This window comes from Serratia sp. G204Y, from assembly GCF_051172435.1.
Lineage (GTDB): Bacteria > Pseudomonadota > Gammaproteobacteria > Enterobacterales > Enterobacteriaceae > Serratia > Serratia sarumanii.
In genome coordinates this window covers 397677-453147 of the sequence record NZ_JBPIZA010000002.1, presented here as the reverse complement: position 1 = coordinate 453147, position 55471 = coordinate 397677, and the positions used below count along the sequence as shown (strand labels likewise).

The 55471-nt window shown below is 59.0% G+C and carries 56 protein-coding genes and 2 tRNA genes (2 of these 58 only partly in view); 34 read left to right on the top strand and 24 right to left on the bottom strand.

Going from position 1 to position 55471, the window contains the following annotated elements; genetic code table 11:
• Together ACSBQQ_RS16535 and cgtA are read left to right on the top strand one after the other, a co-directional pair.
• A protein-coding gene (locus ACSBQQ_RS16535; protein ID WP_033636816.1) for a DMT family transporter crosses the window boundary here: on the top strand, nucleotides 1-323 show its end. Its footprint begins 649 nt before the window's first position; 323 of the gene's 972 nt are visible here — the last part of the coding sequence; its start codon lies off the left edge, out of view; its stop codon occupies nucleotides 321-323.
• Between the two features lie 16 nt (nucleotides 324-339).
• Nucleotides 340-1512 (top strand): Obg family GTPase CgtA, encoded by a 1173-nt coding sequence (gene cgtA / locus ACSBQQ_RS16530; protein WP_004933553.1) that lies wholly within the window; start codon nucleotides 340-342, stop codon nucleotides 1510-1512.
• A 36-nt stretch (nucleotides 1513-1548) separates the two neighbouring features.
• Here the strand turns inward: cgtA and pmrB are convergent, their stop codons facing one another.
• From pmrB to dacB, 3 genes are read right to left on the bottom strand one after another with little or no spacing between them, the layout of a single operon-like run.
• Complete coding sequence (pmrB, locus tag ACSBQQ_RS16525) at nucleotides 1549-2610, bottom strand: two-component system sensor histidine kinase PmrB (RefSeq protein WP_049212705.1); 1062 nt, start codon at nucleotides 2608-2610, stop codon at nucleotides 1549-1551.
• Nucleotides 2607-3269 carry a two-component system response regulator PmrA gene (gene pmrA, locus ACSBQQ_RS16520; protein WP_033648677.1) on the bottom strand — a complete coding sequence of 221 codons (663 nt, stop codon included), beginning with the start codon at nucleotides 3267-3269 and terminating at the stop codon, nucleotides 2607-2609. The genes pmrB and pmrA overlap by 4 nt, the downstream gene beginning before the upstream one ends.
• 8 nt (nucleotides 3270-3277) lie before the next feature.
• Nucleotides 3278-4711, bottom strand: coding sequence for a serine-type D-Ala-D-Ala carboxypeptidase (gene dacB, locus ACSBQQ_RS16515; RefSeq protein WP_049195389.1), 1434 nt, complete (start codon nucleotides 4709-4711; stop codon nucleotides 3278-3280).
• Nucleotides 4712-4967: 256 nt separating this feature from the next.
• On the opposite strand from dacB, the gene greA reads away from it, so the two are divergent.
• Nucleotides 4968-5444: a transcription elongation factor GreA gene (gene greA / locus ACSBQQ_RS16510; RefSeq protein WP_004933539.1), complete on the top strand. Its 477-nt coding sequence runs from the start codon at nucleotides 4968-4970 to the stop codon at nucleotides 5442-5444.
• 112 nt (nucleotides 5445-5556) lie between these two features.
• On the opposite strand, the gene yhbY is transcribed toward greA, so the two are convergent.
• A complete protein-coding gene (gene yhbY, locus ACSBQQ_RS16505; RefSeq protein WP_004933536.1) occupies nucleotides 5557-5850 on the bottom strand; it encodes a ribosome assembly RNA-binding protein YhbY in 294 nt (97 codons plus the stop codon).
• A 143-nt stretch (nucleotides 5851-5993) separates the two neighbouring features.
• Between yhbY and rlmE the strand changes: the two genes are divergently transcribed.
• The 19 genes from rlmE (at nucleotide 5994) to yedF (ending at nucleotide 25551) form a co-directional block, all read left to right on the top strand.
• The gene (rlmE, locus tag ACSBQQ_RS16500; RefSeq protein ID WP_004933533.1) at nucleotides 5994-6623 is read left to right on the top strand and encodes a 23S rRNA (uridine(2552)-2'-O)-methyltransferase RlmE; all 630 of its coding nucleotides are present in this window, start codon (nucleotides 5994-5996) and stop codon (nucleotides 6621-6623) included.
• Nucleotides 6624-6679: 56 nt separating this feature from the next.
• The gene (gene ftsH / locus ACSBQQ_RS16495) at nucleotides 6680-8611 is read left to right on the top strand and encodes an ATP-dependent zinc metalloprotease FtsH (protein ID WP_004933529.1); all 1932 of its coding nucleotides are present in this window, start codon (nucleotides 6680-6682) and stop codon (nucleotides 8609-8611) included.
• Between the two features lie 91 nt (nucleotides 8612-8702).
• Nucleotides 8703-9539 (top strand): dihydropteroate synthase, encoded by an 837-nt coding sequence (gene folP, locus ACSBQQ_RS16490; RefSeq protein ID WP_033648673.1) that lies wholly within the window; start codon nucleotides 8703-8705, stop codon nucleotides 9537-9539.
• A 4-nt stretch (nucleotides 9540-9543) separates the two neighbouring features.
• Nucleotides 9544-10881 carry a phosphoglucosamine mutase gene (glmM, locus tag ACSBQQ_RS16485; RefSeq protein ID WP_060428796.1) on the top strand — a complete coding sequence of 446 codons (1338 nt, stop codon included), beginning with the start codon at nucleotides 9544-9546 and terminating at the stop codon, nucleotides 10879-10881.
• A 220-nt stretch (nucleotides 10882-11101) separates the two neighbouring features.
• On the top strand, nucleotides 11102-11437 hold the full coding sequence (gene secG / locus ACSBQQ_RS16480; RefSeq protein ID WP_004933519.1) for a preprotein translocase subunit SecG: 336 nt from the start codon (nucleotides 11102-11104) through the stop codon (nucleotides 11435-11437).
• 68 nt (nucleotides 11438-11505) lie between these two features.
• Nucleotides 11506-11592 (top strand) — tRNA-Leu (locus ACSBQQ_RS16475).
• Nucleotides 11593-11652: 60 nt separating this feature from the next.
• Nucleotides 11653-11729: transfer RNA gene (locus ACSBQQ_RS16470), tRNA-Met, on the top strand.
• Between the two features lie 217 nt (nucleotides 11730-11946).
• Nucleotides 11947-12399 (top strand): ribosome maturation factor RimP, encoded by a 453-nt coding sequence (rimP, locus tag ACSBQQ_RS16465; RefSeq protein WP_028127574.1) that lies wholly within the window; start codon nucleotides 11947-11949, stop codon nucleotides 12397-12399.
• A gap of 21 nt (nucleotides 12400-12420) precedes the next feature.
• Entirely contained in the window at nucleotides 12421-13929 is a 1509-nt protein-coding gene (nusA, locus tag ACSBQQ_RS16460) for a transcription termination factor NusA (RefSeq protein ID WP_019453340.1), read from the top strand.
• Between the two features lie 23 nt (nucleotides 13930-13952).
• Nucleotides 13953-16640, top strand: coding sequence for a translation initiation factor IF-2 (gene infB / locus ACSBQQ_RS16455; RefSeq protein ID WP_033636822.1), 2688 nt, complete (start codon nucleotides 13953-13955; stop codon nucleotides 16638-16640).
• Between the two features lie 69 nt (nucleotides 16641-16709).
• Nucleotides 16710-17120 (top strand): 30S ribosome-binding factor RbfA, encoded by a 411-nt coding sequence (gene rbfA / locus ACSBQQ_RS16450; protein WP_004933508.1) that lies wholly within the window; start codon nucleotides 16710-16712, stop codon nucleotides 17118-17120.
• On the top strand, nucleotides 17120-18064 hold the full coding sequence (gene truB / locus ACSBQQ_RS16445; RefSeq protein ID WP_039567792.1) for a tRNA pseudouridine(55) synthase TruB: 945 nt from the start codon (nucleotides 17120-17122) through the stop codon (nucleotides 18062-18064). The genes rbfA and truB overlap by 1 nt, the downstream gene beginning before the upstream one ends.
• 124 nt (nucleotides 18065-18188) lie before the next feature.
• Complete coding sequence (gene rpsO, locus ACSBQQ_RS16440) at nucleotides 18189-18458, top strand: 30S ribosomal protein S15 (protein ID WP_004933502.1); 270 nt, start codon at nucleotides 18189-18191, stop codon at nucleotides 18456-18458.
• A gap of 256 nt (nucleotides 18459-18714) precedes the next feature.
• Nucleotides 18715-20832, top strand: coding sequence for a polyribonucleotide nucleotidyltransferase (pnp, locus tag ACSBQQ_RS16435; protein ID WP_033636825.1), 2118 nt, complete (start codon nucleotides 18715-18717; stop codon nucleotides 20830-20832).
• A gap of 128 nt (nucleotides 20833-20960) precedes the next feature.
• Nucleotides 20961-21845 (top strand): lipoprotein NlpI, encoded by an 885-nt coding sequence (gene nlpI / locus ACSBQQ_RS16430; protein ID WP_033636826.1) that lies wholly within the window; start codon nucleotides 20961-20963, stop codon nucleotides 21843-21845.
• A 116-nt stretch (nucleotides 21846-21961) separates the two neighbouring features.
• Nucleotides 21962-22042: a protein YrbN gene (gene yrbN, locus ACSBQQ_RS16425; RefSeq protein ID WP_099032700.1), complete on the top strand. Its 81-nt coding sequence runs from the start codon at nucleotides 21962-21964 to the stop codon at nucleotides 22040-22042.
• Entirely contained in the window at nucleotides 22032-23954 is a 1923-nt protein-coding gene (locus tag ACSBQQ_RS16420) for a DEAD/DEAH family ATP-dependent RNA helicase (protein ID WP_060428795.1), read from the top strand. Before yrbN ends, ACSBQQ_RS16420 begins: the two co-directional genes overlap by 11 nt.
• Before the next feature lie 146 nt (nucleotides 23955-24100).
• Nucleotides 24101-25315, top strand: coding sequence for a selenium metabolism membrane protein YedE/FdhT (yedE, locus tag ACSBQQ_RS16415; RefSeq protein ID WP_033648664.1), 1215 nt, complete (start codon nucleotides 24101-24103; stop codon nucleotides 25313-25315).
• Complete coding sequence (yedF, locus tag ACSBQQ_RS16410; protein ID WP_004933486.1) at nucleotides 25312-25551, top strand: sulfurtransferase-like selenium metabolism protein YedF; 240 nt, start codon at nucleotides 25312-25314, stop codon at nucleotides 25549-25551. The genes yedE and yedF overlap by 4 nt, the downstream gene beginning before the upstream one ends.
• Before the next feature lie 38 nt (nucleotides 25552-25589).
• Here yedF and ACSBQQ_RS16405 read toward each other — a convergent pair whose 3' ends face one another.
• On the bottom strand, nucleotides 25590-26603 hold the full coding sequence (locus tag ACSBQQ_RS16405; RefSeq protein ID WP_170310560.1) for a luciferase-like monooxygenase: 1014 nt from the start codon (nucleotides 26601-26603) through the stop codon (nucleotides 25590-25592).
• 230 nt (nucleotides 26604-26833) lie between these two features.
• Here ACSBQQ_RS16405 and ACSBQQ_RS16400 point away from each other — a divergent pair, with 230 nt between their 5' ends.
• The 4 genes from ACSBQQ_RS16400 to ACSBQQ_RS16385 all read left to right on the top strand — a co-directional run bounded on the left by ACSBQQ_RS16400 (nucleotide 26834) and on the right by ACSBQQ_RS16385 (nucleotide 30606).
• Complete coding sequence (locus ACSBQQ_RS16400) at nucleotides 26834-27805, top strand: HlyD family secretion protein (RefSeq protein ID WP_033636831.1); 972 nt, start codon at nucleotides 26834-26836, stop codon at nucleotides 27803-27805.
• A complete protein-coding gene (locus ACSBQQ_RS16395; protein ID WP_060428783.1) occupies nucleotides 27787-28941 on the top strand; it encodes an ABC transporter permease in 1155 nt (384 codons plus the stop codon). The genes ACSBQQ_RS16400 and ACSBQQ_RS16395 overlap by 19 nt, the downstream gene beginning before the upstream one ends.
• Complete coding sequence (locus ACSBQQ_RS16390; protein WP_033648660.1) at nucleotides 28938-30077, top strand: ABC transporter permease; 1140 nt, start codon at nucleotides 28938-28940, stop codon at nucleotides 30075-30077. The genes ACSBQQ_RS16395 and ACSBQQ_RS16390 overlap by 4 nt, the downstream gene beginning before the upstream one ends.
• A 157-nt stretch (nucleotides 30078-30234) precedes the next feature.
• Entirely contained in the window at nucleotides 30235-30606 is a 372-nt protein-coding gene (locus ACSBQQ_RS16385) for a hypothetical protein (protein ID WP_126171282.1), read from the top strand.
• 308 nt (nucleotides 30607-30914) lie between these two features.
• Here ACSBQQ_RS16385 and ACSBQQ_RS16380 read toward each other — a convergent pair whose 3' ends face one another.
• Both ACSBQQ_RS16380 and ubiU read right to left on the bottom strand, forming a co-directional pair.
• Complete coding sequence (locus ACSBQQ_RS16380; RefSeq protein WP_033648658.1) at nucleotides 30915-31793, bottom strand: U32 family peptidase; 879 nt, start codon at nucleotides 31791-31793, stop codon at nucleotides 30915-30917.
• An 11-nt stretch (nucleotides 31794-31804) separates the two neighbouring features.
• A complete protein-coding gene (gene ubiU / locus ACSBQQ_RS16375) occupies nucleotides 31805-32800 on the bottom strand; it encodes a ubiquinone anaerobic biosynthesis protein UbiU (protein ID WP_033648657.1) in 996 nt (331 codons plus the stop codon).
• A gap of 258 nt (nucleotides 32801-33058) precedes the next feature.
• Between ubiU and ubiT the strand changes: the two genes are divergently transcribed.
• The gene (gene ubiT / locus ACSBQQ_RS16370) at nucleotides 33059-33580 is read left to right on the top strand and encodes a ubiquinone anaerobic biosynthesis accessory factor UbiT (protein ID WP_033633544.1); all 522 of its coding nucleotides are present in this window, start codon (nucleotides 33059-33061) and stop codon (nucleotides 33578-33580) included.
• Nucleotides 33574-34077 carry a GNAT family N-acetyltransferase gene (locus ACSBQQ_RS16365; protein WP_033648656.1) on the top strand — a complete coding sequence of 168 codons (504 nt, stop codon included), beginning with the start codon at nucleotides 33574-33576 and terminating at the stop codon, nucleotides 34075-34077. Before ubiT ends, ACSBQQ_RS16365 begins: the two co-directional genes overlap by 7 nt.
• Here ACSBQQ_RS16365 and ACSBQQ_RS16360 read toward each other — a convergent pair.
• The 4 genes from ACSBQQ_RS16360 to speFL form a co-directional block, all read right to left on the bottom strand.
• Nucleotides 34064-34369, bottom strand: a complete 306-nt coding sequence (locus ACSBQQ_RS16360; protein WP_139286553.1) for a GIY-YIG nuclease family protein — start codon at nucleotides 34367-34369, stop codon at nucleotides 34064-34066. The two genes, ACSBQQ_RS16365 and ACSBQQ_RS16360, sit on opposite strands and share 14 nt — an antisense overlap.
• An 86-nt stretch (nucleotides 34370-34455) precedes the next feature.
• Complete coding sequence (gene potE, locus ACSBQQ_RS16355; protein ID WP_033648789.1) at nucleotides 34456-35772, bottom strand: putrescine-ornithine antiporter; 1317 nt, start codon at nucleotides 35770-35772, stop codon at nucleotides 34456-34458.
• Between the two features lie 62 nt (nucleotides 35773-35834).
• Nucleotides 35835-37997: an ornithine decarboxylase SpeF gene (gene speF / locus ACSBQQ_RS16350; protein ID WP_033648654.1), complete on the bottom strand. Its 2163-nt coding sequence runs from the start codon at nucleotides 37995-37997 to the stop codon at nucleotides 35835-35837.
• Between the two features lie 274 nt (nucleotides 37998-38271).
• A complete protein-coding gene (speFL, locus tag ACSBQQ_RS16345) occupies nucleotides 38272-38376 on the bottom strand; it encodes a leader peptide SpeFL (RefSeq protein ID WP_004933443.1) in 105 nt (34 codons plus the stop codon).
• A gap of 433 nt (nucleotides 38377-38809) precedes the next feature.
• Between speFL and ACSBQQ_RS16340 the strand changes: the two genes are divergently transcribed.
• Nucleotides 38810-39250, top strand: coding sequence for a YhbP family protein (locus ACSBQQ_RS16340; protein ID WP_033648653.1), 441 nt, complete (start codon nucleotides 38810-38812; stop codon nucleotides 39248-39250).
• A 30-nt stretch (nucleotides 39251-39280) separates the two neighbouring features.
• A complete protein-coding gene (locus ACSBQQ_RS16335; RefSeq protein ID WP_033648650.1) occupies nucleotides 39281-39913 on the top strand; it encodes an NAD(P)H-binding protein in 633 nt (210 codons plus the stop codon).
• Here the strand turns inward: ACSBQQ_RS16335 and phnP are convergent.
• The 11 genes from phnP to phnF are packed head-to-tail and all read right to left on the bottom strand — an operon-like array spanning nucleotide 39870 to nucleotide 48174.
• The gene (gene phnP / locus ACSBQQ_RS16330; RefSeq protein ID WP_033641671.1) at nucleotides 39870-40652 is read right to left on the bottom strand and encodes a phosphonate metabolism protein PhnP; all 783 of its coding nucleotides are present in this window, start codon (nucleotides 40650-40652) and stop codon (nucleotides 39870-39872) included. The two genes, ACSBQQ_RS16335 and phnP, sit on opposite strands and share 44 nt — an antisense overlap.
• Nucleotides 40653-40664: 12 nt before the next feature.
• Nucleotides 40665-41267, bottom strand: coding sequence for a DapH/DapD/GlmU-related protein (locus tag ACSBQQ_RS16325; RefSeq protein WP_015376431.1), 603 nt, complete (start codon nucleotides 41265-41267; stop codon nucleotides 40665-40667).
• Nucleotides 41264-41833, bottom strand: a complete 570-nt coding sequence (gene phnN / locus ACSBQQ_RS16320) for a ribose 1,5-bisphosphokinase (RefSeq protein WP_060426499.1) — start codon at nucleotides 41831-41833, stop codon at nucleotides 41264-41266. The genes ACSBQQ_RS16325 and phnN overlap by 4 nt, the downstream gene beginning before the upstream one ends.
• A complete protein-coding gene (gene phnM / locus ACSBQQ_RS16315) occupies nucleotides 41833-42969 on the bottom strand; it encodes an alpha-D-ribose 1-methylphosphonate 5-triphosphate diphosphatase (protein ID WP_043148231.1) in 1137 nt (378 codons plus the stop codon). Before phnM ends, phnN begins: the two co-directional genes overlap by 1 nt.
• Nucleotides 42969-43673: a phosphonate C-P lyase system protein PhnL gene (phnL, locus tag ACSBQQ_RS16310; RefSeq protein WP_033636844.1), complete on the bottom strand. Its 705-nt coding sequence runs from the start codon at nucleotides 43671-43673 to the stop codon at nucleotides 42969-42971. The genes phnM and phnL overlap by 1 nt, the downstream gene beginning before the upstream one ends.
• A gap of 17 nt (nucleotides 43674-43690) precedes the next feature.
• Nucleotides 43691-44479: a phosphonate C-P lyase system protein PhnK gene (gene phnK / locus ACSBQQ_RS16305; RefSeq protein ID WP_060428782.1), complete on the bottom strand. Its 789-nt coding sequence runs from the start codon at nucleotides 44477-44479 to the stop codon at nucleotides 43691-43693.
• Complete coding sequence (locus ACSBQQ_RS16300; RefSeq protein WP_004933420.1) at nucleotides 44479-45339, bottom strand: alpha-D-ribose 1-methylphosphonate 5-phosphate C-P-lyase PhnJ; 861 nt, start codon at nucleotides 45337-45339, stop codon at nucleotides 44479-44481. Before ACSBQQ_RS16300 ends, phnK begins: the two co-directional genes overlap by 1 nt.
• Complete coding sequence (locus tag ACSBQQ_RS16295) at nucleotides 45332-46417, bottom strand: carbon-phosphorus lyase complex subunit PhnI (protein WP_060428781.1); 1086 nt, start codon at nucleotides 46415-46417, stop codon at nucleotides 45332-45334. The genes ACSBQQ_RS16300 and ACSBQQ_RS16295 overlap by 8 nt, the downstream gene beginning before the upstream one ends.
• Nucleotides 46417-46998: a phosphonate C-P lyase system protein PhnH gene (gene phnH / locus ACSBQQ_RS16290; protein ID WP_060428780.1), complete on the bottom strand. Its 582-nt coding sequence runs from the start codon at nucleotides 46996-46998 to the stop codon at nucleotides 46417-46419. Before phnH ends, ACSBQQ_RS16295 begins: the two co-directional genes overlap by 1 nt.
• Nucleotides 46999-47001: 3 nt before the next feature.
• Nucleotides 47002-47445 carry a phosphonate C-P lyase system protein PhnG gene (phnG, locus tag ACSBQQ_RS16285; protein ID WP_033652776.1) on the bottom strand — a complete coding sequence of 148 codons (444 nt, stop codon included), beginning with the start codon at nucleotides 47443-47445 and terminating at the stop codon, nucleotides 47002-47004.
• A complete protein-coding gene (gene phnF, locus ACSBQQ_RS16280) occupies nucleotides 47446-48174 on the bottom strand; it encodes a phosphonate metabolism transcriptional regulator PhnF (RefSeq protein WP_060428779.1) in 729 nt (242 codons plus the stop codon).
• Between the two features lie 227 nt (nucleotides 48175-48401).
• Here phnF and ACSBQQ_RS16275 point away from each other — a divergent pair, with 227 nt between their 5' ends.
• The 4 genes from ACSBQQ_RS16275 to ACSBQQ_RS16260 all read left to right on the top strand — a co-directional run bounded on the left by ACSBQQ_RS16275 (nucleotide 48402) and on the right by ACSBQQ_RS16260 (nucleotide 53598).
• A complete protein-coding gene (locus ACSBQQ_RS16275; protein ID WP_060428778.1) occupies nucleotides 48402-49457 on the top strand; it encodes a permease in 1056 nt (351 codons plus the stop codon).
• Between the two features lie 35 nt (nucleotides 49458-49492).
• The gene (locus tag ACSBQQ_RS16270) at nucleotides 49493-49681 is read left to right on the top strand and encodes a hypothetical protein (RefSeq protein ID WP_230201442.1); all 189 of its coding nucleotides are present in this window, start codon (nucleotides 49493-49495) and stop codon (nucleotides 49679-49681) included.
• 604 nt (nucleotides 49682-50285) lie between these two features.
• Nucleotides 50286-52826 (top strand): N-6 DNA methylase, encoded by a 2541-nt coding sequence (locus ACSBQQ_RS16265; RefSeq protein WP_060428773.1) that lies wholly within the window; start codon nucleotides 50286-50288, stop codon nucleotides 52824-52826.
• Nucleotides 52810-53598 carry a retron system putative HNH endonuclease gene (locus tag ACSBQQ_RS16260; RefSeq protein ID WP_072269936.1) on the top strand — a complete coding sequence of 263 codons (789 nt, stop codon included), beginning with the start codon at nucleotides 52810-52812 and terminating at the stop codon, nucleotides 53596-53598. The genes ACSBQQ_RS16265 and ACSBQQ_RS16260 overlap by 17 nt, the downstream gene beginning before the upstream one ends.
• Nucleotides 53599-53873: 275 nt before the next feature.
• On the opposite strand, the gene nrdG is transcribed toward ACSBQQ_RS16260, so the two are convergent.
• Nucleotides 53874-54338 (bottom strand): anaerobic ribonucleoside-triphosphate reductase-activating protein, encoded by a 465-nt coding sequence (nrdG, locus tag ACSBQQ_RS16255; protein ID WP_033636852.1) that lies wholly within the window; start codon nucleotides 54336-54338, stop codon nucleotides 53874-53876.
• A gap of 168 nt (nucleotides 54339-54506) precedes the next feature.
• A protein-coding gene (gene nrdD / locus ACSBQQ_RS16250; protein ID WP_060428771.1) for an anaerobic ribonucleoside-triphosphate reductase crosses the window boundary here: on the bottom strand, nucleotides 54507-55471 show its 3' end. It continues 1174 nt past the right edge of the window; the window shows 965 of its 2139 coding nt (coding positions 1175-2139); the start codon falls outside the window, past its right edge — the gene reads right to left on this strand; its stop codon occupies nucleotides 54507-54509.

The following is a 55471-nucleotide window of genomic DNA, read 5'->3' as shown; positions in this document are numbered from 1 at the left end:
GCGGCTGGCAATTGGCGTGTTTGCTGTTTTGCGGCGCCAATACGCTGATCGGCTACGGCGCGCTGGCAGAGGCGATGGCGCGTTGGCAGGCGGCGCAGGTAAGCGCGTTGGTGACGCTGACCCCGCTGTTTACCCTGCTGTTTTCAGATTTATTGGCGTTGGCCTGGCCCCAGGCATTCGCCGCGCCGACGCTGAACATTGTCGGCTATGTCGGTGCGTTTGTGGTTGTGGCGGGCGCCATGTTTTCCGCAATTGGTCACCGGTGGTGGCCGCGACGGGCAGAACCCCCCCTGGTTGCTCCTTTGAAGCAGCCCGGTGAATGATTTACGGAGACGGTAAATGAAGTTTGTAGATGAAGCAGCGATTCTGGTCGTTGCAGGCGACGGCGGCAACGGATGCGTCAGCTTCCGCCGCGAAAAATATATCCCCAACGGTGGGCCTGACGGCGGCGACGGCGGCGACGGCGGCGACGTCTACCTGCTGGCGGACGAGAACCTCAACACCCTGATCGACTACCGTTTTGAGAAGTCTTTCCGCGCCGAGCGCGGCCAGAATGGCCAGAGCCGCGACTGTACCGGTAAACGCGGTAAAGACGTCATCATCAAGGTGCCGGTCGGCACGCGCGTGAAGGATCAGGGCACCGGCGAGATCCTCGGCGACATGACCCGCCACGAGCAGAAGCTGATGGTCGCCAAAGGCGGCTGGCACGGCCTGGGCAACACCCGTTTCAAATCTTCGGTCAACCGTGCACCGCGTCAGAAGACGCTGGGTACCGCTGGCGAAGCGCGCGACCTGTTGCTGGAGCTGTTGCTGCTGGCCGATGTAGGCATGCTGGGGCTGCCGAACGCCGGTAAATCGACCTTCATTCGCGCGGTGTCCGCCGCCAAGCCGAAGGTGGCCGATTATCCGTTCACTACGCTGGTGCCGAGCCTGGGCGTGGTGCGTATGGACCACGAGCAGAGCTTTGTGGTCGCCGACATTCCGGGGCTGATCGAGGGCGCCTCCGAAGGTGCTGGCCTGGGCATTCGCTTCCTGAAACACCTGGAGCGTTGCCGCGTGCTGCTGCACCTGGTGGACATCGCGCCGATCGACGAATCCGATCCGGTGGAGAACGCCAAAGTCATCATCAACGAGTTGAACCAATACAGCGAAAATCTGGCGCAGAAGCCTCGCTGGCTGGTGTTCAACAAAATTGATGTGATTGGTGAGGAAGAAGCCGCTGAACGCGCCAAGGCGATTGTGGAAGGCATGGGCTGGGAAGGGAAGTACTACATGATCTCCGCCGCCAACCGCGAAGGCGTCAACGCGCTGTGCTGGGACGTGATGAACTTCATCAACACCCAGCCGAAAGCGATGGCGATCGAAGAAAGCGCACCGGAAAAAGTCGAATTCATGTGGGATGACTACCACCGCGAGCAAATCGCGGAAGTGGAAGCCGAAGCGGAAGATGACTGGGATGACGACTGGGACGAAGACGACGACGAAGGCGTCGAAATTATTTACCAGAAGTAATTCGGTGATAAGGGGCTCAGCAACGCTGGGCCCTTGTTATTTAAGCGCCTTTTCCGGCAGCCAGCACTGGGCGTTCAGGCCGCGCGCATCGCGGCGGTTTTCCAGCGTCAAACGCCCCTGGTGCAACTGCACGATGCGGATCACGATATTCAGGCCCAGCCCACTGCCGCCGTAGCGTTGATCCATGCGGCGAAACGCCTGCGTCAGCTCCCCGACCATCTCTTCCTTGATCCCCGGGCCATCGTCGATGACTTGCAGCAGATAGCCGTTGTCTTGCGGCGTTAACTGCACCTGTATCGCGCCGCCTTCAGGGCCGTAACGGTGGGCGTTTTCGACCAGGTTGCGCAGCAGCAGCCGCAGCAGCACCGGATCGCCGTTTACTGTGGCAGTAGCCGGCAAGTGCCAGTCCAGCGTCTGCGCGCGTTGGGCGGCCATTTCGTCGAGCTCTTCACGCAGCGGCTGGATCACATCGGCCACCCAATCGACATGCTGATAATGGCCGCGGGCGAAGTCTTGCCCGGCGCGCGACAGCATCAGCAACTGCTCGACGGTGTGCATCAGCTGATCGATGCGGGCGATCAGCGCCTGGCTTCCCTTGACGCCCTGTTTCTCCATCAGTTCCAGATGCAGGCGGATGCCGGCCAGCGGCGTGCGCAGCTCGTGGGCGGCGTCGGCGGTGAACAGGCGTTCCTGTTGAATGGTGTTGTCCAATCGTGAGAACAGCTGATTGAGTGCATTGGTGACCGCCACCATTTCCTGGCTGTCGCTGGCGATCGGCAGCGGCGTCAGGTTATCGGCAGAGCGCTTTTCCAGCCGTTTCTGCAATTGGTTGAGCGGGCGGATGATCCAGCTGATGGCCCAAAACGACGCCAGCAGCGTGACGATCATCATGATCAGCGAAGGCGCCAACAGCGACGCGATGGCCTCGGCGATCTCGCTATCGACGCGTTCGGTACGCACTTTGGCGGACAGGGTTTCGTCCACCAGGAAGCCGATCTGTTCCTGGCTTTCGTGCCACAGCCAGAAGGCGCTAATGAGTTGCGTGACCAGCAGGATCAGCGCCAGCATCAGCAGCAGGCGGCGGCGCATGCTGATCATGAGGAGGGTTCCAGGCGGTAGCCGATGCCGCGCACGGTGCGGATGCGATCCTTGCCCAGTTTGCGGCGCAGGTTGTGAATGTGTACTTCCAGCGTGTTGGAACCTAAATCGTCTTGCCAGGTATAGAGATCCTGCTGCAGGAGTTCACGGTTGACCGTCTGCCCGGCACGCATGATAAGACGCGCCAGAATGGCGAACTCTTTCGGCGTGACCTCCACCGGCTGCTGCTGCAGGTAAACCTGCTGGCTGGAGAGGTTCAGCTGCAGATCGTCCACCTGCATCAGATTGTCGCTGTGCCCCTGGTAGCGCCGCAGGAGGGCGCGTACGCGCGCCTGCAGCTCGACCAGCGCGAAGGGTTTGACCAGGTAGTCGTCGGCGCCGGCGTCCAGCCCGTCGACGCGGTCTTCCAGCGCGTCGCGGGCGGTCAGGATCAGCACCGGCAGATCGATCTGTTGGCGGCGCCACTGCCGCAGCAGCGCGGCGCCGTCGGTGTCCGGCAGGCCGAGATCCAGGATCACCATGCTGTATTGGCTGGTGATGAGCAGGCTGTTGGCCTCCGCCGCCGTGGCGGCGCAGTCGCAGACGTAACCTTCGCCGGTCAGCGCCAGCGCCAGCCCCTGTTGCAACAGTTCATCATCCTCAACGACCAGCAGCTTCATGATGATCCTCAGTTGTTTTGGTAAATATCCCGATACAGGCGGCTTTCGAAACGCACCAGCGGCGCGCGGCGCTGTTTCTGATCCTCCGGCGGCACGGCGTAGCCGGAGAGATACTGCACGAAGGCCATGCGCTGGCCGCTGGCGGTGGTGATGAAGCCCGCCAGGTTGTACACGCCCTGCAGCGCGCCGGTCTTGGCCGACACTTTGCCGTCGACGCCGGCTTCGTGCAGGCCGCCGCGATAGCGCAGGGTACCGTCATAGCCGGACAGCGGCAGCATCGAGATGAAGTTCAGCTCGTTGTCGTGCTGCGCGATGTACTGCAGCGCCTGCATCATGGTCGCCGGCGCCAGCAGGTTGTGGCGCGACAGGCCGGAGCCGTCGGCGATGATGGTGTTGCCCAGATCGATGCCGGCCTTCTGGCGCAGCACCTGGCGTACCGCATCGGCACCCGCTCGCCAGGTGCCCGGCACGCCGAAGCGTTCGTGGCCGATGGTGCGGAAGACGGTATCGGCGATCATGTTGTCCGATTTTTTCAGCATGATCTTCAACAGATCGTGCAGCGGCGCCGACTGGGTTTGCGCGATCACCGTGCCGGTGATGCCGGGACGCGTCTGGCGTTTCAAGTGCCCGTCGATCTGGATGCCGGCCTGGATCAGTTCGTCTTTCAGGATGGCGCCCGCGTAGCTGGCGCCATCCTGGATGGCGAAGGCCAACGGCAGCGGTTCGCTGCGCTGCGTCAGGCAGCCGGTCAGGGTAAAGCGGTTCAGCTCGCCCGGCACCACGTCCAGTTCGCAGTACTGCGCGTCAGCGGAGCCGCGCGCCAGGGTGCGCACCTGGCTAAACATATTGACCGGATAATAGGAGGCGACGCGGATAAACGCCATGTCGCCCGGATTCGGCGCGCTGTACAGCGAGACCGAGAAACAGTTGCGATCGACGATGGCGGCGGCCGGCGGCGCGCTGAAGCACTGCGTCAGATCGTTCCACGGCCAGCCGGGCGCCTTGTCATGGCTGGCGAAGACCGAGGTATCGACCAGCACGTCGCCGCTGATTTGGCGCACGCCCTGTTTCTTCAGGACGGCCACCATATTGCGCAGGCTCTGGCGTTTGAAGGTCGGATCGCCGCTGAAGCGGGCGATCAGGTTGCCGCGCAGCACGCCGTCGCGGATATCGCCCTGGCTCTCCAGCGTGGTGGTGAAACGGTAATCGGGCCCGAGTTGCAGCAATGCCGCCAGCGCCGTCAGCACTTTTTGGGTACTGGCCGGCAGCGCCATCTGCTGAGAGTGATAATCGATCGTCGGCGCGCTGGCACCGATTTTCTGAACGACCAGGGCAAGGTTGGCCCCATCAGGCAGATATTGTGTGTACTCTTCAACCGGGGCCGCATTCGCATTCAGAACAAATGCGCAAGCCAATGCACTGACAATTCGTGAAAAACGCATAATCTCGGGATAACAGCTGGATAACGTGCCGTCATACTACGGTGCAATCAGGGAAAAAGTAAACGATGACCCTCAAGGAACTCTAGGCTAAAATGCGTATCAAAATGCAAAACCGATCTTGGCTTGGGCTCCGTTCCGAGTCAGGTTTCTTTTGTTTGTCGCCTGGAGGCGGGTGGCGGTATGCCAACCGTGTTTTCATACGAATACGTCAGGATGACGGTTATTTGAACAGGAAAGATTTAGAGGTATTTATACGATGAACCAAATTCCGATGACCTTGTTTGGCGCTGAAAAACTGCGCGAAGAGCTCGAATACCTGAAAAGCGTGCGCCGCCCGAAAATCATTGCGGACATCGCTGAGGCGCGCGAGCACGGCGATTTGAAAGAGAATGCCGAGTACCACGCCGCCCGCGAACAGCAGGGTTTCTGCGAAGGCCGCATTCAGGAAATCGAAGCCAAGCTGTCCAATGCTCAGGTGATCGATATCACCAAGATGCCGAACACCGGCCGAGTGATCTTCGGCGCCACCGTATCGGTGATGAATCTGGACAGTGAAGAAGAAGTGACTTACCGCATCGTTGGCGACGATGAGGCCGATTTCAAGAAAAATCTGATTTCGGTAAACTCGCCGATGGCGCGCGGCCTGATCGGCAAAGAGCAAGACGATGTGGTGGTGATCAAAACCCCTGGCGGCGACGTCGAGTATGAGATCCTGAAGGTTGAGTATCTCTGATCGAGGCCGTTGGTCATTAATGCGCCAACGTTTTGTAAAGATAGGAAAAAGGCCGCAAGCGGCCTTTTATCTTGGTCAGGCGCATGGCACCTTTTCGTTAACCTGATGGTTATTAACGCGGTAGACTGATCTTGCGCTCTTTCGACGGGCGGTAAAGAATAAGCGTACTGCCGATAACTTGCACATTGCAGGCGCCCGTTTCACGCACGATAGCATCGGCGATCAGGGTTTTGGTTTCGCGATCTTCAGCGGCGATTTTTACCTTGATCAGCTCGTGATGCTCCAGAGCCTGTTCAATTTCAGCCAGCACCCCTTCGGTAAGACCGTTATTGCCCAGCATCACCACCGGTTTTAACGGATGCGCCAGGCCTTTCAGGTGCTGTTTTTGTTTATTATTCAGATTCATTGTCTTTTTTGCTTAAGTTGGGATTGAAAACGGTACATTCTACCGCCATCTCATGTATATCACCAAATCGGTCTTCACCGGTGTGAGTCTACGTGAGCAGCGACCCTGACATAAGACTCTTTTTATGATAGTTGGAAAACGAGATGGCTAATAAAAAGCGTTCGGCTAGCTCCAGTCGCTGGTTACAAGAACACTTTAGCGATAAATATGTACAGCAGGCGCAGAAAAAGGGACTGCGTTCCCGCGCCTGGTTTAAACTTGATGAAATACAGCAGAGCGACAAACTGTTCAAACCGGGCATGACCGTGGTGGATCTCGGCGCCGCGCCGGGCGGCTGGTCGCAGTATGTGGTCACCCAAATCGGCGGTACCGGGCGCATCATCGCCTGTGATATTTTGCCAATGGATCCTATCGTTGGCGTCGATTTCCTTCAGGGCGATTTTCGTGATGAACTGGTGCTGAAGGCGCTGTTGGAACGAGTAGGCGAGAGTAAGGTTCAGGTGGTCATGTCCGATATGGCCCCGAATATGAGTGGCACCCCGGCGGTCGATATTCCAAGGTCGATGTATCTGGTGGAGTTGGCGCTGGATATGTGTCGGGATGTCCTCGCACCAGGCGGAAGTTTCCTGGTGAAGGTGTTCCAGGGAGATGGCTTTGACGAGTACCTACGGGAAATTCGCTCCCTGTTTACGAAGGTTAAGATTCGTAAGCCAGACGCTTCCCGCGCCCGTTCGCGCGAAGTGTACATTGTAGCGACAGGGCGCAAACTGTAGTACCCTAACGCTGTTTGTTAACACAGTTGTAAGATGAGGTTAATCCCTTGAGTGACATGGCGAAAAACCTAATTCTCTGGTTAGTCATCGCGGTAGTGTTGATGTCTGTATTCCAGAGCTTTGGGCCCAGCGAGTCGAATGGCCGTAGGGTGGATTACTCTACCTTCATGTCCGAACTGACCCAGGACCAGGTTCGCGAAGCGCGAATCAACGGACGTGAAATTAACGTTACCAAGAAAGACAGTAACAAATACACGACCTACATCCCTGTCAACGATCCTAAGTTGCTGGATACGTTGTTAACGAAGAATGTGAAAGTTGTCGGCGAGCCGCCTGAAGAGCCGAGCCTGCTGGCTTCTATCTTTATCTCCTGGTTCCCGATGCTGTTGCTGATCGGGGTCTGGATCTTCTTTATGCGGCAAATGCAGGGCGGCGGCGGCAAGGGCGCGATGTCCTTCGGCAAGAGCAAGGCCCGCATGCTGACGGAAGACCAGATCAAGACCACTTTCGCCGATGTCGCCGGTTGTGACGAAGCGAAAGAAGAGGTGAGCGAACTGGTGGAATACCTGCGCGAGCCGAGCCGTTTCCAGAAATTGGGCGGCAAGATCCCGAAAGGCGTGCTGATGGTTGGCCCACCGGGGACCGGTAAAACGCTGTTGGCGAAAGCGATCGCCGGCGAAGCGAAGGTGCCGTTCTTCACCATTTCCGGTTCCGACTTCGTCGAAATGTTCGTCGGTGTGGGTGCATCCCGCGTGCGCGACATGTTCGAGCAAGCGAAGAAAGCCGCGCCGTGCATCATCTTCATCGATGAAATCGACGCCGTCGGTCGCCAGCGTGGCGCCGGCCTGGGTGGCGGTCACGATGAGCGCGAACAGACCCTGAACCAGATGCTGGTTGAGATGGACGGTTTCGAAGGCAACGAAGGCATCATCGTCATCGCGGCCACCAACCGTCCGGACGTGCTTGACCCTGCGCTGCTGCGCCCGGGCCGTTTCGACCGTCAGGTCGTGGTCGGGCTGCCGGATGTGCGTGGCCGTGAGCAGATCCTGAAGGTGCACATGCGCCGCGTGCCGTTGGCGGCCGACATCGACGCCTCCGTCATTGCGCGCGGTACGCCGGGCTTCTCCGGTGCCGATCTGGCTAACCTGGTCAACGAAGCGGCGCTGTTCGCCGCCCGCGGCAACAAGCGCGTGGTGTCGATGGTGGAGTTCGAGAAAGCCAAAGACAAGATCATGATGGGTGCGGAACGCCGCTCCATGGTGATGACCGAAGCGCAGAAAGAGTCGACCGCGTATCACGAAGCGGGCCACGCCATCATTGGCCGCCTGGTTCCTGAACACGATCCGGTGCACAAGGTGACGATCATTCCTCGCGGCCGTGCGCTTGGCGTGACCTTCTTCCTGCCGGAAGGGGATGCGATCAGCGCCAGCCGTCAGAAGCTGGAGAGCCAAATCTCCACCCTGTACGGCGGCCGTCTGGCGGAAGAGATCATCTACGGGCCGGAAAAAGTCTCTACCGGTGCGTCGAACGACATCAAAGTGGCGACCTCCATCGCCCGCAACATGGTGACCCAGTGGGGCTTCTCCGAGAAGCTGGGGCCGCTGCTGTATGCGGAAGAAGAGGGCGAAGTGTTCCTGGGCCGTTCCGTGGCCAAGGCGAAGCACATGTCGGATGAAACCGCGCGCATCATCGACCAGGAAGTGAAGTCGCTGATCGAGCGTAACTACACGCGTGCTCGCTCGCTGCTGATGGAAAACATGGACATCCTGCACTCGATGAAGGATGCGCTGATGAAGTACGAAACCATCGATGCGCCGCAGATCGACGATCTGATGAACCGCAAAGACGTGCGTCCGCCTGCAGGCTGGGACGATGCGAACAAAGGCAACAGCTCCGACAACGGCGGCACCCCGAAAGCCCCGACGCCGGTAGATGAGCCGCGCACCCCAACGCCGGGCAACACCATGTCCGAACAGCTCGACAAGTAACTGCGGCTGTGTAATAACATCAAACCCCGGCATGCCGGGGTTTTTTTTGCCCGGCGGGCAGTGAACCAGGCAACAGTAAGGTGGACCAACCATGCAGTTAACCGTGCGCGACATGACGCTCAATCTCTCCCATCCGCAGGTGATGGGCATCCTCAACGTGACGCCGGATTCATTTTCCGACGGCGGCCGCCACAACACCCTGAACCAGGCGCTGCTGCACGCGCATGCGCTGATTTCGGCCGGCGCCACGATGATCGATATCGGCGGCGAGTCGACAAGGCCGGGGGCGGCAGAGGTGAGTGAAGAGGAAGAATTGGAACGGGTCGTGCCGGTGGTGGAAGCGCTGGCGCAGCGTTTTGAAGTCTTTATCTCTGTCGATACCTCGAAAGCGGGCGTGATCCGCGAATCGGCGCACGCCGGCGCACACCTGATCAACGACATTCGCTCACTTCAGGAGCCGGGTGCCCTGGCGGCGGCGGCGGAAAGCGGGCTGCCGGTCTGTCTGATGCATATGCAAGGGCAGCCGCGCACCATGCAGCAGGCGCCGCACTACGACGATCTGATTGCCGACGTTCAGGCGTTTTTCGAGCACCATATCCGGCGCTGTAACGAGGCGGGGATAACAAATCAGAAATTGCTGCTCGACCCAGGCTTCGGTTTCGGTAAAAATTTGGCGCACAACTATCAGCTTCTGGCGCGGTTGTCGGAGTTTCATCGTTTCGGTTTGCCGCTATTAGTCGGCATGTCGCGTAAATCGATGATTGGGCAACTGCTGAACGTGCCGCCGGATCAACGGGTGATCGGCAGCGTGGCCTGCGCGGTGATCGCGGCGATGCAGGGCGCGCAGATTGTCAGAGTGCATGACGTTAAAGAAACCGTCGAGGCGATGCGTGTCGTCGAGGCAACACTTTCAGCTAAGGGACAGTAGAGACATGAGCGAGCGCAAATATTTTGGCACCGACGGCATCCGTGGCAAGGTCGGGGACAGCCCCATCACGCCGGACTTCGTGCTGAAGCTGGGCTGGGCGGCCGGTAAAGTGCTGGCGCGTCACGGTTCCCGCAAGATCATCATCGGTAAGGATACGCGCATCTCCGGCTATATGCTGGAGTCCGCGCTGGAAGCCGGCCTGGCGGCCGCAGGGCTGTCCGCCTCCTTCACCGGGCCGATGCCCACCCCGGCGGTGGCTTATCTGACGCGCACCTTCCGCGCAGAAGCGGGCATCGTCATTTCCGCTTCTCATAACCCGTTCTATGACAACGGCATCAAGTTCTTCTCGATCGACGGCGCCAAGCTGCCGGACAACGTCGAAGAAGCTATCGAAGCCGAGATGGAAAAGCCGCTGACCTGCGTGGAGTCCGCCGAGCTGGGTAAAGCCAGCCGCATCATCGACGCCGCCGGCCGCTATATCGAATTCTGCAAAGGCACCTTCCCAAGCGAGCTGAGCCTGAAGGGGCTGAAAATCGTGGTTGACTGCGCCAACGGGGCGACCTACCACATCGCGCCGAGCGTGCTGCGCGAGCTGGGCGCCACGGTGATCGCCATCGGCGTTGAGCCGGACGGCATGAACATCAACGAGAAGTGCGGCGCTACCGACGTGCGTCAGCTGCAGGAGCGCGTGCTGCAGGAAAAAGCGCACGTGGGCCTGGCGTTCGACGGCGACGGCGACCGCGTGATGATGGTGGATCACCAGGGCAACAAGGTGGACGGCGATCAGATCCTGTACATCATCGCCCGCGAAGGCCTGCGTCAGGGGCAACTGCGCGGTGGTGCGGTCGGCACCTTGATGAGCAATATGGGGCTGGAGCTGGCGCTGAAACAGCTGGGTATTCCGTTCGCTCGCGCTAAAGTGGGCGACCGCTATGTGTTGGAGAAGCTGCAGGAGCTGGGCTGGCGCATCGGTGCGGAAAACTCCGGCCATGTGATCCTGCTGGACAAAACCACCACCGGTGACGGCATCGTGGCCGGGCTGCAGGTGCTGACCGCCATGGTGCGCAACCACATGAGCCTGCACGACCTGTGCAGCGGCATGAAGCTGCTGCCGCAAATCCTGGTCAACGTGCGCTTCGCCGGCGATCACAATCCGCTGGAGTCCGACGCGGTGCGCAAGGTCACCGAGCAGGTAGAGGCCGAGTTGGCTGGCCGCGGCCGGGTGCTGCTGCGCAAATCGGGCACCGAGCCGCTGATCCGCGTAATGGTGGAAGGCGAGGACGAGCAGCAGGTGACCGCGCTGGCGCATCGCATTGCCGATGCGGTGAAATCCGCCGGTTAAAACAGACAGTTAGCCATCGGGCTCGGCACAGCTGAGCTCGAATAGGCGATTGTTGGCGTTTTTTTCCGCAAACGCGCCGGCGGCTGCAAATTGCCCTTGCGCGGGTTGGCGGCTTTGGTTAGTATTCACACCCGCTTCAGTAGGCAGTTTATAAAAACGCCTGCTTGATGAGTGTGAAGCATTTGGCATGCGGTGAGGCCGCAAGGATACGGGTACTACTATGTACGAAGCTCTTCTGGTAATTTTCCTGCTGATTTCAATCGGGCTGGTTGCTCTGATTATGTTGCAGCAAGGTAAAGGCGCTGATATGGGAGCCTCTTTCGGAGCAGGTGCATCAGGCACATTGTTCGGTTCGAGTGGTTCCGGTAACTTTATGACCCGCATGACTGCTGTGCTGGCGACGCTGTTCTTCGTCATCAGCCTGATTCTGGGCAACCTCAGCAGCAACCAAAGCAAGAAAGGCAGCGAGTGGGAAAACTTGGGTCAGCCAGTGAAAACTGAGCAGACAACCGCGCCGGCAGCACCTGCCAAGCCGAGCAGCGATATCCCGCAGTAAGCCGAAAAAGTTTGTAAACGGTGGTTGTGAACTCGAAAGAACAACGGCCGTTAGCAGTAAGAATCAGTACCGAGGTGGTGGAATTGGTAGACACGCTACCTTGAGGTGGTAGTGCCCTAACGGGCTTGTGGGTTCGAGTCCCATCCTCGGTACCAAATCCCAGAGATAACTTGCAATTTTGCGATTATCGGCGTAGTATTTGCCACGTTTTCGGACGCGGGGTGGAGCAGCCTGGTAGCTCGTCGGGCTCATAACCCGAAGGTCGTCGGTTCAAATCCGGCCCCCGCAACCACTTTCCTTTAAGTGTTTATTTTCAAATACACTTTTCGATTGAAATCCGCTTTTCTCGATCAACATTTGAAAATGACACTTGCTCGAAAGTTGTACCGAGGCCGCCTAGCGGCAAACAGGGTCCAGTTGCATAAAGCCCCGATTTTTCGGGGTTTTTTGTTATTTGGCAACAGAATCACTGGGCTATTTAGCCCTTTTTTTATGTCTTGGGGGTGGGCTTGTCCACATTAGAGCAACAGTTAACAGAGATGCTTTCGGCACCCGTAGAAGCGTTGGGCTTTGAGCTTGTAGGCATCGAATTCATTCGTGCGCGCCAATCGACGCTCCGCATCTATATTGATAGTGATAACGGCATCAATGTTGATGATTGCGCTGATGTCAGCCACCAGGTCAGCGCTGTATTGGACGTCGAAGATCCAATCACGGTCGCTTACAACTTGGAAGTCTCCTCTCCTGGCCTTGATCGCCCGATGTTCACCGCTGAGCACTATACGCGTTTCCTCGGTGAAGAAGTCAGCCTGGTCCTGCGCATGGCGGTACAGAACCGTCGCAAGTGGCAGGGTATTATCAAGTCTGTCGAAGGCGAGATGATCACGGTTACTGTGGAAGGGAAAGATGAAGTGTTCGCGCTGAGCAACATCCAGAAAGCGAACCTGGTACCCCACTTTTAAAGTTTGGAAGAGGCAACTAGGATGAACAAAGAGATTCTGGCTGTTGTTGAAGCAGTTTCCAATGAAAAATCCCTTCCGCGCGAGAAGATTTTCGAAGCGCTGGAAACTGCATTAGCCACCGCAACCAAGAAAAAATACGAGCAGGAAATCGACGTGCGCGTCAGCATTGACCGCAGAACCGGCGATTTCGATACCTTCCGCCGTTGGGTCGCCGTAGACGAAGTGACGCAGCCAACGCGTGAAATCACGCTGGAAGCCGCTCAGTTTGAGGATCCGAGCATCGAGCTCGGCGGCTACGTCGAAGATCAGATCGAATCCGTGACCTTCGACCGCATTACCACCCAAACCGCCAAGCAGGTTATCGTGCAGAAAGTGCGCGAAGCCGAGCGTGCGATGGTGGTTGACGCTTTCCGTGAACACGAAGGTGAGATCGTCACCGGCGTGGTGAAGAAAGTGAACCGTGACAGCATCGCGCTGGATCTGGGCAACAACGCCGAAGCGGTGATTGGCCGTGAAGACATGCTGCCGCGCGAAAACTTCCGTCCGGGCGACCGCATTCGCGGCGTACTGTACGCCGTGCGTCCTGAAGCTCGCGGCGCGCAGCTGTTCGTCAGCCGTTCCAGCTCGGAAATGCTGAAAGAACTGTTCCGCATCGAAGTGCCGGAAATCGGCGAAGAAGTGATCGAAATTAAAGCGGCAGCCCGCGATCCAGGCTCCCGCGCGAAAATTGCAGTGAAAACCAACGACAAGCGCATCGACCCGGTCGGCGCCTGCGTAGGTATGCGCGGTGCGCGCGTTCAGGCCGTGTCGAGCGAGCTCGGCGGCGAACGCATCGACATCATCCTGTGGGATGATAACCCAGCGCAATTCGTCATCAACGCCATGGCACCGGCCGACGTCGCGTCGATCGTGGTAGACGAAGATAACTGCACCATGGATATCGCCGTTGAAGCCAGCAACCTGGCGCAGGCGATCGGCCGTAACGGCCAAAACGTGCGTTTGGCTTCCCAGCTGCTGAAACAACACCGCGGCGACGATCGTTGGGAACTGAACGTGATGACGGCGGACGACCTGCAGGCCAAGCACCAGGCCGAGGCTCATGCCGCTATTGATACCTTCACCAAGTATCTTGATATCGACGAAGATTTCGCCACCGTACTGGTTGAAGAAGGCTTCTCCACGCTGGAAGAGCTGGCCTACGTGCCGATCAAAGAGCTGTTGGAAATCGACGGTCTGGATGAAGATACGGTTGAAGCATTGCGCGAACGCGCCAAAGCTGCATTGACCACGCTGGCCCTGGCACAAGAAGAAAGCCTGGGCGACAACAAACCGGCCGACGATTTGCTCAACCTGCCGGGTCTTGAGCGCAGCATGGCCTTTAAACTGGCCGCGCGTGGGGTTTGTACGCTGGAAGATCTTGCCGAGCAGGGTGTTGACGATCTGGCTGATATTGAAGGGCTTAGCGATGAGCAAGCCGGTGAGCTGATCATGGCTGCACGCAATATCTGTTGGTTTGGCGACAACGCGTAATAACTGTAGCAGGAAGGAACAGCATGACGACAGATGTAACCGTAAAATCGCTGGCAGCAGAGATTCAGACTCCGGTTGATCGCCTGGTACAGCAGTTTGCTGATGCAGGGATCAACAAGTCCGAGTCGGACTCTGTTACCCAGCAAGAAAAAGAAACATTGCTGGCGCACCTGAACCGTGAACACGGTAGCGCGCCGGGTAAACTCACTTTGCAGCGCAAAACGCGCAGCACCTTGAATATCCCGAGCACCGGCGGTAAAAGTAAATCGGTGCAAATTGAGGTCCGCAAGAAACGCACTTATGTAAATCGCGATACGCAGGAAGCCCAGTTGGCTGAAGCGGCAGAGCAGGCACAGCGTGAAGCGGAAGAGCAGGCACGGCGCGAAGCGGAAGAGCTCGCAAAACGCGAAGCGGAAGCGAAGCGCGCAGCCGAAGAGCAAGCCAAACGTGAGGCCGCGGAGATTGCTAAGCGTAATTCAGCGGAAAAAGAAAAAGTGACCAATCAACATACCGACGAAATGACCAAGCCAGCTCAGGCGGAAAAAGCACGCCGTGAAGCCGAAGCCGCTGAACTGAAACGCAAAGCGGAAGAGGAAGTGCGCCGCAAGGTTGAAGAGGAAGCCAAGCGCGTGGCGGAAGAAGCCCGTCGCATGGCCGAAGAGAACGGCGAGAAGTGGGCCCAGGCAGACGCGGCAAGCGCCGCGGTTGAAAGCGCCGACTATCACGTGACCACCTCTCAGCACGCCCGTGCCGCGGAAGACGAAAACGACGCCAAAGTTGAAGGCGATCGTCGCAGCCGCACCCGCGGCGGCAAAGCCACCAAGCAGAAGAAAGGCAACAAGCTGTCCGAATCCAAAGCGGATCGCGAAGAAGCGCGTGCCGTTACCCGTGGCGGTAAAGGCAAACGCAAGCCTAGCGCTCTGCAGCAGGGCTTCAACAAGCCGGCGCAGGTGGTTAACCGTGACGTGGTGATCGGCGAAACCATCACCGTGGCCGAGCTGGCCAACAAGATGGCGGTAAAAGGTTCTCAGGTCATCAAAGTGATGATGAAGCTGGGCGCCATGGCCACCATCAACCAGGTTATCGACCAGGAAACCGCACAGCTGGTTGCCGAAGAGATGGGCCACAAAGTTATCCTGCGTCGTGAAAACGAGCTGGAAGAAGCGCTGATGAGCGACCGTGATACGGGCGCTGCGGCCGAGCCGCGCGCGCCGGTCGTGACCATCATGGGCCACGTTGACCACGGTAAAACCTCTCTGCTGGACTACATCCGCTCCACCAAAGTGGCGGCGGGCGAAGCCGGCGGCATTACCCAGCACATCGGTGCCTACCACGTAGAAACCGAGAACGGCATGATCACCTTCCTGGATACCCCGGGCCACGCCGCGTTTACCTCGATGCGTGCTCGCGGTGCTCAGGCGACTGACATCGTGGTGCTGGTAGTGGCAGCCGACGACGGCGTGATGCCACAGACCATCGAAGCTATCCAGCACGCGAAAGCGGCGCAGGTGCCATTGGTGGTTGCGGTGAACAAAATCGACAAGCCGGAAGCCGATCCGGACCGCGTTAAGCAGGAACTGTCTCAGTACGGCGTTATGCCGGAAGAGTGGGGCGGCGAAGCGCAGTTCGTCCACGTGTCCGCGAAAGCCGGTACCGGTATCGACGAACTGCTGCAGGCTATCCTGCTGCAGGCCGAAGTTCTGGAACTGAAAGCGGTTCGCAGCGGCATGGCGAGCGGCGTGGTGATCGAGTCCTTCCTGGATAAAGGCCGTGGCCCTGTGGCTACCGTGCTGGTTCAGGAAGGTACGCTGAACAAGGGCGACATCGTTCTGTGCGGCTTCGAATACGGCCGTGTGCGTGCGATGCGCGACGAATTGGGCCGTGACGTGACCTCTGCCGGTCCGTCTATTCCTGTGGAAATCCTGGGTCTGTCCAGCGTGCCTGCAGCGGGTGACGAAGCGACCGTGGTGCGTGACGAGAAGAAAGCGCGTGAAGTGGCGCTGTACCGTCAGGGCAAGTTCCGCGAAGTCAAACTGGCGCGTCAGCAGAAGTCCAAGCTGGAAAACATGTTCGCCAACATGACCGACGGCGAAGTGTCCGAGCTGAACATCGTACTGAAGTCCGACGTACAGGGTTCTTGCGAAGCGATCAGCGACTCGCTGCTGAAACTCTCCACCGACGAAGTGAAGGTGAAGATTGTCGGCTCCGGCGTAGGTGGCATCACCGAAACCGACGCGACGCTGGCTGCGGCTTCCAACGCCATCATCCTGGGCTTCAACGTGCGTGCCGACGCTTCTGCGCGCCGCGTGATCGAAGCGGAAAGCCTGGATCTGCGTTACTACTCCGTGATCTATAACCTGATCGACGAAGTGAAGCAGGCGATGAGCGGTATGCTGGCGCCGGAATACAAGCAGCAGATCATCGGCCTGGCCGAAGTGCGTGACGTGTTCAAATCGCCTAAGTTCGGCGCTATCGCCGGCTGTATGGTTACCGAAGGGACCATCAAGCGTCACAACCCAATCCGCGTACTGCGCGACAACGTGGTTATCTATGAAGGCGAGCTGGAATCCCTGCGTCGCTTCAAAGATGACGTTAACGAAGTCCGTAACGGCATGGAATGTGGTATCGGCGTTAAGAACTATAACGACGTGCGCGTCGGCGACATGATCGAAGTGTTCGAAATCATTGAGATCCAACGCTCCATCGCTTAACGATTGCACATCTGCTTATATCTGTTTACGGGGGGCCTTGTGCCCCCCGATTTGTCTGGAGAATCCAAAATGGCAAAAGAATTCAGCCGCGGCCAACGCGTGGCGCAAGAGATGCAGAAAGAGATTGCGATCATTCTGCAGCGTGAAGTGAAAGATCCGCGCGTCGGCATGGCGACCGTTTCCGGCGTAGAAGTGTCCCGCGACCTGGCGTATGCCAAGGTTTACGTCACCTTTCTGAACGTACTGACCGAGAACCACGATCCGGATCTGGTCACCAACGGCATTAAAGCGTTGCAGGACGCTTCCGGTTACATCCGCACCCTGCTGGGCAAAGCGATGCGCCTGCGCGTGGTGCCGGAGCTGACCTTCGCTTACGACAACTCCCTGGTGGAAGGCATGCGCATGTCCAACCTGGTGACCAACGTGGTGAAGAACGACGCCGAGCGCCGTTCCGCCTCAGGTGATGACAAGGAGGATTAATGAGTCGCCCTCGTCGCCGCGGCCGTGATATCCACGGCGTGCTGTTGCTGGACAAGCCGCAGGGTTTGTCGTCCAACGATGCGCTGCAAAAAGTAAAACGCCTGTACAACGCCAACCGGGCGGGCCATACCGGCGCGCTCGATCCGCTGGCGACCGGCATGCTGCCTATCTGCCTGGGCGAAGCGACCAAGTTTTCGCAATATCTGCTCGATTCCGACAAGCGCTATCGGGTGATCGCCAAGCTGGGGCAGCGTACCGATACCTCCGACGCCGACGGCCAGATCGTGCAGGAGCGCCCGGTGAACTTCACCCAGGCGCAGCTCGACGCGGCGCTGGACACCTTCCGCGGCGATATCCAGCAGGTACCGTCGATGTATTCGGCGCTGAAATACCAGGGCAAGAAACTCTACGAGTATGCGCGCCAGGGCATTGAAGTGCCGCGCGAAGCGCGCAGCATCACGGTGTACGAGCTGCAGTTTATCCGTTGGGAAGGGGATGAGCTGGAGCTGGAGATCCACTGCTCGAAAGGCACCTACATCCGCACCATCACCGACGATCTCGGCGAGCTGCTGGGCTGCGGCGCGCACGTGATCTATCTGCGCCGCCTGCAGGTGGCGACTTATCCGATCGCGCGCATGGTGACGCTGGAACAGCTGAACGCTTTGCTGGCTCAGGCGCAGGAACAGGCGATCGCGCCCGGCGAGCTGCTCGATCCGCTGCTGATGCCGATGGACAGCCCGGTTGAGAACTATCCGGAAGTGAATTTGCTGCCGGTGGTGGCGGGCTACGTCAAGCAGGGGCAACCGGTGCAAGTGGCCGGCGCGCCGGCTTCTGGCCTGGTGCGCATCACCGAGGGTGAAGAGCGAAAATTCATCGGCGTTGGTGACATCGCCGAGGACGGTCGCGTGGCGCCGCGCCGCCTGGTGGTCGAGCATTTCGACTGACGGCGGGGCTCTGCGTCGCCTTGCGATCGCACTGCGCTAAGAGTAGAATGGCGCAGCTTATGCATTGGGTTGCTGAATTAGAGATCGGCGCCTGTTTTTATTATCTATAATCTGGAGTATTACAATGTCTCTAAGTGTTGAAGCTAAAGCTCAAATCGTAGCTGATTTCGGTCGTGGTACTAACGACAGCGGTTCTACCGAAGTTCAGGTTGCCCTGCTGACTGCGCAGATCAACCATCTGCAAGGCCACTTCTCCGAGCACAAAAAAGATCACCACAGCCGTCGTGGTCTGCTGCGTATGGTTTCTCAGCGTCGTAAGCTGCTGGACTACCTGAAGCGTAAAGATGTAGCACGTTACACCAGCCTGATCGAGCGTCTGGGTCTGCGTCGCTAATCTAGCAAGTTTCAGTGGAAAGGGGCCTATTTTGGCCCCTTTCTTCTAGGAAGCATAAGCAAATCAGGTTAATGTATTACTGATGTTTCCAAACAGGTTCTTCCGTTACAGAGGTTCGCGCGGCTAATGAGAGGCTTTATCTCCCGCCTGAGATAAGGATTGTCATTAGTCGCGAGGATGTAGTGAGAAGGCAAATCGAGTCACAGGCGTGTCGAGTCGTCAATGCGATTGCGCGCCGCTAATCAAGGATATAATTTTGCTGACACCGATCATTCGCAAATTCCAGTATGGCCAGCATACCGTCACCATCGAAACCGGTATGATGGCGCGTCAGGCCACCGCCGCCGTTATGGTGAGCATGGATGACACCGCCGTCTTCGTTACCGTCGTTGGCCAGAAAAAAGCCAAGCCGGGCCAGAGCTTCTTCCCGCTGACCGTTAACTACCAAGAGCGTACCTACGCCGCCGGCCGCATCCCGGGCAGCTTCTTCCGTCGCGAAGGCCGTCCGAGCGAAGGCGAGACCCTGACTTCTCGTCTGATCGACCGTCCGATCCGTCCACTGTTCCCGGACAACTTCCTGAACGAAGTTCAGGTGATCGCGACCGTGGTTTCCGTTAACCCGCAGGTGAACCCGGACATCGTTGCGATGATCGGTGCTTCCGCAGCCCTGAGCCTGTCCGGTATTCCGTTCAACGGCCCAATCGGCGCCGCGCGCGTGGGTTACATCAACGATCAGTACGTACTGAACCCGACGACCGATGAGCTGAAAGAAAGCCGTCTGGATCTGGTGGTTGCCGGTACCGCCGGCGCGGTGCTGATGGTGGAATCCGAAGCGGACGTGCTGAGCGAAGATCAGATGCTGGGCGCCGTGGTGTTCGGCCACGACCAGCAGCAAGTGGTTATCGAAAACATTAACGCGCTGGTTGCCGAAGCCGGCAAACCGAAGTGGGATTGGCAGGCGCCTGCGGTCAACGAAGCGCTGCAAGCGCGCGTGGCTGAATTGGCCGAAGCTCGTCTGGGCGACGCTTACCACATCACTGAAAAACAAGAGCGTTACGCTCAGGTTGACGCGATCAAAGACAGCGTTGTTGAAACCCTGCTGGCGCAGGACGAAACGCTGGACGCCGGCGAAATCCAGGACATCCTGGGTAACCTGGAAAAAAACGTGGTGCGCAGCCGCGTACTGCGTGGCGAGCCGCGTATCGACGGCCGTGAAAAAGACATGATCCGTGGCCTGGACGTGCGCACCGGCGTACTGCCGCGCACCCACGGTTCCGCGCTGTTCACCCGTGGCGAAACTCAGGCGCTGGTTACCGCGACCCTGGGCACCGCGCGCGATGCGCAGAACCTGGACGAGCTGATGGGCGAGAAGACCGACAGCTTCCTGTTCCACTACAACTTCCCTCCGTACTCCGTGGGCGAAACCGGCATGGTCGGTTCTCCTAAGCGTCGTGAAATCGGTCACGGTCGCCTGGCGAAACGCGGCGTATTGGCTATGATGCCTAAACCGGAAGATTTCCCGTACACGGTTCGCGTGGTGTCTGAAATCACCGAATCCAACGGTTCTTCTTCCATGGCTTCCGTGTGCGGCGCGTCTCTGGCGCTGATGGACGCCGGTGTGCCAATCAAGGCTGCCGTTGCGGGTATCGCGATGGGCCTGGTGAAAGAAGCCGACAACTTTGTGGTTCTGTCCGACATTCTGGGTGACGAAGATCACCTGGGCGACATGGACTTCAAAGTGGCCGGTAGCCGCGACGGTATCACCGCGCTGCAGATGGACATCAAAATCGAAGGCATCACCCGCGAAATCATGCAGGTGGCTCTGAACCAGGCCAAGGGTGCGCGTCTGCACATCCTGGGCGTGATGGAACAGGCTATCAGCACCCCACGCGGCGATATCTCCGAATTCGCACCGCGTATTCATACTATCCGCATCAACCCGGATAAGATTAAAGACGTGATCGGTAAGGGCGGTTCCGTTATCCGCGCGCTGACCGAAGAGACTGGCACTACCATCGAAATCGAAGATGATGGTACAGTTAAAATCGCTGCGACCGACGGGGAGAAGGCGAAATTCGCTATCCGTCGTATCGAAGAGATCACGGCAGAGATCGAAGTGGGCCGTATCTACCAGGGTAAAGTGACCCGTATCGTTGATTTCGGCGCATTCGTCGCTATCGGCGGTGGTAAAGAAGGTCTGGTACACATTTCTCAGATCGCCGACAAGCGCGTCGAGAAAGTGACCGACTATCTGCAGATGGGTCAGGAAGTGCCGGTTAAGGTACTGGAAGTTGACCGTCAGGGCCGCGTGCGTCTGAGCATCAAAGAAGCGATGGCGCCGGAAGCGGGTTCACCTGCGCCTGAAGCAGAATAACTGTATAGATAGTTTTACAGCTCCCCGCCACGGGGTTGGGAGCTGTTCGTATCGCGCGGGTAGGATGCCCGCGTTTTAGCAAACGGAGGACAGGACGTTCATCCAATGTTTGTCTTCGGGAGTGGGAAATGAAGCCTTTCTTGCGCTGGTGTTACGTTGCGACAGCACTCATGCTGGCAGGATGCAGCAACCATGATTGGCGTAAAGACGAAGTTTTGGCAATCCCGTTGCAGCCAACGTTGCAGCAGGAAGTGATCCTGGCGCGCATGGAACAAATTCTTGCCAGCCGGGCACTGACGGATGACGAACGCGCACAGCTTTTATATGAGCGCGGTGTGCTGTATGATAGCCTCGGGTTACGTGCATTAGCGCGCAATGATTTCTCGCAGGCGCTGGCGATACGTCCCGACATGCCGGAAGTTTTCAACTACCTGGGCATTTACTTAACGCAGGCAGGCAATTTTGATGCTGCCTATGAAGCGTTTGATTCTGTACTAGAGCTTGATCCAACTTACAATTACGCGCGTTTAAACCGGGGCATCGCACTGTATTATGGCGGCCGCTTCCCGTTGGCGCAGGATGATCTGCAGGCGTTTTATCAAGACGACCCAAACGATCCCTTCCGTTCGTTATGGCTGTATCTGGTGGAGCGAGAAATCGATCCCAAGAAGGCCGAGGTAGCGCTTCAGCAGCGCTATGACAAAGCGGACAGAGGGCAATGGGGATGGAATATTGTCGAATTCTACCTGGGCAAGATCAGCGAAAAAACGCTGATGGAACGCCTCAAGGCAGATGCAACGGATAACACTTCGCTCGCTGAGCATCTCAGTGAAACTGACTTCTATTTGGGTAAACACTACCTGAGTCTGGGGGACAAGGACACCGCTTCGGCGCTGTTCAAACTGACGGTGGCTAACAACGTTCACAACTTCGTTGAGCACCGCTATGCATTGTTGGAATTGGCGCTTTTGGGCCAAGAGCAAGACGACCTATCGGAATCGGACCAGCAATAGCTGACGAACACCTATCAGCCTGATGAACATTGGTTTTTAACCAAAGTTATCGCCTTCACGGGCGAGGGCTTTTTTGTTCGTTTTATAATCTAATTTGAGCCGGTTCACACTTTTCAATGAAAATGACTGAAAATTTTCTCGACGAGTTATGTAGACTGGCTGCCATTATTAATGAGGCACGTGTACATGACGACTGAGTTTGAAACCTCTTTTGCTGATCTGGGGCTGTCTGCTCCAATCATTTCCGCCCTGAACGATCTGGGCTATGAAAAACCATCTCCGATCCAGGCTGAGTGTATTCCTCACCTGTTGAACGGCCGCGACGTGCTGGGCATGGCACAGACCGGTAGTGGTAAAACTGCAGCGTTCTCGCTGCCGCTGCTGCACAACCTGCAGGCAGACCTGAAAGCACCTCAGATCCTGGTGCTGGCACCGACCCGCGAACTGGCGGTTCAGGTTGCCGAAGCGATGACCGATTTCTCCAAACACATGAACGGCGTCAACGTGGTAGCCCTGTACGGCGGCCAGCGTTACGACGTGCAGCTGCGCGCTCTGCGCCAGGGCCCGCAAATCGTTGTGGGTACCCCAGGCCGCCTGCTGGACCACCTGAAACGCGGCACCCTGAACCTCTCTAACCTGAGCGGTCTGGTGCTGGATGAAGCCGACGAAATGCTGCGCATGGGCTTTATCGAAGACGTAGAAACCATCATGGCTGAGATCCCGGCTGAACATCAGACCGCGCTGTTCTCCGCCACCATGCCGGAAGCGATCCGTCGCATCACCCGCCGCTTTATGAAAGAGCCGCAGGAAGTGCGCATCCAATCCAGCGTGACCACCCGTCCGGACATCAGCCAGAGCTACTGGTCGGTGTACGGCATGCGTAAAAACGAAGCGCTGGTGCGTTTCCTGGAAGCTGAAGACTTTGACGCAGCGATCATCTTCGTCCGTACCAAAAACGCGACCCTGGAAGTGGCCGAAGCGCTGGAGCGCAGCGGTTACAGCAGCGCCGCGCTGAACGGCGACATGAACCAGGCGCTGCGTGAGCAGACCCTGGAGCGCCTGAAAGACGGTCGTCTGGATATCCTGATCGCGACCGACGTTGCGGCCCGCGGCCTGGACGTTGAGCGCATCAGCCTGGTTGTCAACTACGACATCCCGATGGACTCCGAGTCTTACGTTCACCGTATCGGCCGTACCGGTCGTGCGGGCCGCGCCGGCCGCGCGCTGCTGTTCGTGGAAAACCGCGAACGCCGCCTGCTGCGCAATATTGAACGCACCATGAAGCTGACCATCCCGGAAGTGGAACTGCCGAACGCAGAACTGCTGGGCGAGCGCCGTCTGGCCAAGTTCGCCGCAAAAGTTCAGCAGCAGCTGGAAAGCAGCGATCTGGATCTGTACCGCGCACTGCTGACCAAACTGCAGCCGGAAGAAGAGCTGGATATGGAAACCCTGGCCGCAGCGCTGCTGAAAATGGCACAGGGCGAACGTCCGCTGATCCTGCCGCCGGATCCGGTCTTCAAGCCGCGTCAGCGCCGCGAGTTCAACGACCGTGACGATCGTCGCGGTGACCGTGGCGATCGCCGCGACAGCCGTGACGGCGATCGTCCGCGTCGCGAACGTCGTGACGTTGGCGAAATGCAGCTGTACCGCATCGAAGTGGGCCGTGACGATGGCGTAGAAGTGCGTCACATCGTTGGCGCTATCGCTAACGAAGGCGACATCAGCAGCCGTTACATCGGTAACATCAAGCTGTTCGCGTCCCACTCCACCATCGAGCTGCCAAAAGGCATGCCGGGCGAGATCCTGAATCACTTCACTCGCACCCGCATCCTGAACAAGCCGATGAACATGCAGCTGCTGGGCGATGCACAGCCGTTCGAACGCCGCGAGCGTCGTGACGGTGGCAACGGCGGCGAGCGTCGCGGCAACGGTCGTCCGTTCAACGGCGAACGTCGCGAAGGCGGCCCACGTCGTTCCTTCGGCGAACGTCGTGAAGGCGGCAACGGCGGCGAGCGTCGTGGCGGTAACTACAACCGTGACGGCAAACCGGCGCCACGCCGTGATGATGGCGCACCTGCTACACCACGTCGTCGTTTCGGCGACGCGTAATCGCTGATTCACCGTTCGCGGTGTAGTGCTCTGAAAAACCAGCCTGCGGGCTGGTTTTTTTATGCCTGAAAGTTGCCGTCAAACGTCCCCGAATGGCGTATCATTCATAAGGTTTTTTCTTACGGATGATATGCACGGGAGATGCCATGAGTTGGCAGCAGTTCAAATCTCAATACCTGGTGCGCTTTTGGGCGCCGCTGCCGGCGGTGATCGCCGCCGGGATCCTTTCTACCTACTATTTCGGCATGACCGGCACCTTCTGGGCGGTGACCGGCGAGTTCACCCGCTGGGGCGGCCATGTGCTGCAGTGGTTCGGCCTGCACCCCGAGCAGTGGGGCTATTTCAAGGTTATCGGCCTGCAGGGCACGCCGCTGGAGCGCATCGACGGGCGCATGATCATCGGCATGTTCGCCGGCTGCATCGCCGCCGCGCTGTGGGCCAACAACATCAAGCTGCGCCAGCCGCAGCACCGCATTCGCATCGTGCAGGCGCTGCTGGGCGGCATTATCGCCGGCTTCGGCGCGCGCCTGGCGATGGGCTGTAACCTGGCGGCATTCTTCACCGGTATTCCGCAGTTCTCGCTGCACGCCTGGTTCTTCGCGCTGGCGACCGCCGCAGGGTCGTACTTCGGCGCCAAATTCACGCTGCTGCCGATGTTCCGCATTCCGGTTAAATTGCAAAAGGTGAAGGCCGCCGCGCCGCTGACGCAGAAGCCTGAGCAGGCGCGCCGCCGCTTCCGGCTGGGCATGGCGGTCTTCGGCCTGGCGGTGGCCTGGTCGCTGTGGACGCTGTTCGATGCGCCGAAGCTCGGCATCGCCATGTTGTTCGGCATCGGCTTCGGTCTGCTGATCGAACGCGCGCAGATCTGCTTCACCTCGGCGTTCCGCGATCTGTGGATCACCGGCCGCACCCACATGGCGAAAGCCATCATCATCGGCATGGCGGTGAGCGCCATCGGCATCTTCAGCTACGTGCAGCTCGGCGTGGCGCCGAAAATCATGTGGGCCGGCCCGAATGCGGTGCTGGGCGGCTTGCTGTTCGGCTTCGGCATCGTGCTGGCCGGCGGTTGCGAGACCGGCTGGATGTACCGCGCGGTGGAAGGGCAGGTGCACTACTGGTGGGTGGGGCTGGGCAACATCATCGGCGCCACGCTGCTGGCCTATTACTGGGACGATCTGGCGCCGGCGCTGGCGACCGACTACGACAAGATCAACCTGCTCGACACCTTCGGCCCGATCGGCGGCCTGCTGGTGACCTACCTGCTGCTGGCGCTGGCCTTCGCCGCCATGCTGTGGTGGGAGAAACGCTTTTTCCGCGCCCGGCCTGAGGCGCAGGTGGTGAATTTGAGGAGCCTGCCATGAAAGAGACGACGATAGTGCCGGACTACCGGCTGGACATGCTGGGCGAGCCTTGCCCGTACCCGGCGGTGGCGACGCTGGAGGCGATGCCGCAGCTGAAGCCGGGGGAAATCCTGGAGGTGATCAGCGATTGCCCGCAGTCGATCAACAACATTCCGCTCGACGCGCGCAACCACGGCTACAAGGTGCTGGATATCCAGCAGGACGGGCCGACCATCCGCTATCTGATCCAGCGTTAACGCCGAGGCGGTGGGGTTCCCCACCGCCTTTTCGCGTTTTATCCCTTCACGACGTCGCCTTTCACTCCGGCAACAATCTCGAACGAACGCAGCCGCGCCTGGTGATCGAAGATCTGGCCGTTGACCATGATCTCGTCGGCATCGGTTTCACGCAGCAGCGTTTGCAGCCCGTGGCGCACGGTTTTTTCATCGCCGACGATCGACATCCGCAGCGCCTGCTCGACGCCGTATTGCTCACCGGCGGTCCACAGCGCGTGGATGTTATCCACCGGCGGCGGCAGCGGGCCGGGCGATCCGCGGCGCAGGTTGATGAACTGCTGCTGCATCGAGCTGAACAGGAAGCGCGCATCGCTATCGCTGTCGGCGGCGATCACGTTGACGCACACCATGGCGTGCGGCTGCGCCAGCTGTTTGGACGGTTTGAAGTTTTCGCGGTACAGCTGCAGCGCCTGGAACAGCATATCCGGGGCGAAGTGCGAGGCGAAGGCGAACGGCAGGCCAAGCTGCGCCGCCAACTGCGCGCTGTAGAGGCTGGAGCCGAGCAGCCAGAGCGGCACGTGCAGCCCCTGGCCCGGCACTGCCTGCACCAGTTGGCCGGGCTGCGCGTCGCAGAAGTAGTTTTGCAGCTCCTGCACGTCGCGCGGGAAGGTATCCACATCGCCGGACAGGTGGCGGCGCAGCGCCATCATGGTGCGCTGATCGGTGCCGGGCGCGCGGCCCAGCCCCAGATCGATGCGGCCGGGGTAGAGCGACTCCAGCGTGCCGAACTGCTCGGCGATCACCAGCGGTGCATGGTTCGGCAGCATCACGCCGCCGGAGCCGAGGCGAATGCTCTGGGTGCCGGCGGCCAGATAGCCCAGCAGCACCGAGGTGGCGGCGCTGCCGATGCCGGTCATGTTGTGGTGCTCGGCCAGCCAGTAGCGCCGGTAGCCCCAGCGTTCGGCGTGCTGCGCCAAATCCAGCGAACAGTGGAAAGCGTCGCGCGCTTTGGCCCCTTGCGGGATTGGCGATAAATCCAGTACCGACAGCGGTACGGCAGTGTTTTCAGTCATGGCATCGTCCATCAGAGAGTGGATCGCTTAAAGGGCGATTGCAGGAATCTGCATACCAAAAAGCCGAAAATGATGCTTTTTAGTGTTAAAAGCATAATCCAATTTATAGTTATAAAAGAGGAGATATGTGCTTGTGATATCCTCATGAGAGCAATGGTGTTTTTTGGAGCAATTTAAGACATGGAAATGATGATCCCCGCCCGCCGCTTACCGTTCCGGGAGCCGACATAATGAAAAAAAAGACGCTGTTTACCCTGTTGCTGATGATGGTGGCGATCGCATTGGCGGTCCTGTTCCGCGCGCACAATCAGGATCTGTTACTGCAGGGTGAAGTGGACGCTCCCGAAGTGATCGTCGCTTCCAAGGCGAAAGGCCGGGTGGTTGAACGCCTGATCGAACGTGGCGACGACGTGAAAAGCGGCCAGCTGATTATCCAGCTCGACAGCCCCGAACTGATGGCGCAGCTGCGTTCCGCGCAGGCCACGCGCGACGAGGCCAAGGCGCAGCTCGATCAGTCGCTGCACGGCACCCGTGAAGAGAGCATCCGCAACCTGCGCGCCAACCTGGCGCAGGCCGAAGCGCAGTACCGCAATGCGCAAAACGACTACAACCGCAACCTGAGCGTGGCCGGCAAGGGCTATATCTCGAAGTCCGAGCTGGACGCTTCGCGCCGGGCGCGCGACACCGCCTTCCAGCAGGTGCAGGCGGCCAAGGCCAACCTGGACGAAGGTATCAACGGCGACCGCGTCGAGCTGCGGCAACAATACGCGGCGGCGCTGCGGGCGGCGGAAGAGAACCTGCTGCAGATCCAGGCGCAGAGCGACGATCTGCAGGTGAAAGCGCCGGTGGACGGCGAAGTGGGGCCGATCCCGGCCGAAGTGGGCGAGCTGCTGAACGCCGGTAGCCCGCTGGTGACGCTGATCCGGGTGCCGGACGCCTACTTCGTGTTTAACCTGCGCGAAGACATCCTGGCCCACGTGCGCAAAGGCGACAAGGTCAAGCTGCGGGTGCCGGCGCTGAAGGACAAAATGATCGACACCGAGGTGCGCTACATCGCGCCGCTGGGGGATTACGCCACCAAACGCGCCACCCGCGCCACCGGCGACTTCGACCTGAAAACCTTCGAAGTGCGCCTGTATCCGTCACAGCCGGTGGACGGCCTGCGTCCGGGGATGAGCACCTTATGGCAATGGAAAGAGTAAGGGCCGGCTGGCGCTGCTTCAGTCACGCGTTCGACAAAGAGTGTCGCGTCGCCTTTCGCAGCCCGGTGGTGCACTGGCTGAGCTGGATCTTTCCGCTGATCCTGTTTGGGCTGATCAGCAGCAACTTCTCCGAAGGCACGCTGCTCGATCTGCCGGTCTCGGTGGTGGACAGCGATCACAGCCCGCTGTCCAAGTCGCTGACCCGGCGGCTGGACGCCGGGTCGCACGCCCACGTCGAGGCCTACGGCGGCGGGCTGCCGGAGTCGCTGAGCCGCCTGCGCAGCGCGCAGGATTACGCGTTGCTGTATATCCCGCCGGACTTTGAGGCCAACGCGCTGTCGGGCAAACAGCCTAGCGTGGTGATGTACTACAACGCGCTGTTCTACGGCGCCGGGCTGTACTCCACCCAGGACTTTGGCGGCCTGATGAACGAAATCAACGCCAGCACCCGCAGCATCATCGCCACCGAGATGGGCAAATCGCTGCCGCCCTTGGCGGATGTGACGCTCTCTTACGGCAGCCTGTTCAATGCCAGCGGCAGCTATATCTATTACCAGCAGTTCGCCGCCACCATCCATTTGCTGCAGCTGTTCGCGGTGACCTGCATGATCTACGTGCTGGCGCGCAGCAAATCGCTGCTGCAGGCCAAGCCGTTCAGCCTGGCGCTGCTCGGCAAGCTGGCGCCGTACACGCTGTGTTTCACCACCCTGCTGATGGTGGAGATCGCGGCGCTGGTGGGCATCTTTGACGCCCGCGTCAGCGGCAACCCGCTGTTTATGCTGATGATCGGCCTGTTTTACGTGATGGCAGCGCAGAGCATCGGCCTGCTGCTGTACACCTTTACCGGCAGCACCATCACCGCCTACAGCCTGATCGGTATTTTGGTCAGTATCGCGATGACCTTCTCCGGCATGGCGGTGCCTGAGCTGTCGATGTCGCTGCCGGCGCGCATCATTTCCAACATCGAGCCGCTGACCCACGCGCTGTACGCGATGTTCGACGTGTTCCTGCGGCAGGTGCACGCCAGCGCTATTTTCAGCGTGTGTGCGCTGCTGGCGGTCTACCCGCTGGTGGCCGCGCTGCTGGTGCGTAATCGCCTGCCGGCGCGGCTGGCAAAAGAGGGGAACGCCGGATGAAGCTCTATTGGCAAACCTTCGTTAAGGTGCTGCTCGGCATGCTGGAGCGGCCGGTATGGCTGATGCTGATCCTGTCGCTGTGCATCATGAGCATGGTGTACGCCAACCGCACGGTGTGGGATCTGCCGGTGGGGGTGGTCGATCAGGACCACAGCACCGCCAGCCGCCAGCTGATCCGTCAATTGGACGCCACCTCCAAGATAGCGATCGAAACCTACGACAGCCTGGAGCAGGCGCAGCGCGATCTCAGCTGGCGCAAGCTGTTTGCGGTGATCATCATGCCGGTGGATCTGGAGAAGAAGATCCTCAGCGGGCAGAACATCGTGGTGCCGGTGTACGGCGACGCCACCAACCGCCTGGCCAACGGCCAGATCCAACAGGACGTGGTGGCGGCCTACCAGCAGCTGCTGACGGAGTACAACAACGGGCTGCTGCTGCGCAGCGGCTTCAGCGAACGGCAGGCGCAGATACTGCTGACGCCGATACTGGGGCAAACGCTGGACGTGTTTAACCCCGGCATCAGCTTCGCGGCGATCATCTTTCCCGGCCTGCTGGTGATGCTGTTGCAGCACTCGCTGCTGATCGCCTGTATCCGCGTCAACATCGCCATGAAGAGCATGCCCGGCGGCAAGGCGCCGCTGGCGGCGCACCTCGGCGGGCTGACGGCGCTGCTGCCGATCTGGCTGTTCCTGTCGATCGTGCTGTTCGTGCTGTGGCCGTGGGTATTGGGCTACAGGCAGACGGCGAACATCGCCGAACTGCTGCTGCTGACCTTCCCGTTCCTGCTGGCGGTGCTGGGGCTGGGCAAGCTGGTGACCGAGTGCCTGCGCAGCGTCGAAATGATCTACCTGACGCTGGCGTTCATCACCACGCCGATCTTCTACCTGTCCGGCACCATCTGGCCGCTGCAGTCAATGCCGGCCTGGGTGCGCGCCATCTCCTACAGCATTCCCTCCACCTGGGGCACCAAGGCGATCGCCGGCGTCAACCAGATGGGGCTGTCGCTGAACGAAGTGTGGGGCGACGTGATGATGATGCTGGTGCTCGGCGTGGTCTACACCCTGCTGGGCTTCGGCGTCGGCTTCTTGCGCAACAGCGTGGCGCTGCGCGGGATGTTCAGGAAGCGGCGGGCGTAGGGAACCAATAAAGGCGCCATATTCGGCGCCTTTATTATTTCGTATTATCGATATGTTTAAGGTTGTTTATTTAGCGGGATGTCTATTGTTATTTTGATTTAATTTCTTATATTGACTTTGGTAATTGTCATTGTCGACCGGTTTAGGGAATTAATGGTTGGCGTTAGTTTTATCTATAACGTGTTATTTAAAGGATAATATAAATATGTCAACAATAAGAGAGCTTACTTCTGATGAGATGAAACTGATTGGCGGTTGTGGTGATGGAAATAACGGCGGCGATCGTGACAGGCCAAGCAGAGGTGCACCAAACTCCTGTGCCAATCAGGTTGGAATGGGTATCATCATTGGCGCATTTACCGGTTTTTCAGGTGGCCCGCCAGGGATGATAGGTATGGCGGTTGCCGGTGGCTTGATGGGGGCGGTCTCTTGCGCCGATAACAGCCCCGCAGGGAATAATAAGAATAACGGTGGTGCCTTGGGTGGCAATAAAAACGCCAATAGCGTTAATGGGCAGTGTCGATGGTGATGAGAACATCGCTTTTACCGTTTCAACAATAGAGGGTGGGTTATGGCCAATAGACGTATTTTAGACCCGCTTTGTAATATGATGGCACTAACGTTGAGCATGTTACTTGTCTCGTTTTCCTCGCTAAGTATTATTTCATACGGAGAACATTTGGTAGATGCGGTCATCGCGGTTTTTACTTATTTTGGTATCAGAAGCTGCTGCCTGATGTGTGTAAGTTTATTCCATTGGTTCCACGGCGGAAATAACCGTATTCATCTTGATAAATAAACAATGCCGGCGACAGTGCGCCGCCGGCGCTTACCTCGCTAAGACACCAACTCCAATCCCGCCACGCGGCGCCAGTAGCCGTTGCAGTCGGCGTGATCGGTCAAGGCCAGCGGCTTTTCGCCGCGTTCGTTGGCGCGGAAGTCATCGATTTGCGCCAGCGTCTCGGCGCCCTGCGGCGACAGCCGCACGATGTCCACCAGCCCCTGCATGCTCGGCAGCTCGTTGCCGAGGTTGTAGCAGTAGCCGCTCATGGTCTGAATGCCGTTGAGCACGAACACCTGTTGTTGCTCCTGCGAGCGCATCATGCGGCCCTGCGGATACTTGATGCAGCAGGTTTCGCACTCGTCCTTGCCGCGGTTCTCCGAGCGGGCGGTGAAGCAGCGCGCCGAATAGGCCAGCGGCAGGTGGCCGTAGCTCAGCACCTCCACCTCGAAATCATGGCGGAAGCCCAGCTCGTCGCACTGCGTCAGCAGGTTGGCCAGCCAGTCGCGCGACAGCTCGACCGGCATGCACCAGCGCATCATGCCCTGGCGGCGCAGCAGGCGCAGGGTATAGGCGTTGTAGCAGTTCAGCGCGTGGCCGGCGACGAACGGCAAGCCGCGCTCCGCCGCCATGTTCACCGCGCCCAGATCGTTGGCTTCAAACAGGAACTCGCCGTTCTCCACATAGCGTTTCAGCTCATTCAGCTCGGACGGCGCCTGCAGCAGCGCCAGCGTAGAGATCACCACCTGCTTGCCGCTGCGGGCGATTTCGCGCGCCAACGCCAGCCAATCGCCGACCTTCATCTCGCGCCGCTTGGTGCAGACGCTCTCGCCGAGGTAAATGATGTCGGCGCTGCTCTCTGCCGCCTGCTGATAGAACGCCGCGATGTCGTTTTTCGGCCAGTAGTAGAGCACCGGCCCCAGTGCGTATTTCATGTTTCCTCCGGCTACTGCCATTTGCGGTGATAGGCGCCCAGCGTGGTCTGGGTGCCCTCGGACATCGCGCCCAGCGTCTCCATCCAGGCGGCGTCGGCACGGTAGGCGGCCGGATCGGCCTGGCAGCGATCGAGCGCCTGGCGCCAGACGCGCGCCACCTGGCTGACGTAAGCCGGGCTGCGCTGGCGGCCTTCGATCTTCACCGAGGCGATGTTGGCGGCCAGCAGCTCCGGCAGCAGCTCCAGCGTATTGAGGCTGGTGGGCTCTTCCAGCGCGTGGTAGCGCACGTCGTCCACCAGATAGCGGCCCTTGCACAGCGTCGGGTAGCCGGCGTTTTCATGGTCCTGGTAGCGGTCGATCAGCACGTCGTTCAGGCGCGACTCCATGCCCTGCGGGGTTTGCTGCCAGCGCACGAACCGTGCCGGCGAACAGGCGCCGACGGTGTTCGGCGATTCGCCGGTCAGGTAGGAGGAGAGATAGCAGCGTCCCTCGGCCATGATGCACAGGCTGCCGAAGGCGAACACTTCCAGCGGCACCGGGCTGGTGCGCGCCAGCTGTTTCACCTGATGCATCGACAGCACGCGCGGCAGTACCACCCGGCCCACCTCGAAGTTGCGCTGGTAGAAACGGATCGCCTCCTCGTTGGTGGCGGAGGCCTGCACCGAAACGTGGCGCTCCAGCTGCGGGTAGCGCTGGGCGGCGTATTCCAGCATCGCCAGATCCGCCAGAATCAGCGCGTCGGCGCCCAGCTGGGCTGCCATATCCACCGCGCGCTGCCAGCGGACGTAGCCGTCGGGATGGGCGAAGGTGTTGATGGCGATATGCAGCTTGCGGCCGTGGCGATGCACGTAATCGACCGCTTCCTGCAGCTTTTTCTCGGTGAAGTTGAGGCCGGCGAAGTGGCGCGCGTTGGTATCGTCTTTCAGGCCGATGTAAACGGCGTCGGCGCCGTTATCCACCGCGGCCTTCAGGGCCGGCAGGTTGCCGGCGGGACAAAGCAGCTCCATAGATTTATCCTGGCTTAGCCGTGCACCCGGCCGGGCGCACGCTGTCTTTAAAGGTTGCCGACGGCGGTGTTCCGCCGGCAAACGCGAATCGGGGAGGCCATTTTAGGCAAAGGGGCGCACACAGGTTTTGATTTGGGGCAGCTTATGGCGTATTGATAAACATGGCGGTGAAATGCACTATTTGTTGATATAGACCGCTGAAGCCGCGCGCCAGTGTGGCAAAATAGCGGTAGTCCGTATTGAAAGGAGTGGATGACCGTGTTGGAACAACTACGAGCACGCCTTGTGCGCCAGGGGCCGTCGCTGCTGCGCATCCCGCTGAAATTCACGCCGTTCGCCCTGCAGCGTCAGCTGCTGCAACAGGTGCTGAGCTGGCAGTTCCGCCAGGCGTTGGCGGATGGCGATCTGGAATTTCTCGAATCGCGCTGGCTGAAGATCGAAGTTCGCGATCTGGCGCTACACTGGTTTATGACGGTAGAAAACGACAAACTGGTGGTCAGCCAGCACGCCGAAGCGGACGTCAGCTTCAGCGGCGACGCCAACGATCTGATCCTGATCGCGGCGCGCAAGCAAGATCCGGATACGCTGTTCTTTCAGCGTCGGCTGCAGATTGAAGGGGATACCGAATTGGGCCTGTATGTGAAAAATTTGATGGACGCCATCGAGCTGGAAAGCATGCCTGCGCCGCTGCGCATGGGGCTGTTGCAGTTGGCTGATTTTGTCGAAGCAGGGTTGCAGGAGGGCACGGCGTCGGCTTCCCGTGTGGCGGTATCATGCTGATCCGCGTAGAGATCCCGGTAGACGCGGCGGGCATCGATGCCTTGCTGCGCCGCGCCTTTGGCCGCGACGACGAAGCCGATCTGGTGCAGCAGCTGCGCGAAGATGGCCTGCTGACGCTGGGCGTGGTCGCTACTGACGACGAAGGCGGGGTAGTGGGTTACGCCGCGTTTAGCCCGGTAGACGTGGCCGGCGAAGACCGCCAATGGGTGGCGCTGGCGCCGCTGGCGGTAGATGAAAGCCTGCGCCGCCAGGGGCTGGCTGAAAAGCTGGTTTACGAAGGCTTGGATTCGCTGAACGAATTCAGCTACGCCGCGGTGGTGGTGCTGGGCGATCCGGCCTACTACGGCCGCTTCGGTTTTAAACCGGCCGCCGCCTATGGCCTGAACTGCCGCTGGCCGGACACGGAAAGTGCGTTCCAGGTGTATCCGCTGGCGGAAGACGCCCTGAATGGCGTCAGCGGCGAAGTGGCTTTTTCGGCGCCGTTTAATCGCTTTTAACGACCGGCAATAGATACTCCAACGACAGCGGCGGGTGATTCACCAGCCGCTCTTTTTGTATTTTGCTCAGCTGTTTGACGCGGTATTCCAGCTTCAGCGCCGTTGAGCGATCCCCCACCTGGCAGTGAAATGCCAGCGTCAGTTCCCCTTTTCCGCGCAGCGCCTTGGCGCCTTTGCCGGCTTGATGCTGCGCCAGGCGGCGCGCCACGTCGGTGGTGATGCCGGTATACAGCATGCCGCTCGGTAAACGCAGCATGTAGAGGTGCCAGAGAGTGGGGGAGCTGTCGGTCATCGTACGCCGTTTCGGTGGCCAGGGTCGGCGTATGATGGCATGTTCGCCGTCACAATCCCATCCCCGGCCGCCGCTGCCCTACCGCTTTACCCCTTTTTTCCCGCCAGTTCGAAGCGCGGCGAAACGATGCCGTACAGCGTCCAGCCGAGGAAGGTGGCGATGGCGCCCCACATCATCGCTTCCTCACCGGAGCTGTAGAGCGCGTAGAAGCTGTACAGCGCGCCGATGCCGGCGATGATATTGGCGATGCGCGCCTTGTTGTCCGGCACCTTCGCCACTTTCTGAATAATGACCAGCGCCGCCATCGACAGGATGTAAGGGATGATGTTGGTCACCACCGCCAGGTTCACCAGCACGTTGAACTGCTTGTTCAGCGACGGGCTGATGGTCATCAGCGACAGGCCGCTCTGGATGACGACGATGGTCAGCATGCCTTTAACCGGCGCGTCGGCCTTGCTCAGCTTGGAGAAGATTTTCGGGAAGAAGCCGCTGTCGGCGGAGGATTTGAACACCTGAGCGATGGTGAACTGCCAGCCGAGCAGCGAGCCGACGCAGGACATCACCATCAACGCCATGATGATCTTGCCGACCGTCGGGTTGAACATGTGGGAGAACGCCAGCCCGAACGGGGCGGTAGAGTTGGCCAGATCCATGTTCGGCACGATGCCGGCGATCACGTTGGTTGAAACGATATAGATCACCGCCGCGCTGAGGGTGCCGCCCAGTACGGCGATCGGCACGTTGCGCTCCGGGTTTTCCACCACGTCGGTGTTGGCGCAGGCGGATTCCAGCCCCAGGAACGCCCACAGGGTCATTGAGATGGAGGCGCCGATGGCTTCGAAGGTTGGCACCTGATGCGGGTTCCAGGCGGCGACGTAGGCGCTGCCGCTGAACCAGTACCAGCCGATGACCGAGATGCCCACCACCGGAATGATCACGCCCCAGACGGTGATGCCGCTGATTTTGCCGGTGATGCGCGCGCCGCCGAAGTTGGCGACGGTCGCCAGCCACAGCACGCCGATGGTGGCGATACAGATCCCGAGCGGGCTGAGGGTGGTGTCGAACAGCTCGGTGCCGTAGCCGACGGCGGAAATGGCGATGGCGATGTTGGCGATCAGCAGCGAAACGCCGTAGGTGTAGTTCGCCATAAAGTTGCCCGATTTGCCGAAGGCGTATTCGGCGTAACCACCCATGCCGCCGGATTTACGGCTGAACATGCCGCATTTGGCGAAGGCGTAGGCCAGCGCCATCGAGCCGACGGCGGTCACCAGCCAGGAAACGATCGAAATCGTGCCCACTTCGGCTAGCTTGGTCGGCAGCATAATTATGCCGGAACCCATCATATTCACGGCGGTCAGGATCGTTAATTGCACGACCCCCATTTTATTATTGGACTTACTCATGATCATTTTCTCTTTTAGGATGCGATCCGGGCGGCGAGAATAATCGCCGCCCCGTAAGGTGATTAATTTTTCATGACGTAGCCGTAAGCGCGGTTCCAGCCGTCCTCATCCTGTTGGATATAAACGCCCTGCAATTCCGGCGCGAACCCCGGCAATAAATTGATGCCTTCTTCCAGTGCCAGGAAATAACGCTGCGCGGCACCGCCCCAAATTTCACCGGGCACCACGCACAGCACGCCCGGCGGGTAAGGCAGGGCGCCTTCGGCGGCGATGCGGCCCTCGGCTTTAGCCAGCGAGACCAATTCCACATTGCCGCGCACGAACTCGGTATTGGCGTCCTGCGGATTCATCACCACGCGCGGGAAATAACTTTTGCGGAACATCTCTTTTTGCAGTTCTTTAACGTCGTAGCTGACGTAAAGGTCGTGCATTTCCTGGCACAGCTGGCGGATGGTGTAGTTTTTGTAGCGCTGCTGGTGGTTTTTATAGACCGCAGGCAGCACCTCGCTGAGCAGGGAGTTTTGCTCGATGTGCTGCTCGAAGCGGGCGATCAGGGCCACCAGATGCTGCATCTTGGCGATGTCTTCCGCCGGCGTCAGCAGGAACAGGATCGAGTTGAGATCGCATTTTTCCGGCACGATGCCGTTTTCACGCAGGTAGTTGGCCAGAATGGTCGCCGGGATGCCGAACTCGCTGTAGCTGCCGGTGGCGGTATCGATGCCCGGCGTGGTGAGCAGCAGTTTGCACGGATCGACGAAGTACTGCGATTCGGCATAGCCCTCAAAGGCGTGCCATTTCTCGCCGGGCACGAAGTTGAAGAAGCGCAGATCGTTGGCCATCGCCGCGGTGTCATAGGCCTGCCACGGCTTGCCGTCGATCTGATCCGGCACGAACGGTTTGATCATCGTACAGGTATCCAGCAGCATTTTGCGCGCTTCGATCCCCACGCGCACGCACTCCTGCCACAGGCGCTGGCCGCTTTTGCCCTCGTGCATCTTGGCGTTGACGTCCAGCGCGGCGAACAGCGGGTAGAACGGGCTGGTAGAGGCGTGCAGCATGAAGGCGTTGTTGAAGCGCTTGTGGTTGCAGTAGCGGCTCTGCCCCTTGATGTGCTTGTCTTTTTTGTGGATCTGCGAGGTTTGTGAGAAGCCGGCCTGCTGTTTGTGCACCGACTGGGTGACGATGATGCCGGGATCGTTCTCGTTCAGCTCCAGCAGCAGCGGCGAGCAGTCTTTCATCATCGGAATGAACTGCTCATAGCCCACCCAGGCGGAGTCGAACAGGATGTAGTCGCACAGGTGGCCAATCTTGTCGACCACCTGGCGGGCGTTGTAGATGGTGCCGTCGTAGGTGCCGAGCTGGATGATCGCCAGGCGGAACGGGCGGGCTTCGTTGGCGCGTTCCGGCGCCACTTCGCGGATCTGTTGGCGCAGGTAGCGTTCGTCGAAGCAGTGCGCGTCGATGCCGCCGATAAAGCCGAACGGGTTGCGGGCGGTCTCCAGATAAACCGGCGTGGCGCCGGCCTGGATCAGCGCGCCGTGGTGGTTGGATTTATGGTTGTTGCGGTCGAACAGCACCAGGTCGCCACGCGTCAGCAGGGCGTTGGTCGCCACCTTGTTCGAGGCCGAGGTGCCGTTGAGCACGAAGTAGGTCTTGTCGGCGTTGAACACCTTGGCGGCGTGCTGCTGCGCGGCGCAAGGCGCGCCTTCGTGGATCAACAGGTCGCCCAGTTTGACGTCGGCGTTGCACATGTCGGAGCGGAAAAGCGTTTCGCCGTAGAAGTCGAAGAACTGGCGGCCCGCCGGATGTTTACGGAAGAACTCGCCGCCCTGGTGGCCTGGGCAGGCGAAGGTGGCGTTGCCCATTTCCACGTACTGCGTCAGCGTATTGAAGAACGGCGGCAGCAGCTCGCTCTCATATTTGGCGGCGGCGGCCTCCAGCTGTTTGCCGTAGAACTGGGTATTCTTGCCGCACAGTTCAAACACGCCGTGCAGCGCCGGCAATACGGCGTTATCCAGCTCTTCTTCGCAGCAGACGGCGACGAACAGCGGAATGTTGAGGCCGTGCTCTTCGATGCGCGCCACCATGCCGTGCGTGACGTCGTCTACCGACAGCACGATGGCGGCGACATCATTGAAATCGCTGTGATGCACATCGACGATGTCGCGTTCAGTTTCAAAGCAGCCGAGGGTTTGGGTGTTGGCGGCAATTTTTAATTTTTTCATTTTTCTCATTCTTCAGGCAAAGGCAGTCCGTCGGCAAATAATTCCATTTGCCGCTAACGCCTTCACGAAAATAAAGGTGTGCGAGAACCCAGCGATGCCGAAAGGCATTAACTGTGTTCGTTGTTTTATTTAGCTTGGATGCGCTTGGCCGAAATTAAGAATGAATTGCGTGTCCTTCCCGGTTAGCGAGAAAGCGATATTATCACCGGCGTGCGGAGAATAAATAAAAACGCAATGACACTCTTATCAACAGCGTAAGAGCGAAGGGAGAGGGTTATCTGTAGTTGAAGAATGCGAAGCTAAAGCAGCTGCGATGAGCCATCATCATAATATGGGTTGTGCGCCTGATATGCGCCATTTTGCGGTTATTGTTTTCCATTTTCTAATCCACCTTGCTGAGTGAAAAGATGGCGCTATTTTAACGCAAGGTTGGCTAAAAATCGTGATGAATGTCACATAAATGCCGGTGTTTATAAATAACTATTCATTGATTATGCAATGAGTTGCATAAACAGCGTTCAGGTGGGCCAACGGGCTTGTAAACGAATTGCTAATCGACTCCGGTCGGGTGCGCTAAATTTGCGTATCGTCAGGATGGGAATAAAAGAACCGGTCGAATAAGCGGTTGCATAATGATCAAATAAATCCGTCTTGTATTTTTTATGTTATAAATCTTTTTCGGGCCTAAGTTAATAAAAATGCATTTATTGTGTTTTTATATTCAATTTGGTTTTTTGATGATTATCGTTATTTGTGACTCGCCTCAACAACGCAGGGTAAGATGAAGTGAGTGAACAGGGAGGCGAGTAACCTTGAATACCCCAGAACAACGGCAGCAGATTGCGGATTTCATCGGCAAACAACACGTCTTGACGCTGTGCGCCGGCGACGGCCTCGACATGTGGTGCGCCAACTGTTTTTACGTGTTCGACGCCGCGGCGATGGCGCTGTGGCTGATGACCGAACCGCACACCCGCCACGGCGGGCTGATGCTGAACAACGGCCGGGTGGTCGGCACCATCGCGCCGAAGCCGAAAAGCATCGCGCTGATCCGCGGCGTGCAGTATCGCGCCGAGGCGGTGCTGCTGAGCGGCGAAGAAGCCGAGGCGGCGCGCGCGCGTTACTGCAAGCGCTTCCCGATCGCCAGGGCGATGAAAGCCTCGGTTTGGCGGCTGGATCTGCACGAGGTGAAGATGACCGACAACACCCTCGGCTTCGGCAAGAAGCTGCATTGGGCGCGGTCTATACTTTAAGTTGACGTATTGATTACAACGGGAGATTGCATGGCGCGAGCACTGTTAGTCGGCGCAACCGGGCTGGTGGGGCGCGAGTTGTTGCAGCTGTTGCAAAGCGATCCGCAGATAACGGCCATCGTGGCGCCGACGCGCGCGCCGCTGCCGCCGCACGGCAAGCTGACCAACCCGGTCGGCGATGCGCTGTTCGAACTGCTGAGTAGCCTGCAGCAGCCGGTCGATCTGGTGTTCTGCTGCCTGGGCACCACCCGCCGGGCGGCGGGCAGCGCCGATGCCTTCCGCTACGTCGATTATCAACTGGTGGTGGAGAGCGCGCTGACCGGCCGCCGGTTGGGGGCGCAGCACTGTCTGGTGGTGAGCGCGTTGGGCGCCAACGCGGATTCCACCTTCCTGTATAACCGCACCAAAGGCGAGATGGAGCAGGCGCTGCGCGAACAGCACTGGCCGCGCCTGACGCTGGTGCGGCCTTCCATGCTGGTGGGGGATCGCCCCGCGCCGCGCCTGATGGAGCGCCTCACGCTACCGCTGTTCAGGCTGCTGCCCGGCAAATGGCGCGCCGTTTCCGCCAAAGACGTGGCGCAAACGCTGCTGCAGCAGGCGTTCACGCCGGGCGAAGGGGTCAGGGTGCTGGAGTCGGATCGGCTGCACTGCTACCGAGGCTGACGCTGAGGTGGTCGAACGCCAGCTCCAGCCCGGCGGGCAGTTCGTTGTCCAGCAGCCACAGATCGAGATGATGGCTGATGTGCGTCAGCAGCGTGCGTTTGGGCTGCAGTAACCGCTGCGTCTCCTGCGCGCGGGTCAGATCGTTGTGGTTGCGCGGCGCCTGCGGCTGAGGCGGCAGGCTGCAATCGAGCACCAGCAGATCCAGCGCCACGTTCTGCAGATAGTCGGCGGTGGCCGGCGGCAGGCCGACGGTGTCGGTCAGGTAGGCCAGCGCAGCGCCCGCCGCCTGGATCAGATAGCCGTGGGTCAGTTTGGAGTGTTGCAGTGGCAGCGGGGTGATGCGCATGCCGCCCAGTTCGACGGTGGCGAAGGGCGCCAGCGGCGGCTGAAACGCCAGAATGCCGGGGTGTTTGAACAGATCGTCGCAACCCTGTTCATCCGGCGGGCCATACACAGGAATGGAATTTCCGCACCCCCAACGCAAAGGAAATAACCCCTGAACGTGATCCATGTGGTAATGTGTCAGTAAAAAACGTTGAATTTGCCCCGCCGAAAATCGCCGCTCCAAAGCCGGCAATCCCGCATCCAATAAGGTCGTTTCCCCCTGATAGTTAAGCATGGCGCTGCATGCTCGCCGCCGAAATGCCGGCTCGCGCCGCGCCCGTTGGCAGATCAGGCAGTCGCAGCCGAACACCGGCACCTGCTGCGCGCCGCCGGTGCCGAGAAAGGTCAGTTGCATCGCTCCCCTCCGTTAAAGGTACTTCTGGGCAAAGCGGTTGATGTCGCGAAAATCCGCCAGCCGCGCCTGCAGCGTGGCGTGATCCCAGTGCCACCACTGGCTGCGTTCGATGCGTTCTATCAGCGCGTCGTCAAAGCGCATGCCGATCTTCTTGGCCGCCACGCCGGCGACGATGCTGTAAGGCTCCACGTCCTTGGTGACCACCGCCGCGCTGCCGATCACCGCGCCGTTGCCGACGCTGACGCCCGGCATCAGGATGGCGTTATGGCCGATCCACACGTCGTGGCCGACGGTGACGTGGTGCTCGCGCCGCCAGTCGAAGAACGCCGCGTCGTCTTCCCCCAGCCCGTATTCGGAGGCGCGGTAGGTAAAGTGGTGCTGCGCGATGCGCTGGTAGGTCGGGTGGTTGCCGGGATTGATGCGCGCATAGGAGGCGATGGAGACGAACTTGCCGATGGTGGCGTAAAAGATCTGGTTGTGCCCGGCGGTATAGGAGTAGTCCCCCATCTCCACCTCTTCCAGGATCGCATCGTCGGCCAGATGCACATATTGGCCGAGCCGGGTGCGGTTAAGGGTCACGTTGTCGCCGATTTTCGGCTGGGCAAAGTCGTTCATGGCGTCGCGTCCTGAGCTTGTCGGGTGGCGGTAGGCAGCAGCGCCAGCAGCGCCGCCAGGGTGTCGTCGAGTGGGCCGTCGTTGTGCAGCACCCGGCAGCCGGCGGGCAGACTCTGCTGATATTCCGCCGCCCGCGCCAGCCGCTGCTCGATCTGTTCGGCGCTTTCCCGTCCGCGATCCTGCAGGCGCCGGCGCAGGATCCCGGCGCTGACCTGCAGGCACACCGGCAGCAACTGCGCACCATAGCGCTGCTGCGCATGCGGCAGGTGGGCGCGCGAACCGTTGACCGCCACGTCGATCCCCTGCAGCAGCCAAAGATCCACTTCGATCCCGAACGCGTAGCGCTGCTGGTGGGCCTGCCAGTCGAGTGCGAACAGCCCCTTGGCGCGGCGGCGCAGAAATTCCGGTTCGCTCAGCGCGATGTGATTCTCGCAGCCAGCGTCCGCCGGCCGGGTAATGTAACGGTGCGCCACCAGCGGTGCGCGGTCGGCGTCGGCCCGCAGCGCGGCCAGCAGGCTGTCCTTGCCTGCGCCGGAAGGCCCCATCAGGTAGATGAGCCGCGCCATCAGAACACCTGCCGGCCCTGGCGCCACACGTTCTGCACGTGAACGTGCTCACCGTGCGGCCGCGCCAGCACCAGATCCGCCCGCAATCCTTCGGCGATGGTGCCGCGATCCTGCAGATCCAGCGCCCGCGCCGGGTTGCGGGTGATCATGCGCACCGCCTGGGGCAGATCGTAGGCGTTGCGTTCGTCCGCCGCGAGGCGAAACGCCGCGTCCAGCAGGCTGGCCGGGTAATAATCGGAAGAGAGAATATCCAGCACCCCCAGCGCCGCCAGGTGGTGCGCCGCCACGTTGCCGGAGTGGGAACCGCCGCGCACGATGTTCGGCGCGCCCATCAGCACCTGCAGGCCCTGCTGGTGCGAGGCGCGGGCGGCCGCTTCGGTGGTGGGGAACTCGGCAATGGCGCTGCCCAGCGCGCAGGATTCGGCGACGTGCGCGGCGGTGGCATCGTCATGGCTGGCCAACGAGATGCGGCGCGCGCGGCAGTGGGCGGCGATCGCCTCGCGGTTCGGCGCGGCCCAGCGGGCGGATAGGGCGACCTGCTGCTCCTCGTATTCGCTCATCTGCTGGTCGTTGAGGTGGTATTTGCCCTGATAGTATTCGCGGTATTTTTCGCGCGAGGCGAACTGGCGCTGGCCCGGCGAGTGATCCATCAGCGACACCAGCGACACGCCCGGCTTGTCCATCAGCTGTTCGAACAGCGGCAGCGTGCTCTCGTGCGGTAGCTCGCAGCGCAGGTGCAGCCGGTGTTCGGCGCGGTTCACCCCGGCGCGCTGGCTGTGGATCACCGCGTCGATCATCTTCTGCAGGTTTTCCAGCCGGTGGCCGCCGTCGCGCACGTCGCCGATCGCCACCGCGTCCAGTACCGTGGTGATGCCGTTGGCCACCATCAGCGCGTCGTGGCTGCTCATCGCCGAATGGGCCGGCCAGTCAACGTTCGGGCGCGGGGTAAAGAACTTGTCCAGGTTGTCGGTATGCAGCTCGATCAGCCCCGGCAGCAGCCAGCCGCCGTCGCCGTCCAGCGCCTGCGGCAGCCGGCTCGGGCCGTCGGCGAAGCTGCGGATCACGCCGTCCTGCATCTCCAGCGAGCCTTGCACCACCTGGTCATCCAGCACCAGCTTAACGTTATTGACGATCATCAGAGGGCCTCCAGCGCCTGCGGCGCCTGCATGTCATAAAGCCGGTCGGCGACCTGTTGGCGGACGCCTTCATCGTGAAAAATGCCGACGATCGCCGCGCCGCGCGCCTTGGCGCGTTCGATAAGTTGCACCACCGCCGCGCTGTTGCGGCTGTCGAGCGAGGCGGTCGGTTCGTCCAGCAACAGAATGGGGTAATCGACGATAAAGCCGCGCGCGATGTTCACCCGCTGCTGCTCGCCGCCGGAGAAGGTGGACGGCGCCAGCGGCCACAGGCGCTGCGGCACGTTGAGCGCGGCGAGCAGCGCCTCAGCGCGTTCTCGGCACTCGGCGCGTTCGACGCCCTGTTCCAGCAGCGGCTGCATCACCACCTCCAGCGCGCTGATGCGCGGGATCACCCGCAGGAACTGGCTGACCCAGCCCAGCGTATGGCGGCGCACCGCCAGAATCTGGCGCGCATCGGCGCTGACCATGTCCAGCCAGTCGCCCTGGTGGTTGATCCAGATATGGCCGCTATCCGGCAGGTAGTTGGCGTACAGCGAGCGCAGCAGGGTGGATTTGCCGCTGCCGGAGTGGCCGTGCAGCACCACGCATTCGCCGCTGCCGACCGTCAGGTTGGCGTCGTGCAGCACCGGCAGGCGGGTGCCGTACTGCTGGTGCAGCACAAAGGTTTTACTGAGATGTTCAACTCGAATTTGCATAGTCATCTGTATATCGCCTTGGGTTACGACAGCACCGAAGAAACCAGCAGCTGAGTATAAGGATGGTGCGGATCGTCCAGCACCCGGTCGGTCAGGCCGCTCTCCACCACTTCGCCCTGTTTCATCACCAGCAGGCGGTGGGCCAGCAGCCGCGCCACGCCGAGATCGTGGGTAACGATCACCGCCGCCAGCTGCATTTCCACCACCAGGCTGCGCAGCAGATCGAGCAGGCGCGCCTGCACCGACACGTCCAGCCCGCCGGTCGGCTCATCCATAAACACCAGCTTGGGGTGGGTGACCAGGTTGCGGGCGATCTGCAGCCGCTGCTGCATGCCGCCGGAGAAGGTGGTCGGCAGATCGTCGAGGCGCGACAGCGGGATTTCGACGTCTTCCAGCCACTGGCCGGCCTGGCGGCGAATGTCGCCATAGTGGCGCTGGCCGATGGCCATCAGCCGTTCGCCGATGTTGCCGCCGGCGGAGACCTGCGGCCGCAGGCCGTCGAGCGGGTGCTGGTGCACCACGCCCCAGTCGGTGCGCAGCAGGCAGCGGCGATCGCTCTCCGCCATGGCGTACAGGTCGTGTTCCTGGCCCGCCTGCGGGCGGTAAAGGATCTGCCCGCGCTGCGGCGCCAGCCGCGCCGAGATCGATTTCAGCAGCGTGGTTTTGCCGGAGCCGGATTCGCCGACGATGCCCAGCACTTCGCCGGGGTAGATGTCGAACGACACGTCGCTGAAGCCCTTGCCGGGGGCGTACAGGTGGGTGAGCCGGTTCACCGACAGCAGCGGGGTGGTGCTCAAAGGGGTGAAAGTCATCAGTGCTGCGCCTCTTGCGAAGATTGCGCCAGCTGCTGCCGGCAGTAGTCGGTGTCCGAACAGACGAACATGCGGTTGCCCCGATCGTCGAGCACCACCTCGTCCAGGTAGCTGTGGCGCGAGCCGCACAGCGCGCAGGGTTCGTCCCACTGCTGCACGCTGAACGGATGGTCGTCGAAGTCCAGGCTTTCCACCTTGGTGAACGGCGGCAGGGCGTAGATGCGTTTCTCGCGCCCGGCGCCGAACAGCTGCAGCGCCGGCATCATGTGCATTTTCGGGTTGTCGAATTTCGGGATCGGCGACGGATCCATCACGTAGCGATCGTTGACCTTCACCGGGTAGGCGTAGGTGGTGGCGATATGGCCGTAGCGCGCGATGTCTTCATACAGCTTCACCTGCATCACGCCGTACTCCTCCAGCGCGTGCATCTTGCGGGTCTCGGTTTCGCGCGGTTCGATAAAGCGCAGCGGCTCCGGGATCGGCACCTGATAGATCAGGATCTGGTCTTCGCGCAGCGCCGTTTCCGGAATGCGGTGACGGGTCTGGATCAGCGTGGCCTCCGGCGTGCGTTCGGTGGTTTCCACCCCGGCGACGCGCTGGAAGAAGCGGCGGATCGACACCGCGTTGGTGGTGTCGTCGGCACCCTGGTCGATCACCTTCAGCACGTCGGCGCGGCCGATAACGCTGGCGGTGAGCTGAATGCCGCCGGTGCCCCAGCCGTAGGGCATCGGCATCTCGCGGCCGCCGAACGGCACCTGATAGCCGGGGATCGCCACCGCTTTGAGGATAGCGCGGCGGATCATGCGCTTGGTCTGCTCGTCCAGATAGCCGAGGTTATAGCCGGTCAATACTTCACTCATCGCGGGCCTCCTGGCGCTCGCTGTATTCCTGTCGCAGCCGCTTGAGCAGCTCCAGTTCGGCCTGGAAGTCGACGTAGTGCGGCAGCTTGAGATGGGAGACGAAGCCGGCGGCCTCGACGTTGTCGGCGTGGGCCAGCACGAACTCTTCGTCCTGCGCCGGGCCGGCGACGCCTTCGCCGTAGTCGGGGCTTTGCAATGCGCGATCTACCAGCGCCATCGCCATCGCCTTGCGTTCGGCGCGGCCGAACACCAGCCCGTAACCGCGGGTGAAGTGCGGAGGGTGGTCCTTGGGATCGACGAAGCCGTTGACCATTTCGCACTCGGTTAGCAGGATTTCGCCGATATCGATGGCGAAACCGAGCTCTTCAGGCACGATCTCCACCGAAACGTGGCCGGTGCGGATCTCGCCGGCGAACGGGTGGTTGCGGCCGTAGCCGCGCTGGGTGGCGTAGCCGAGCGCCAGCAGAAAACCTTCGTCGCCGCGCACCAGCTGCTGCAGGCGCGCCGAGCGCGAGCAGGGGTAAACCGGCGGATTGCGGGTGATGTCGTCCGGCGCGCTGCCGTCGTCCTGTTCCTCCCGCGCCAGCTGCTGGCGACACAATAGATCGAACACGTGGCTGCAGTTATCCGGCAGCGGTTCGTCGGCCTGCGGCGCACGCGGCGCCTCGCCTTCCGCCAGCAGCGCGAAGTCCAGCAGCCGGTGGGTGTAGTCGTAGGTTGGCCCCAGCACCTGCCCGCCGGGCAAGTCCTTGTAAACCGCCGAAATGCGCCGCTCCAGCCGCATGTTTTGGCTGGCCAGCGGCTCGCTGACCGCCAGGCGCGGCAGGGTGGTGCGATAGGCGCGCAGCAGGAAGATCGCCTCCACCAGATCGCCGCTGGCCTGTTTGATGGCCAGCGCCGCCAGCTCGCGATCGTAGATGCCGCCTTCGGTCATCACCCGATCCACCGCCAGCCCCAGCTGCTGTTCGATTTGTTCCGCGCCGAGCGCCGGCAGCGCGTCGTCGCCGCGCCGCAGCTGTTCCTGCAGCTGATGGGCGGCCTCAATGGCTTTTTCGCCCCCTTTTACCGCTACGTACATCAGCACACCTCCACGCGGGTGGTCCGCGGGATCGCCAGCAGGCGATCGCCGCAGGTCAGCAAAATATCCAGCCCCAGCGGGAAGCGCTGCGGGCGGTTGACCAAATAATCCAGCAGCGCCGGCGGCAGGCGCGGCGCAATCAGGCGTTGGCTCTCGATACCGGGGCCGGTCAGGCGCAGCGCGGCGCCGTTCTCCAGCTCGCCGAGCTGCACGATGACCGTGGCGCCGAACTCCGGCGAGATTTCAGTGCCGTGCGGCAACGCCTGCAGATCGGCGGCCTGCAGCTGCTCATCGAACAGGGCAAAACAGACCTCCTGCGCCGTGGCGGCCAGCGGCGCGCCGCTGTGAAAACGAATGTTTGTTAGCACTTGCTCACTTTTGAGCGCCGCGCACAGCTGCAGCGGCGTTTCCTGATCGGCCAGCGTCAGCAGCGCGGCGGTGCTGGCGGCGTTCAGCGGCGCCCAGGCCGGGCCGTTCGGCAGCGTCACCCGGTGGCCCGGTTCGCTCAAAGCTTTAAGAATCAAACGGAAAGCGTGCTGCGATTGGTCTATCGGTTGCTCAAAACCGGTCAATAAACTCATGGCTTAATCCCCTCGCACCAGCGTAAAGAAATCCACCCGGCTGGCGGCGATCGCCCGGGCGCGCAGCTGGCGCTGCTCGTGCTGCAGTGCGGCCAGCGGCGCGATCAGCTGTTGTTGCAGGCGTTCGCCGTGTTCCGGCTGTTGCAGCAGCGCATCGGCCAGCGCGCACAGCTCGGCGTGTGCCTTGTCGCGCCCGGCGATATAGCTGTAGCCGTAGCCGCCGTTGTCCAGCTGCACCACCGCGCGGGTGACCGTCATGTCCCCCAGCACGAAGCGGCGGCCGGTGGCGCCCATGCGCCCCTGCAGCTGGGCCAGGCCGATCTCTGGCGCGCGGATGCTGCGGTAACACGGGCTGAGGTTCAGCGCCTGCCAGTGGCTGCGCAGCTGCTCGGGCCGGCTGTGCGCCAGCACCGACATCCAGCGTTGTCTCGACTCTAAGGCTTGCATTCAGTGCTCCATCGTCAGTTCAATCATGTCGGCGCGGGCCAGGCTGACGGAGTATTCCGCCACGTCTTCGCCGCCGCTGCGGACGTTAAGGGTGCGCACGCACAGCAGCGGCGCGTGGGTGGCGATCTCCAGCAGCCGGCTCTCTTTGGCCTGCGCGCGGCGCGCGCTGATGCGCGTCTGGCGGCGGGTCAGCGCCTGCTGGAGGTGCTGTTCGATAAACTGGTGCAGCGAACCGCTGTGGAACTGCTGCAGCGCCGGCCACCAGTCCAGATCGGGCAGATAGTGGTCGATCACGCTCATCGGCACGCCGTTGACCCGGCGCAGGGTGCGCAGGTGGATCACCATTTCGCCTTCTTCACGCGAGAGCGCGCTGGCGATATGCCCATTGCACGGGCGCAAGACGGCGAGTAAGCGCTCACTGGTGGGGTGGCTGCCCTGCTCGAACAGGTTCTGGCTGAAGCGGGTATTGGCGTGCAGCGGGTAGTCGTAAGGCCGCATCAGCACCAGAATGCCGACGCCGTGGCGGCGCTGCAGCCAGCCGCGTTCTACCAGTTGATCCACCGCGCGGCGCAGGGTGTGGCGATTGACCTGGTAACGTTCGGCCAGCTGCTGTTCCGAAGGCAGGTAGTCGCCGCAGCGGTACTGCGTGCGCAGCTCCTGTTCCAGCTGTGCGGCGATCTGCTGATAGCGGGTGGGGTAAGTGGTCGGATGTCTAGATAACTCCATCATAATAAAAACCTCGTCATACCGATGGCTGTGCGATGAAGGCGTAAGCAGTGCGTTTCATCGTGCGTCTACCCTGTGGTTTTCAAGTTGGCATCATGGTGCCGGGCGCAGATGACAATCGCGTTACGCGTCGGTGGCGAACAGATGAACTATTTAGGACAGCCCGGGCGTGCACGGGCGGCGGCGGCGCGCTATGCTGGCGCCACTGTTGACTGACTCTGGCCGCTACCATGCCGCAATCTCTGAACGCCCCTGAACACGCCCCACGCGCCTGGCCGCTGTGGAAACCGATCCTGTTTCTGCTGGTGGTGGCCGTCGGCCTCTACTACGTCAAATGGCAGCCTTACTACGGCAAGGCCTTCGTGGCGGCGGACAGCCACTCGATCGGCAAATCGATCCTGGCCGACGGCGCCGCGAGCCCCTGGCTGGCGGCCTGGCAGTACGCGCTGGTCTATTTCACCGCGGTATGGAAGGCGGCGCTGCTCGGGGTGCTGCTAGGTTCGCTGGTGCAGGTGCTGATCCCGCGCGACTGGCTGGCGCGCACGCTCGGCCACCGGCGTTTTTCCGGCACCGTGCTGGGGGCGCTGATCGCGCTGCCGGGCATGATGTGCACCTGCTGCGCCGCGCCGGTTGCCGCCGGCATGCGCCGCCAGTCGGTGTCCAGCGGCGCCGCGCTGGCCTTTTGGCTCGCCAACCCGGTATTGAACCCGGCGACGCTGGTGTTCATGGGGTTTGTGCTCGGCTGGCCGTTCGCCGCCATCCGCCTGGTGGCGGGCGTGGTGATGGTGCTGGGCATCGCCTGGCTGGTGCAGCGCATGACCGCCAACGACCCGCAGCCCGCCGCGCCGCTACCGCCGGTGATGACGGCGCAGAGCGATGAGCGGCCGTTCCTCGTCCGCTGGGGCAAAGCGCTGTGGGCGCTGTTTTGGTCGACCATCCCGATCTACGTGCTGGCGGTGCTGGCGCTGGGGGCGGCGCGGGTCTGGCTGTTCCCGCACGCCGACGGCGCCGTCGACAATAGCCTGCTGTGGATCATCACGCTGGCGATCGTCGGCTGCCTGTTTGTTATCCCCACCGCGGCGGAGATCCCGATCGTGCAGACCATGATGCTGGCGGGCATGGGCGCCGGCCCGGCGCTGGCGCTGCTGATGACCCTACCTGCGGTCAGCCTGCCTTCGCTGTTGATGCTCAACAAGGCCTTCTCCGCCCGGGCGCTGTGCCTGACGGCGGTGCTGGTGGCGCTGTGCGGCGTACTGACCGGCGTGGTGGGGATGGGGTTGGTGTAACGGATTCGTGACTTGATGCTATCTCAACGGAGGAGATGGAAATGGAACCGCGGAATAAACCTGAAATGGACGTAGAGGCGATGTTGCTGGAACAAGCGTTGCGTGAGAGGGTGGATGCCGCCTTTGAACGTTTAAGAAACGGCACCGCGGTTTACCTCAGCCATTCGGAGGTAGAAAATCGAATGGCTCTATTCAAGGTGAAGATCCGGGAGCGTTATCGATGAGAGTTTTTGACTGCGTTCATCCAGGCCGGGACAGTTAGTATCTACGTATTAGCTAGTAGTTTGCTTTGGGTGAGGAGAGAGTCTAACATTGTGTTGCTTAGACAATGATAATAGGTCACGGTGGACGTCGGTACTCACGAGGTTATCTGGACCGATCTAGCCCCTAAATAACGTAACAGACTTAGAAACCTTCATGGGACTTATCCATCAGCCCCCATACAAAATCAGAGACATGTTAGCCGACGGGACTTATTGTGTGGCCTGATGACTATGGACTCTTACTAAGGGATAGCAACTTCACTAATACAAATATGGTGTTCAATGAAAGGTAGATGAGGTTATCTCTTGAGTTCAAATACGAAACATCTGCCCTTGTGGTTGAACAAGTGGAAAAGCTATTGCTCTCAACGTTGACTTGCTACAAGCTATGAAGCTAGCGCTGTCGTGAATGCAGGATACAAAGAAGGCGATATCGCCAGCATACTAATAAAAATCAGATGATGGCAAGTTGAGCTGATCTTTTTTATGATGAGTAAAAATAAATAATGAAATTTTAAAATTTGTTTTTGATATATAATCCCTACATTTAAAAATGAGATAAAAAATGGTATATGATGATGAAGACCTAGAGCTTGCTAAGGCTCAGGCAAGAGAAATATGGAAGATGCTTGATTATGTTAGAGGAGCATCACCTATATCTAGCTATCGTTCACTTGCGTATTCAATATTTTTCATTCGCTATCTACAATCTAATACAGGTCAGCACTTTGAAGCGCCAAGGTTCGATAGTTTTAATGCTATTTCCAATTATTCTTATGAACTGATAAATTGTGCCGTTCAACTTGGGTTCATTAATAATGAAGTATCTGGTTTTCTGTGTGATTACTTAGAGAAGACACTGCGATTATTCGAAAATATTGATGAATCTTTTGTTCGCCATGCAATAAAAGATGGCGTGATGAGTAAACATCACTCCATAGCATCGCTTTCTTTGTCTGAACTAGATTTACTCTTTGCAGAAAATGAAGGCAAATCAGGTGGTGAATTTTATACTCCAAGAGACGTAAACAACTTGGTTGCAGCAATTGGGTTGAGTTATCAACCAAAATCAATATGTGACCCGTTCGCAGGAGCAGGGAATACTGCATTTTCTTTTGCTGATATAGATTATAAAATAGTTACTATTGATACTCAAGAAGTTAACAAGGATGCTTACTTTAAATTGATAATAAGCAGAATTATTAGGGGGGTAAAAGGTAGAGACTATTTTGGTGACTCTTTATCGCAACCAACTTATCAGCAAAATAAATATGATCTAATCGTTTCTTTTCCACCTTTTGGAATGAAAATCCCGAAGGCTACTCGGGATAATATTCACTATAAAGCGCGTAATAATTGGCTAGATATAGCCGGAAATTTACCAGAAAGTAGAAGTGACTGGTTTATAACTTTATCAATGCTGCAGGCCCTTTCTGAGGGAGGCAAGCTATTAGTCGGTATGCCCTCTGGGGCTTTAACAAGAGGAGGCTCGGAGGCTAGGGTTCGCCAATATTTGGTCTCTCATGGGATTATCGAACAAGTAATTCTACTGCCTAAAAATATCCATTACTCGACGTCTATCTCAACCGTGCTTCTTGTCCTCAATTCAGGATCAAACATAACAAATAGTAGAGGAGTTAAATTTGTCGATGCCTCACTTTTTTATGAGCCTACTCGAGGTAGAAATGTTCTCACGCCAGATAATATCAATGAGATCGTGGAAGCTATTCATAGCGATGGCCGATTTAGTATTAGCTTGCATCGTAGCCAAATTGCAGAGAGAGATTTTAATTTAGATCCTTCACTTTATGTACGTAAAGATCTAAAGGTTAGTGAAGTTACTGTAAAAAATTTCAGAGGTTACTCTGAATTTAAAGTTCCAATGCATCCTTGCTTGACTGTATTAGTTGGGGAGAATGGTGCAGGTAAAACATCAATACTAGAAGCCCTAGCATGTGGTCTTGGTCCTTTTCTTACCGCTATGCCTGACGCAAAAGGGAAACTGATAAAAAAATCAGATATTCGTATAGATTCAAAAGGGATTGCTAGCTATGCCCGGATATCCATTGAAACAACATCAAGTCTGAGCTGGGATCTCGTGGCAAAAGGGAAAGATGTTTCTGAACCCCCTAAAATAGGAACAACGGCACTCACCAGTTATGCTAGTCATCTTGTAGATAGTCAGTCTGAATTCCCACTGATTGCTTATTATGGAACTAGCCGTGCTCTTAATTCTACAAACTCTAAAGTTGCAATAAATCCATTCGAGAAAGAAGTTCGTGGAGAAGGTTATGACTCTGCTCTGGATGCCAAGGTCAACTACGGAATCATAAAAAACTGGTTTTCAAAAATTGAAGTTGATGAGCTTAGAAAACGTGATGAACTCAAAGACCACAAATTTATTCACCCTGCTAAGAGACTTGTTTCCGAAACTGTTTACCAGATCGTAGAACGAGCCACGAGCTTAGAATTCGACAAGGATAGTAATGATGTTGTGGTGCATTGGAAAAATGAAAAGAATGAATACGTAAAGCTTACATTGGAGCAATTGAGTGAAGGTTATAGAAATATGGTTGCACTTACCATTGACTTAGTGAGACGCGCTTATTTACTCAATCCAACTAGTTCTAACCCATTAGCAGTGAACGGAATAGTCTTAATTGATGAAATTGAGCTTCATTTGCACCCGAGATGGCAGCAGAAGATTCTTAATGATCTTACTCACTTGTTTGAGAAAATCCAGTTCATTGTTACAACACATAGTCCTCAGGTCCTAACAACCGTAAAAGCCGATTCTATTCGTATTGTTTCTGCCGATGCAGTCGAAGCGAAATTAGTAAAAGGGACCAGTACTTACGGATCTGAAAGTTCAAGAATGTTGGAAGATGTTTTAGGTGGTAGCATTAGGCCTCAACACATTGAAATTGTTAAAAAATTAAATCGTTACACTAAATTGGTAGAGGCCGACCAATGGGATACAGATGAGGCTTTAGAGCTCAAAAAAGTTTTATACGAATGGGGCGGACAGACAGAAGCGGAACTTCAAAGACTAGAAACAGATATTCGTATTCGTGAGTTCGAGCGTGACAATGAAAATAATCAATAAGGGTGTGGAGCCCAATCGATTCGGTGCATTCAGAGCTGCCCACCCTGATGCTTTATGGGAGAGAGATGAGGACTCAATTGGAGAGGCTTTCCGTTGTTGTAGTGCAAGATATCAGGAAACTCAGCAACAATTACGAGCGGATCAAGGTAATTTATGTGCATATTGTGAACAGGATTTATTGTCTGGAACTAATGGGGCACTAGATGACTGTCGAATTGAGCATTTTCACCCAAAGTCGAAACGAGAACTAGGAGAGCCTAATTGGGGGCTGGAGTGGAGCAATTTATTAGCAGTTTGCTGTGGTGGAAATCAAAGTAGAGTTGTTAATCCTGAGGAGAGATTTGATATTGAGCCAGAAAATTATTCTTGCGATGTACCGAAAGGTAATAAAATTTTGGATCAAATTATCTTAAACCCCCTGCGATTACCTAACTTAAATATTTGGAGGTTCAGTCGTTCTACAGGGGAGATTTCTGTAAATGAGAAGTTGTGTTTATCACTAGGGCTAGATGTCGAAATGGCACACCAAACAATTGAGAAATTAAATTTGAACTCTCCGCGCTTAATGAGATTCAGGAAAACTGTTATGGATAACCTCAATAATCTGATTACAGAAAGTTTGAATAGTGGGAAAACAGTAGACCAAGCTGTTAGTTCTATTGCCATATCAATATTCCGGAGAAATAGAGCAGGTGACTGGCCATCTTTTTTTAGTACTGCAAGGTTTTATCTAGGCCAGCAGGCTGAGCTTGTTTTAGCTCATCCAATTTAAAGCTTCAGAGAGGCTGACTTTGACGGTCTCTTCTGTATGTTTACACTATTCCTACTAGCTAGGCTCCAAGTTGATTTGTTTATTCTGTGATAATCAGCAAGTTCAAGGCCCTGAGTTTAACTGCAGGGCCCTTATTACCTGTATCCCACAAACCAACATGGCATGATGCAAGTAATGCCCGCTCTTGGCACAGACCCGCCCATCAGATTGTCTCCATACTGTAGCCATACCCGGTCGAACTAGGGCTAACACACGTCGAGACACTTACCACCAGCTCATCGCAACCTATGCACCACCTGGTTGCTGCTGCCGCGCCAAATCAGCGCCGGGTCTTTCAAATCCTGCACGAACTTGCCGTCGATCAGCACGTTGATCCTGTCCACCACCTGCATTTGCTGCGCGTCCAGCTCCGCCAGCCGGTAGCCGGTCCACAGCCAGATATCCTTGCCGGGGCATTCGGCGCGCACCCGTTTCACCAGCGTTAAGATGCTCGGCACGTTGGCCGGATGCAGCGGATCGCCGCCTGAGAGCGACAGCCCCTGGCGCGGCACGCGCGTATCGTTCAGATCGGCGATGATGCGGTCTTCCAGTGCCGGGGTAAACGGCTGGCCGGAGTTGAGCCGCCAGGTGCTTTTGTTGTAGCAGCCGGGGCACTGGTGCACACAGCCGGCGACAAACAGCGTGCAGCGGGTGCCGGGGCCGTTGACGACGTCAATCGGGTAGTACTGGTGATAATTCATGTGAGGCCTGCCCATCAGGCTATTTTACTGGCCATTTTGCCTCCGGGCAGTGCTGCCAATCCTCACGTACTGCGTGTACGCTGCGGTTTGTGCGCGCTGGCCGAAGGCAAACTGGCGGCGACAATCACGCCTGATGAACAGGCTTCTGCATAGGCTGCACGGCGCTTTTCAGCCGAGCTGCCCGTTGCCGAGGTGTTTCACCCGGCGTTTCACCTCTTCCTGCTTGCCGGCGTTGAACGGCCGGGCATCGGGGCTACCGAGATAGCCGCACACCCGGCGGGTGACCGAGACCTTGGCCGAGTCGTGGTTGCCGCATTTCGGGCAGGTGAAGCCTTTGCTGGTGCAGGAGAATTCACCGGTGAAGCCGCATTCGTAGCACTCGTCGATCGGCGTGTTGGTGCCGTAGTAAGGCACCCGGCTGTAGCTGTAGTCCCACACGTCTTCCAGCGCCTTCAGGTTGTGCTGCAGGTTCGGGTATTCGCCGTAGCAGATGAAGCCGCCGCTGGCCAACGGCGGGTAGGGCGCTTCGAAGTCCAGCTTGTCGTACGGATTGACCTTCTTCTCCACGTCGAGGTGGAAACTGTTGGTGTAATAGCCCTTGTCGGTGACGCCCGGCACCACGCCGAAATCGGCGGTGTCCAGCCGGCAGAAGCGATCGCACAGGTTTTCGCTCGGCGTGCTGTAGAGGCTGAAGCCGTAGCCGGTCTCGTCTTTCCAGGCGTCGACGGCGGCGCGCAGGCGCGCGACGATCGCCACCGCTTTGGCGCGCAGCGCTTCGTCGTCATACACGTGGTTTTCGCCGCCGAACAGCGCGTTGATGGTCTCGTGCAGGCCGATATAGCCCAGCGAGATTGAGGCGCGGCCGTTCTTGAAGATATCGGCGATGTTGTCGTCGGCCTTGAGCCGCACGCCGCAGGCACCTTCCATGTACAGGATTGGCGCCACCCGTGCCTTGATGCCTTCCAGCCGGGCGATGCGCGTCATCAGCGCCTTTTTCGCCAGCTGTAGGCGCTGATCCAGCAGCGCCCAGAAGCGCGACTCATCGCCCATCGCCTCCAGCGCGATGCGCGGCAGGTTGAGGCTGATGACGCCGATGTTGTTGCGGCCGTCGTGCACCAGCTCGCCGTCTTCCT

Coding starts and splice junctions, on each gene's coding strand:
- ACSBQQ_RS16390 (WP_033648660.1), top strand. CDS start 28,938: ATGAAGCTCTATTGGCAAACCTTCGTTAAGGTGCTGCTCGGCATGCTG.
- speFL (WP_004933443.1), bottom strand. CDS start 38,376: ATGGAAAACAATAACCGCAAAATGGCGCATATCAGGCGCACAACCCAT.
- dacB (WP_049195389.1), bottom strand. CDS start 4,711: ATGCGTTTTTCACGAATTGTCAGTGCATTGGCTTGCGCATTTGTTCTG.
- ACSBQQ_RS16360 (WP_139286553.1), bottom strand. CDS start 34,369: ATGACCGACAGCTCCCCCACTCTCTGGCACCTCTACATGCTGCGTTTA.
- ACSBQQ_RS16260 (WP_072269936.1), top strand. CDS start 52,810: ATGAAAATAATCAATAAGGGTGTGGAGCCCAATCGATTCGGTGCATTC.
- ACSBQQ_RS16405 (WP_170310560.1), bottom strand. CDS start 26,603: ATGACTGAAAACACTGCCGTACCGCTGTCGGTACTGGATTTATCGCCA.
- ftsH (WP_004933529.1), top strand. CDS start 6,680: ATGGCGAAAAACCTAATTCTCTGGTTAGTCATCGCGGTAGTGTTGATG.
- ACSBQQ_RS16395 (WP_060428783.1), top strand. CDS start 27,787: ATGGCAATGGAAAGAGTAAGGGCCGGCTGGCGCTGCTTCAGTCACGCG.
- ACSBQQ_RS16295 (WP_060428781.1), bottom strand. CDS start 46,417: ATGTACGTAGCGGTAAAAGGGGGCGAAAAAGCCATTGAGGCCGCCCAT.
- potE (WP_033648789.1), bottom strand. CDS start 35,772: ATGAGTAAGTCCAATAATAAAATGGGGGTCGTGCAATTAACGATCCTG.
- rpsO (WP_004933502.1), top strand. CDS start 18,189: ATGTCTCTAAGTGTTGAAGCTAAAGCTCAAATCGTAGCTGATTTCGGT.
- nrdG (WP_033636852.1), bottom strand. CDS start 54,338: ATGAATTATCACCAGTACTACCCGATTGACGTCGTCAACGGCCCCGGC.
- phnP (WP_033641671.1), bottom strand. CDS start 40,652: ATGCAACTGACCTTTCTCGGCACCGGCGGCGCGCAGCAGGTGCCGGTG.
- yhbY (WP_004933536.1), bottom strand. CDS start 5,850: ATGAATCTGAATAATAAACAAAAACAGCACCTGAAAGGCCTGGCGCAT.
- ACSBQQ_RS16380 (WP_033648658.1), bottom strand. CDS start 31,793: ATGAAATACGCACTGGGGCCGGTGCTCTACTACTGGCCGAAAAACGAC.
- cgtA (WP_004933553.1), top strand. CDS start 340: ATGAAGTTTGTAGATGAAGCAGCGATTCTGGTCGTTGCAGGCGACGGC.
- ACSBQQ_RS16335 (WP_033648650.1), top strand. CDS start 39,281: ATGGCGCGAGCACTGTTAGTCGGCGCAACCGGGCTGGTGGGGCGCGAG.
- greA (WP_004933539.1), top strand. CDS start 4,968: ATGAACCAAATTCCGATGACCTTGTTTGGCGCTGAAAAACTGCGCGAA.
- infB (WP_033636822.1), top strand. CDS start 13,953: ATGACGACAGATGTAACCGTAAAATCGCTGGCAGCAGAGATTCAGACT.
- phnF (WP_060428779.1), bottom strand. CDS start 48,174: ATGATGGAGTTATCTAGACATCCGACCACTTACCCCACCCGCTATCAG.
- yedF (WP_004933486.1), top strand. CDS start 25,312: ATGAAAGAGACGACGATAGTGCCGGACTACCGGCTGGACATGCTGGGC.
- phnN (WP_060426499.1), bottom strand. CDS start 41,833: ATGGCGCGGCTCATCTACCTGATGGGGCCTTCCGGCGCAGGCAAGGAC.
- ACSBQQ_RS16275 (WP_060428778.1), top strand. CDS start 48,402: ATGCCGCAATCTCTGAACGCCCCTGAACACGCCCCACGCGCCTGGCCG.
- ACSBQQ_RS16265 (WP_060428773.1), top strand. CDS start 50,286: ATGGTATATGATGATGAAGACCTAGAGCTTGCTAAGGCTCAGGCAAGA.
- rlmE (WP_004933533.1), top strand. CDS start 5,994: ATGGCTAATAAAAAGCGTTCGGCTAGCTCCAGTCGCTGGTTACAAGAA.
- phnK (WP_060428782.1), bottom strand. CDS start 44,479: ATGACTTTCACCCCTTTGAGCACCACCCCGCTGCTGTCGGTGAACCGG.
- truB (WP_039567792.1), top strand. CDS start 17,120: ATGAGTCGCCCTCGTCGCCGCGGCCGTGATATCCACGGCGTGCTGTTG.
- secG (WP_004933519.1), top strand. CDS start 11,102: ATGTACGAAGCTCTTCTGGTAATTTTCCTGCTGATTTCAATCGGGCTG.
- yrbN (WP_099032700.1), top strand. CDS start 21,962: ATGAAAATGACTGAAAATTTTCTCGACGAGTTATGTAGACTGGCTGCC.
- ACSBQQ_RS16365 (WP_033648656.1), top strand. CDS start 33,574: ATGCTGATCCGCGTAGAGATCCCGGTAGACGCGGCGGGCATCGATGCC.
- speF (WP_033648654.1), bottom strand. CDS start 37,997: ATGAAAAAATTAAAAATTGCCGCCAACACCCAAACCCTCGGCTGCTTT.
- rbfA (WP_004933508.1), top strand. CDS start 16,710: ATGGCAAAAGAATTCAGCCGCGGCCAACGCGTGGCGCAAGAGATGCAG.
- ACSBQQ_RS16325 (WP_015376431.1), bottom strand. CDS start 41,267: ATGAACGACTTTGCCCAGCCGAAAATCGGCGACAACGTGACCCTTAAC.
- glmM (WP_060428796.1), top strand. CDS start 9,544: ATGAGCGAGCGCAAATATTTTGGCACCGACGGCATCCGTGGCAAGGTC.
- folP (WP_033648673.1), top strand. CDS start 8,703: ATGCAGTTAACCGTGCGCGACATGACGCTCAATCTCTCCCATCCGCAG.
- yedE (WP_033648664.1), top strand. CDS start 24,101: ATGAGTTGGCAGCAGTTCAAATCTCAATACCTGGTGCGCTTTTGGGCG.
- nusA (WP_019453340.1), top strand. CDS start 12,421: ATGAACAAAGAGATTCTGGCTGTTGTTGAAGCAGTTTCCAATGAAAAA.
- phnH (WP_060428780.1), bottom strand. CDS start 46,998: ATGAGTTTATTGACCGGTTTTGAGCAACCGATAGACCAATCGCAGCAC.
- pmrA (WP_033648677.1), bottom strand. CDS start 3,269: ATGAAGCTGCTGGTCGTTGAGGATGATGAACTGTTGCAACAGGGGCTG.
- nlpI (WP_033636826.1), top strand. CDS start 20,961: ATGAAGCCTTTCTTGCGCTGGTGTTACGTTGCGACAGCACTCATGCTG.
- phnM (WP_043148231.1), bottom strand. CDS start 42,969: ATGATCGTCAATAACGTTAAGCTGGTGCTGGATGACCAGGTGGTGCAA.
- ACSBQQ_RS16420 (WP_060428795.1), top strand. CDS start 22,032: ATGACGACTGAGTTTGAAACCTCTTTTGCTGATCTGGGGCTGTCTGCT.
- ACSBQQ_RS16300 (WP_004933420.1), bottom strand. CDS start 45,339: ATGAGTGAAGTATTGACCGGCTATAACCTCGGCTATCTGGACGAGCAG.
- pmrB (WP_049212705.1), bottom strand. CDS start 2,610: ATGATCAGCATGCGCCGCCGCCTGCTGCTGATGCTGGCGCTGATCCTG.
- phnG (WP_033652776.1), bottom strand. CDS start 47,445: ATGCAAGCCTTAGAGTCGAGACAACGCTGGATGTCGGTGCTGGCGCAC.
- ubiU (WP_033648657.1), bottom strand. CDS start 32,800: ATGGAGCTGCTTTGTCCCGCCGGCAACCTGCCGGCCCTGAAGGCCGCG.
- phnL (WP_033636844.1), bottom strand. CDS start 43,673: ATGACTATGCAAATTCGAGTTGAACATCTCAGTAAAACCTTTGTGCTG.
- ACSBQQ_RS16270 (WP_230201442.1), top strand. CDS start 49,493: ATGGAAATGGAACCGCGGAATAAACCTGAAATGGACGTAGAGGCGATG.
- ACSBQQ_RS16400 (WP_033636831.1), top strand. CDS start 26,834: ATGAAAAAAAAGACGCTGTTTACCCTGTTGCTGATGATGGTGGCGATC.